This window comes from Ruminococcus sp., from assembly GCF_016283395.1.
This window is the reverse complement of record NZ_JAEEMU010000056.1, coordinates 1-46,961: the sequence shown is the minus strand read 5'-3', so window position 1 is coordinate 46,961 and position 46,961 is coordinate 1. Positions and strand designations below refer to the sequence as shown.

At 43.5% G+C, this 46,961-nt stretch carries 39 protein-coding genes and 1 rRNA gene; 17 read left to right on the top strand and 23 right to left on the bottom strand.

Translation table 11 applies throughout. The features are described 5' to 3' along the window. Window positions 1-42 precede the first annotated feature (42 nt). Window positions 43-159, top strand: a 5S ribosomal RNA gene (gene rrf, locus QZZ41_RS14595). Between the two features lie 91 nt (window positions 160-250). Then, a complete protein-coding gene (locus QZZ41_RS14590) occupies window positions 251-2,008 on the top strand; it encodes a glycosyltransferase family 39 protein (RefSeq protein ID WP_295073762.1) in 1,758 nt (585 codons plus the stop codon). A gap of 101 nt (window positions 2,009-2,109) precedes the next feature. Here QZZ41_RS14590 and QZZ41_RS14585 read toward each other — a convergent pair whose 3' ends face one another. The 6 genes from QZZ41_RS14585 to QZZ41_RS14560 form a co-directional block, all read right to left on the bottom strand. Continuing rightward, window positions 2,110-3,198, bottom strand: a complete 1,089-nt coding sequence (locus tag QZZ41_RS14585) for an MFS transporter (protein WP_295073759.1) — start codon at window positions 3,196-3,198, stop codon at window positions 2,110-2,112. A 242-nt stretch (window positions 3,199-3,440) separates the two neighbouring features. Continuing rightward, window positions 3,441-4,601, bottom strand: a complete 1,161-nt coding sequence (locus QZZ41_RS14580) for an AbiH family protein (RefSeq protein ID WP_295073757.1) — start codon at window positions 4,599-4,601, stop codon at window positions 3,441-3,443. Between the two features lie 114 nt (window positions 4,602-4,715). After that, on the bottom strand, window positions 4,716-6,239 hold the full coding sequence (locus QZZ41_RS14575) for a diguanylate cyclase (RefSeq protein WP_295073754.1): 1,524 nt from the start codon (window positions 6,237-6,239) through the stop codon (window positions 4,716-4,718). A gap of 30 nt (window positions 6,240-6,269) precedes the next feature. Beyond that, window positions 6,270-6,995 (bottom strand): cytidine deaminase, encoded by a 726-nt coding sequence (locus QZZ41_RS14570; RefSeq protein WP_295073751.1) that lies wholly within the window; start codon window positions 6,993-6,995, stop codon window positions 6,270-6,272. 815 nt (window positions 6,996-7,810) lie between these two features. Beyond that, the gene (locus tag QZZ41_RS14565; protein WP_295073748.1) at window positions 7,811-8,386 is read right to left on the bottom strand and encodes a hypothetical protein; all 576 of its coding nucleotides are present in this window, start codon (window positions 8,384-8,386) and stop codon (window positions 7,811-7,813) included. Between the two features lie 186 nt (window positions 8,387-8,572). Beyond that, a complete protein-coding gene (locus QZZ41_RS14560; protein ID WP_295073745.1) occupies window positions 8,573-9,121 on the bottom strand; it encodes a hypothetical protein in 549 nt (182 codons plus the stop codon). Window positions 9,122-9,530: 409 nt separating this feature from the next. On the opposite strand from QZZ41_RS14560, the gene QZZ41_RS14555 reads away from it, so the two are divergent. Beyond that, window positions 9,531-9,857 carry a DNA-binding protein gene (locus QZZ41_RS14555; RefSeq protein WP_295073742.1) on the top strand — a complete coding sequence of 109 codons (327 nt, stop codon included), beginning with the start codon at window positions 9,531-9,533 and terminating at the stop codon, window positions 9,855-9,857. Window positions 9,858-9,860: 3 nt separating this feature from the next. Beyond that, on the top strand, window positions 9,861-10,277 hold the full coding sequence (locus tag QZZ41_RS14550) for a hypothetical protein (RefSeq protein ID WP_295073739.1): 417 nt from the start codon (window positions 9,861-9,863) through the stop codon (window positions 10,275-10,277). A gap of 45 nt (window positions 10,278-10,322) precedes the next feature. Here QZZ41_RS14550 and QZZ41_RS14545 read toward each other — a convergent pair whose 3' ends face one another. The 8 genes from QZZ41_RS14545 to QZZ41_RS14510 form a co-directional block, all read right to left on the bottom strand. Then, window positions 10,323-10,907, bottom strand: a complete 585-nt coding sequence (locus QZZ41_RS14545; protein ID WP_295073736.1) for a hypothetical protein — start codon at window positions 10,905-10,907, stop codon at window positions 10,323-10,325. Continuing rightward, a complete protein-coding gene (locus QZZ41_RS14540) occupies window positions 10,908-11,822 on the bottom strand; it encodes a Kiwa anti-phage protein KwaB-like domain-containing protein (protein ID WP_295073734.1) in 915 nt (304 codons plus the stop codon). Window positions 11,823-11,882: 60 nt separating this feature from the next. Next, on the bottom strand, window positions 11,883-12,779 hold the full coding sequence (locus QZZ41_RS14535) for a GIY-YIG nuclease family protein (RefSeq protein ID WP_295073731.1): 897 nt from the start codon (window positions 12,777-12,779) through the stop codon (window positions 11,883-11,885). A gap of 23 nt (window positions 12,780-12,802) precedes the next feature. Then, on the bottom strand, window positions 12,803-13,048 hold the full coding sequence (locus tag QZZ41_RS14530; protein WP_295073728.1) for a hypothetical protein: 246 nt from the start codon (window positions 13,046-13,048) through the stop codon (window positions 12,803-12,805). Window positions 13,049-13,090: 42 nt separating this feature from the next. Further along, window positions 13,091-13,693, bottom strand: a complete 603-nt coding sequence (locus tag QZZ41_RS14525) for a Fic family protein (RefSeq protein ID WP_295073725.1) — start codon at window positions 13,691-13,693, stop codon at window positions 13,091-13,093. Further along, window positions 13,693-13,842 (bottom strand): hypothetical protein, encoded by a 150-nt coding sequence (locus QZZ41_RS14520; protein WP_295073722.1) that lies wholly within the window; start codon window positions 13,840-13,842, stop codon window positions 13,693-13,695. Before QZZ41_RS14520 ends, QZZ41_RS14525 begins: the two co-directional genes overlap by 1 nt. 249 nt (window positions 13,843-14,091) lie before the next feature. Beyond that, on the bottom strand, window positions 14,092-16,200 hold the full coding sequence (locus QZZ41_RS14515) for a zinc-ribbon domain-containing protein (protein ID WP_295073719.1): 2,109 nt from the start codon (window positions 16,198-16,200) through the stop codon (window positions 14,092-14,094). 127 nt (window positions 16,201-16,327) lie between these two features. Beyond that, on the bottom strand, window positions 16,328-17,335 hold the full coding sequence (locus tag QZZ41_RS14510; RefSeq protein WP_295073716.1) for a hypothetical protein: 1,008 nt from the start codon (window positions 17,333-17,335) through the stop codon (window positions 16,328-16,330). A gap of 295 nt (window positions 17,336-17,630) precedes the next feature. Here QZZ41_RS14510 and QZZ41_RS14505 point away from each other — a divergent pair, with 295 nt between their 5' ends. From QZZ41_RS14505 to xerC, 6 genes are all read left to right on the top strand, one after another. Further along, on the top strand, window positions 17,631-19,088 hold the full coding sequence (locus QZZ41_RS14505; RefSeq protein WP_295073713.1) for a YfjI family protein: 1,458 nt from the start codon (window positions 17,631-17,633) through the stop codon (window positions 19,086-19,088). 100 nt (window positions 19,089-19,188) lie between these two features. Further along, window positions 19,189-19,479, top strand: a complete 291-nt coding sequence (locus QZZ41_RS14500) for a DNA-binding protein (protein ID WP_295073711.1) — start codon at window positions 19,189-19,191, stop codon at window positions 19,477-19,479. A gap of 14 nt (window positions 19,480-19,493) precedes the next feature. Next, window positions 19,494-19,709, top strand: coding sequence for a hypothetical protein (locus QZZ41_RS14495; protein ID WP_295073708.1), 216 nt, complete (start codon window positions 19,494-19,496; stop codon window positions 19,707-19,709). Between the two features lie 2 nt (window positions 19,710-19,711). Next, complete coding sequence (locus QZZ41_RS14490; RefSeq protein WP_295073705.1) at window positions 19,712-20,299, top strand: CHC2 zinc finger domain-containing protein; 588 nt, start codon at window positions 19,712-19,714, stop codon at window positions 20,297-20,299. A gap of 334 nt (window positions 20,300-20,633) precedes the next feature. Then, entirely contained in the window at window positions 20,634-21,830 is a 1,197-nt protein-coding gene (locus QZZ41_RS14485) for a plasmid recombination protein (RefSeq protein WP_295073702.1), read from the top strand. Between the two features lie 109 nt (window positions 21,831-21,939). Beyond that, entirely contained in the window at window positions 21,940-23,076 is a 1,137-nt protein-coding gene (gene xerC, locus QZZ41_RS14480; protein WP_295073699.1) for a site-specific integrase, read from the top strand. Window positions 23,077-23,192: 116 nt separating this feature from the next. On the opposite strand, the gene rpsI is transcribed toward xerC, so the two are convergent. Next, window positions 23,193-23,594: a 30S ribosomal protein S9 gene (gene rpsI / locus QZZ41_RS14475; RefSeq protein WP_074718234.1), complete on the bottom strand. Its 402-nt coding sequence runs from the start codon at window positions 23,592-23,594 to the stop codon at window positions 23,193-23,195. Between the two features lie 16 nt (window positions 23,595-23,610). Then, window positions 23,611-24,039, bottom strand: a complete 429-nt coding sequence (rplM, locus tag QZZ41_RS14470; protein WP_028517099.1) for a 50S ribosomal protein L13 — start codon at window positions 24,037-24,039, stop codon at window positions 23,611-23,613. Window positions 24,040-24,808: 769 nt separating this feature from the next. Between rplM and QZZ41_RS14465 the strand changes: the two genes are divergently transcribed. The 6 genes from QZZ41_RS14465 to QZZ41_RS14440 all read left to right on the top strand — a co-directional run bounded on the left by QZZ41_RS14465 (window position 24,809) and on the right by QZZ41_RS14440 (window position 31,607). After that, the gene (locus QZZ41_RS14465) at window positions 24,809-26,884 is read left to right on the top strand and encodes an endo-1,4-beta-xylanase (protein ID WP_295073695.1); all 2,076 of its coding nucleotides are present in this window, start codon (window positions 24,809-24,811) and stop codon (window positions 26,882-26,884) included. Window positions 26,885-27,047: 163 nt separating this feature from the next. After that, the gene (locus QZZ41_RS14460; RefSeq protein ID WP_295073692.1) at window positions 27,048-27,731 is read left to right on the top strand and encodes a hypothetical protein; all 684 of its coding nucleotides are present in this window, start codon (window positions 27,048-27,050) and stop codon (window positions 27,729-27,731) included. Window positions 27,732-27,831: 100 nt separating this feature from the next. After that, complete coding sequence (gene proS, locus QZZ41_RS14455) at window positions 27,832-29,277, top strand: proline--tRNA ligase (RefSeq protein ID WP_295073689.1); 1,446 nt, start codon at window positions 27,832-27,834, stop codon at window positions 29,275-29,277. A 260-nt stretch (window positions 29,278-29,537) separates the two neighbouring features. After that, window positions 29,538-29,978 carry a ribonuclease HI gene (rnhA, locus tag QZZ41_RS14450; RefSeq protein WP_074718249.1) on the top strand — a complete coding sequence of 147 codons (441 nt, stop codon included), beginning with the start codon at window positions 29,538-29,540 and terminating at the stop codon, window positions 29,976-29,978. A gap of 12 nt (window positions 29,979-29,990) precedes the next feature. After that, window positions 29,991-31,187 (top strand): cysteine desulfurase NifS, encoded by a 1,197-nt coding sequence (gene nifS, locus QZZ41_RS14445; protein WP_295073686.1) that lies wholly within the window; start codon window positions 29,991-29,993, stop codon window positions 31,185-31,187. 15 nt (window positions 31,188-31,202) lie between these two features. Next, on the top strand, window positions 31,203-31,607 hold the full coding sequence (locus QZZ41_RS14440; RefSeq protein ID WP_295073684.1) for an EF-Tu/IF-2/RF-3 family GTPase: 405 nt from the start codon (window positions 31,203-31,205) through the stop codon (window positions 31,605-31,607). A gap of 95 nt (window positions 31,608-31,702) precedes the next feature. Here the strand turns inward: QZZ41_RS14440 and QZZ41_RS14435 are convergent, their stop codons facing one another. From QZZ41_RS14435 to QZZ41_RS14405, 7 genes are all read right to left on the bottom strand, one after another. Further along, the gene (locus tag QZZ41_RS14435) at window positions 31,703-33,238 is read right to left on the bottom strand and encodes a leucine-rich repeat domain-containing protein (RefSeq protein ID WP_295073682.1); all 1,536 of its coding nucleotides are present in this window, start codon (window positions 33,236-33,238) and stop codon (window positions 31,703-31,705) included. Further along, window positions 33,228-35,546 (bottom strand): leucine-rich repeat domain-containing protein, encoded by a 2,319-nt coding sequence (locus QZZ41_RS14430; RefSeq protein ID WP_295073679.1) that lies wholly within the window; start codon window positions 35,544-35,546, stop codon window positions 33,228-33,230. Before QZZ41_RS14430 ends, QZZ41_RS14435 begins: the two co-directional genes overlap by 11 nt. Before the next feature lie 117 nt (window positions 35,547-35,663). Next, window positions 35,664-36,710 (bottom strand): flagellin lysine-N-methylase, encoded by a 1,047-nt coding sequence (fliB, locus tag QZZ41_RS14425; RefSeq protein WP_295073676.1) that lies wholly within the window; start codon window positions 36,708-36,710, stop codon window positions 35,664-35,666. A 38-nt stretch (window positions 36,711-36,748) separates the two neighbouring features. Beyond that, the gene (locus QZZ41_RS14420) at window positions 36,749-38,695 is read right to left on the bottom strand and encodes a nucleoside-diphosphate sugar epimerase/dehydratase (RefSeq protein WP_295073673.1); all 1,947 of its coding nucleotides are present in this window, start codon (window positions 38,693-38,695) and stop codon (window positions 36,749-36,751) included. A gap of 38 nt (window positions 38,696-38,733) precedes the next feature. After that, a complete protein-coding gene (locus QZZ41_RS14415) occupies window positions 38,734-39,456 on the bottom strand; it encodes a CpsB/CapC family capsule biosynthesis tyrosine phosphatase (RefSeq protein ID WP_295073670.1) in 723 nt (240 codons plus the stop codon). Window positions 39,457-39,747: 291 nt separating this feature from the next. Then, window positions 39,748-42,015 (bottom strand): cellulase family glycosylhydrolase, encoded by a 2,268-nt coding sequence (locus QZZ41_RS14410; RefSeq protein ID WP_295073667.1) that lies wholly within the window; start codon window positions 42,013-42,015, stop codon window positions 39,748-39,750. Window positions 42,016-42,407: 392 nt separating this feature from the next. Continuing rightward, window positions 42,408-45,935, bottom strand: a complete 3,528-nt coding sequence (locus tag QZZ41_RS14405; protein ID WP_295073665.1) for a YfhO family protein — start codon at window positions 45,933-45,935, stop codon at window positions 42,408-42,410. 276 nt (window positions 45,936-46,211) lie between these two features. Here QZZ41_RS14405 and QZZ41_RS14400 point away from each other — a divergent pair. Next, window positions 46,212-46,961, top strand: a 750-nt coding sequence (locus QZZ41_RS14400) for a glucosyltransferase domain-containing protein (RefSeq protein ID WP_295073662.1), incomplete at its 3' end; no start/stop codon positions are given.

Below are 46,961 nucleotides of genomic sequence, written 5' to 3'. Positions count from 1 at the left end.
CGCATTACGCTTTATTCCTTCAAAAGTTTTCAATAATATTTAGTCGGTGCTTATGGCAATGAGGTCACACCCGTTCCCATTCCGAACACGGAAGTTAAGCTCATTCGCGTTGACGATACTTGGCTGGCGACGGCCCGGGAAACTAAATCAGTGCCGACACTCAAAGGACTACTTCTTGTAGTCCTTTTTTATTTGACAAGAACTCTGTAATGTGATAAAATTAACTATCTGATTTAATAAGGAGAATGAAATGAAGATCAGTCATGCCAACAAAAGCGGGACAGAGGATATTGTTTCGCGTATATTCGGATTTTTATCGTCACATTCGTATATTTCGGCTTTTATTGCCTGTATGCTTGCCTTGCTGCCTTTTCACGCTTCGGCAATGGAAGAGTCAAGATTTGGCATAGGAGCTTTGTTCCTCGTTTACTGTGTGGTATCCGCCTTTGTTATCGCTGTTTTGTGCGGACGGAAAGACTATGATATCAAGGTATCGCTGCCTTTCACTATTGCCGCAGCTGCCATAGGAGTACTTGGTATTTCCTATGTAAGGACGTTCAACCAAAGGCTCGCAATTGTCATGATAGTTGGCACTGTTCTTTCGCTGGCATTGTATTTTACGTTTTACAGGAAGGAGTTTAAGCGACAGTTTAACTGCCTGCTGATATTCTGCATCAGCTTTACTGTGAAGCTTACCTATGTGTTGGGAACTTCCGTTTATGAGCGTCAGCATGACGTTAACTGGTTCGGAGCACCCGATGAAGCAGCTCCCGGACACCTCGGCTACGTGGCGTATCTTTTTTACAATCATCATCTCTATGACGGTGATTACAGGGGGATATCCCAGTATTGCCACCCACCTCTGAATCACGCTTTAAGTGCGGTATGGATAAAGATACTGAACGGTATTTTCGGCATGGATATGGACAAGGCTGTGGAGTCCATACAGGTACTAACCATGTTCTATGCACTGACCATAATCATTACCGCATACAAGATATTCCGCTATTTTAAGCTGGACGGCAAGGCTCTTTACATACCGCTCATCATTACGGCTTTTCACCCATGCTTCACTTTCCTCGGCAGCCTCGTGAACAACGACGCTCTCGCATGGGCTTTGACTATGGGAGCTGTTTGGTTCACCCTCAAATGGTACAAGGAACCTAACATGAGGAACATTGTCTGCATCGCTCTTTGTATCGGTCTGGGCATGATGTCGAAGCTCTCAGCGGCTCTGGTTGCACCGCCTATCGCACTTGTATTTCTTGTTGTTTTTATAAGGAATATCAAGACCTCGTGGAAGAAATACGTTGGACAGTTCTCTGTTTTCGGCTGTATATGTGCTCCTATCGGGCTCTGGTTCCCTGTGCGCGGACTTATCCGCTGGGGCATACCTCTTACTTATGTGCAGGAGCTCCCTGAAATGGATCAGTCTATAAAAGGCATAACTTTCTGGGAGCGAATCACGGATTTTTCACTTGTTCAGGTGAAAAACGTCTATGAGAACTGGCTGTGGCGTGATGAAAACGGCGCACCACAGGGCTTTAACGAGCATAATCCGCTGATAGCTATTCTCAAGAACTCCATTTTCGGCGAGTTCATAAATGGAAACAATTTTGCGTCAAGGCATTATATGGAAAATGTCTGCGTTTTGCTTTTCTGGCTTGCCACTTTCATTGCAGCAGTTGCTTTCGTTTCAATAATTGCTGGAACTATCAGAAAGGGCGCGGCAGACAAAGTTCAGAAGCTTCTTTTCGTAAGCTTCTATGCTATCCTTGTGGGCAATCTTTATATGCTGTCCATGAATTATAGGTTCGTTTGCAGTATGAATTTCCGCTATCTTATGCCTACTGTTATTATCGGAGCTCTTTTCATTGGCTTTGTTATACCTGATGATGAAAAGGACGGAAGGACTGCCGTAAAGGTAATGAAAACAGGTCTGCTTGCCGCATCGGTGGTATTTGCCGCACTGTCCTCACTAGTTTATTTTACGGCTATTTTATATTAATGAAAATACTGTAGGGGCGGATATTATCCGCCCGAATTAATCGAGCAATATCTGTAAAATAAGGGAACGCCTTGTTCTGTAAGGCGTTCCCTGTATTATTTTTACCAGTATGTGAAAACAAAGCCTGCAAGGGGAGAGAGTACTATCATTATAACTGAGAAGCTGAATGACTCCACTGATGTGAGAGTTGCACGCTGTTCCGAGGGGAACATTTTTTGCAGTTTTGCATTTGTCCTTACTTGTAGTGCGTCATCGCCGACTGCGGAGATAAATCCGCCCAATGCAGCTATAATAAAGCTTGCAGAGTGTTCTATGCCGACTCCCGTAAGCACAAGGGCTGTTGTTATCATAAATATGACCTTATAGCTTACTTTCGGGAATTTGAGTATAAGTCTTGAACCTACAACGCCGCCGAGCTCCATAAACAGCAGAGCAAGACCAAGTCCCCATTGCGGTATACCTTTTTCGGGTAGCTTTGCCTGTAGGAAGAACAGCAGCAGTATGTCTACAGCTCCCACAAAAGAATTGCACAGCATAAGTCCGAGAGCCTTGCGAGCCTGTTTTAGAAATGAAATACTTTCCCTGACACAGCTAAGTATTTTTTGCATTGTGCTTTCGGAGTGGGATAATCCTTTGCTGTTGACTTCACTGAGTGTGGATATGACGTACAGCTGTATCATGCAGGTTAAGAGCTCTGTACTGTATGCGAGCCTGTAGCCTATTGCAAGGGCAAGACCTGCGCAGAGAGTGGATATGCCGCTGCAAACGCGGTATATTACCAGCTGATTGGACTCATATTTCTCGAATTTGCCTTGTATACGTGCCTTTTTCATTGAGTCGTAGGCGAGAGCATCGCCTGTGCCCGATGAGAAGTTATAACACAGCGCGTGAAAAGCAACAGCCACACATACCATGAACAGGTCATTTGAAGCTATCATGGCGATACTGCCCAGTATCTGCATAATAGTGCTGACTATGAGCATTTTCTTCCTGCCGAAAACGTCCGCCATGACTCCCGAGGGCAGCTCGAATATAATGCTCGTGATATGGAATATTGTCTCGGCTATGCCTATTTCGACCAGCGTGAAGCCTCTTGCAGCGAGTATGGCTACCCATGCTCCTGTAAGGGATAAATTGCCGAGAACAGATGATAAATATAGCTTTGATAATTGTTTTCTGATATTAAACATAAAAAATCTCCTTAAACTGAATTTTAAAAGCAGTTAAGGAGATAATGCGCATATTATATTATAGTACCTTTACAAACTTTAGCTGGCTAAAGCTGAAAAAGGGCGCACTATCCCCGCAGTCGGGAAATAATAACCTTTTTTCAGTTGTACGTTTCTGATTTTCCAAAACATACTATCAGCCTCTTGCGTTTGAATTTTTTATCATTGTATCATAATTACATTGTTTTGTCAATACGATATGATTATGGATTAGGGTTGAAAATAATAGATTGGTTTTCGGCTGAGGTGCGTTTTATAAGCTCTTCCTCGCCGATTATCTTTACAAGATTAAGGATAATATCGTGCAGATCGCTCTTCCTGTAATAGTAGATCGTTGTTTTGTCAGATTTTCTTATAAGGTTTGCTATTATATCTGCGTCAGTTGTTGCAAGGGAATGTCCATAAATATAAGTGTGTATTCTTTTTTCAGGATCATGCTCATTATAATCGATCAGTTCCTTATTTAACCACCTTGTATATGCGCTGCCTGTTCCTTTGTATATACGCTGATAGAATTTCTTGAATTCAATATATTCGTTATCGTTATTTTTTTCATCACCTTTAAGGTATTCACCTATTCCGAGGACGAGGTCGCAGTCTTCGATTTTATTTTCTTTTTTGGCTCTTCCGTGTATGTAGTTGCAGAAACCATTCTCGAATTTTCCTGAAAGATGTGGTGCGTATAATTTTATATATGTATTTGTATAATTAAAGTTAAGGACATGATCGAACCTTGTGCTTTTAAACGGTTCTATTTTTGTGTCTTTATTATGATCCATAAAGTGATCAATATAGTAATCAATATAATCAGTAAGGTATAATTCAAGGCAGCGTATAAGTTTATTCAGGTCTTTGATGAGTTCGTTTTTTATAGTCGATACTCTCTGGAGCGAATAAGAATTACCGTTAAGACTTAGACCGTATTTTAAAGGCTGACTTATTTTTTTTATTATTTCATAATCAGTTTCTATACTTTCAGTTTTTTTATCATTTGTTATTTCTTCGTTGTTTAATAGTTTTTTTCTTATGTTGTCCATTTCCTGAATTACATCAGCTATTTCTGCTTCAAAATCTATCCAGTTCACCTTGTTTCTCAGATTTTCTCTTAATCTGATTATAAAATGTTCAAGCCATGAATTGTTCTCTATTAACTGAGTATATTCAGTTTTTAACTCAGGTGACAAGTTTATAAAATAATCTTTATAAAGTTTGTCATAGTTATCTTTATCCAGCACAATAATAGGAGTATTGCTGCCCCTTATTATATGCCAGTCATAATTAGCCATGAATTCCAAGAACTCCTGATACCTTGTAGGCAGACCGTGAGCGAGATCAAAACCGTTGCCGATAACAAGAATATTCATAGTATAATCCTCCGTCGAAAAATGTAGAAAAAGGTCAGTTTTACTAATTATATCACGATGAGCAGGAGCTTGTCAACAAAAAATACCCCTGCATAAAGCAGGGGTACAGTGAATTTATGAATCGAGGTCATTGTAAGTGATCTGACCAACTGTAGCGTTTTTGTTCTTATTTATCATGTCCTTGAGGACTGTGATGATCGAAGTATTGATACCGCCGCTCTTCTTGCAGACAGATGATCTGAACTCGAAATTGATCCTACCCATAGGGGTATTCTGACCTGCTGTAAGACGTTTGTAAGCGTCTGTAGCATCTTCGATAACGTCTGTATATGCGATATCATTGATATTGCCCTTTACAGCAACGATGAACTCATCTGAGCCTGTACGGTATATCCTGCTGCCCTTGAATACCTGACCTAAGATATCAACAGTTCTGACAAGCAGCCAGTCACCGACATCGTTTCCGTAGCGGGTATTTACATCGCTGAAACCGTTTATATTGTACATTACGAAGTAATAAGGCTCTTTTGGATCTGCTGTCTTTTCTTCAAAATCCATTGAGAAAGCGATTCTGTTTCGTACTTCTGTAAGAACATCCTTGAACATAGCAGTATAAAGAGATTCCTTGGTTTTGTTGCTCTTGATGATAGTAGAAGCAAGCTTCTGATTTGCCTTTTCCTGCTTCTTGGAGATAAAGTTGAATATAAGTATAAGTACTATGACAGCAACGCCGAATGCAGCCATATAGATACGCATGAGATGCGAAAGTGAATAAACTTCGCTCTTTGTATCATTGAGAATGAACATCCATTTATAATCGGGTATGTAAGAGTAGATACCGATATATTTTGTACCGTTTTCCTTATACTCAAAGCTTCCTATCGTGTCCTTGCTGTTGCCGCGAAGGTCTTTGCATATGGACTTGATAGTCTTGTTTGTAGTCTCAGTACCGATGAGGTCTGAGTTTTTATTGAATATATACTTATCGTCCTTGACATTTATCATAGTGTAAGAAACATCTTTTACACCTTTGATAGAGAGTGTATCGAGTGTATTTACAAGCCCCTCTGTGTATATTCCGAGTCCCACGAAGCCGACAGGATCTCCGTTGTCTCCGTATACGGCTTTATACATTGATACTATCTGTTTACCCGATGCAGGGGAGATTATAATGCCTGTGTTGTATACTCCGTCGCCTGCACTTACCAGTGCGTCCTGAAGCTGGCGGAGGGAAGTTTCTTCTTTTCTTGTTGTAATTCCGACTGTTTCGGGATTTGTATGTGCGATACAGTGAGTGTTCCACTCGCCTATCCAGAGTCCTTCGAGGTTATCTATATCTTTTGAATAGTCCTCGGTATAAGCCTGAGCGGAAGCCTGAAGTGCAGAGTTTTCAGGATTGAGAAGGAGCTTTTTTACTTCGCCTGCCTTGCTGAAGTATGTAAGCTTATCCTCGGCATTCCTTACGTATGTTTCGATGATGTTTGCACGTTCTTCAGTAATTGTTTCAAGATTGCGGATAGAATTGCTTCGTGTCGTTGAGCTTATTGTTTTTGTGATAGCTAAAGACAGCACTACCATTATAATAAGCTGTATTATAAGCGCGAGGCTTATAGCAGACATCTTTTTTTGTCCTCTCATATTAAAAAAACCTCCCTGTTTTTTTAAATATTACTTCCTGAAGAAGCCAAATTTCTTTTTCTTTGTTGGCAAACTATCAAGAAACTCGTCAGTGTCATCGTCAACTGATCTTAAAAGACTGTTGACCTTGTTTTTCAGAAGATCGCCCGTAGCGTTTTCGGTGTTCGCTGCTGAAGTTTCTGAGACTGTTGTAATATCGGGTTCAGGGGTATCTGCATCAGATGCTGGTGGAACAGGTGCGGGGGGAGGTGCTGTAATGGATGCAGGAGGTGGTGGAGGGATAGGTGCAGCAGCGACAGCGTGGGCTGATGTAAATTGCGGCTGTATAGGTGTATGTCCGACGAAATTGGGATTTTCCATCATTCCGCCCATAGGTGGTGGCGGCGCGGCAAACATCCCGACCTCGTTTATGCTGATCATCCTGTCCTGCAGCATGACCATACACCCCATGTTTTCCTGTGCAAGCGATAAAATATAGCCAAGACAATTGCTGCATGGCAGCATTGGAGTCCTCATCTGTGTGCTTATCAGAAGAAGACCGATAACTATTCTTTCGCCTGATGCGAGCATATTGTTTACCGCGTCGATCTCGGCGTGGATAGGATTATTCATGTCTGAGCGGCTAATGCCGGTGAAGATCCTACCGGAGGCTGTCTGCAAAGCGCAGACTGTGTCAGACGGTGTAACAAAAGCTCCTGATTCTAAAAGTCTTATAGCTGTTGAATGAGCAGCATTAAAGATCGCCTCTGAATTCATTATTTCACCTCACATTTTTAAATTAGTAGCATTAGTACCTCGTGCTGCGGTGATAAAAAAATCCCTCATAATCGAAATACTAATTGATTTTGATTGGAAGGCTTGTTACTGCATATGTTCTTTATAATAAAATTATACACCTTTATATAAGTTTTCATCAACCCCTAAAATGATGATAAGGTGGATATTTCAACTTCAAAAAATGTTCATATTGTGCTATGAGCGGCAAAAACGGATTTTGTTTTTTGAAAGTTTGGCTTAAAATAGACAGGATTGAGGTTTGAGTAAAAGGTATTGTGTATTAACTAAAAATACATAATACGCAAAAAATATTACTTAATATTTAATACAAACTGTATAAATGGTAATCTCTGTTTATGAAAACTATATGCCGCTAAACAGTTTGTATATATCAAAAATATTAAGTAAGTCTGTTCGTAATAGCAAAATATATACTTTATGAGCGGCGGATAACAGAAAAACGGCTGCTTTTCGGGTCGTAATTGTGGGCTTTGACGAAAAGCCTCGATGAGTTCACTATTGCTTCGGACAGGTGTTATGATGATACGATATACGATGATATAATAGGGATTTTCGGAGAAAAAATGAGCTCTTTTCCGAGCATTGACTGCTTGCGGTAGCCAAAATGTGATATTTTTAGTAATATCTCCCTTTTGTAGAACATGAAATGTATGAGGCAGCAGAATATGTTTACTACCGGAAATAATAAATTTTTGCAGCGAATTATGACCTTATCATGGCAAAAGAAAAACTCGCAGGTAATACCTGCGAGTTGATGTTTCTGTGCGATTTTCTTATTTAATTCTTATTTCCAGAGCCTCTGCACGGCGAGACTGACCTGTAGTTCCGCAAACCCTGCCGTTTCTGGTGAATTCTGTCCAGCCTGTGTTTGCTAAGTGCAGTCTGTATTCGATAGTGTAGTATCTTGCAAGCTGACCTGTGAGTCTGATCTGAACAGCTTCGATAGCTCTTGACTGACCTGTTGTTCCTATCTCGAGCGTATTAGGTAAGTTTGCTCTTTTGAAGCCTGTCCAGCCTTTGCCTGCGAGATGAGCGTTTACTTCGATACCGCCGCCGCCAACAGGACGATTGATGATACCAATTCTTAAAGCTTCAAGTCTGAGTGATCTGCCTGTAGTACCTACAACGATGCTGGTTCCCGGGTTATCTCTGTCGCCCATTATTTTTGTTACAGGATCCTGCCAGCCAATATTCTGAACGTGTGCCTGAACACGGAGTGCAGGGTATGGTGAGCTGTAGTTAGGTGCTTCTGCTGTTGTAGTTGCAGTAGTAAATGCAAGAATAGATACAGAGATCACCATTGTAACTATCAGGCTGATGAGCTTTTTAACTTTGTTTGTACTTTTCATAATAAACCTCCTGTATGATTTGATTTAAAAATTATATTTTGAATAAATACATTTTATCATACAATAGTTAAAAAGTCAATCGTATATTATGATTAATGTTATGCATTTATTGCTCTTTTTTATGATTTCTCTTTAGCAGAATAATGGAACTTTACATATAATTTATCGAAAAATCGGACGTATTTTTCAGAGATGCTCGATATTGAAAAGTTCTGATTTGAATTTATCGCAGCTGAGCTCCATACTTTCACAGTTTAGTTTGATTATAAGCAAATAAAGCGCAACAAGTGAAAAAAGAACATTCTTTAAATTTGCGAGTTCATAGTTGTAGATGCCATTATCCTCTTTTTTAAAACGGAAATGCTTAACTTTATTATAATCTTTCCACCATTCTGCCGTATCATTTTCTTTGAATCCAACGAAAGGCTCAATGTTAATTTTTTGATATGGCGGCAATGTTGAACACCTCCAGTGCATTAAATTTTCATACTCTTCAAGAATGATGTTTATCTTATTGTTTATTCCGTATCGCTCTTTTGAGTTAGCTCCGAGCTTTTCACAAAGCTCATCTGCTACAGAGTCTATCTCGGAACAAATAGCCAAATACATAAATATTAATCTGTTAGAAAATGTAGAATAGTTTTTCTTATCTATGCTAACATATTCAGATAGATCGATTAATTGTTTTTCAATCAGTTTGTATTGTTCCCAATATAAAATGTTAAAATTGTTCATGTTTACCTCCAAAAAAATTACATTATATAATAAAAATACGCCCATCGTTAACGATGGGCGTATAATACGCTTAAGTCTAATACTAAGTAGAAGACTACCGTTTGTTTCAGGCTCTCAATGGAACCGTAACATTCAATTTTAATAAGATAAGAAAAATTATCTCTTTGAGTAAGGAAACAAGTTTCTGCTATTTTTAGTGTCTCGAACTCAAATTCAGATAAAGCCGTAGTTTTAGGCATTTCTGGCATCATATTCTGTTAGTTTTAATTGTTTTTCAATCGCTTTTTCTGGCGTGACTTGTCCAGCGGTTGACCATAGTTGTACAAGCACTATGCATATCTCTGTAAATAAAATTGATAACTGTGGTGAGAGACTTAGAGAGCTTTCACCAACGAAAGGAAGGTCTGTTATGACTATTACAGAGAAGAAAGAAATCGTAAATCAAATCATCAGCCTGCTCATTCAGCTTACCGTTGAGGACGATCATCACGAGACCGTGAAAGAAGTTCCTGTACCTGTTGCTGTTGAGCAGCCAAAACCCAAGAAAGACAATGTGTCTTTTCTCACAATTAAAGAGTGTACTGAGCTTGTACACGGGCTCAGCGATCATACAATGCGTATGCTTATAGCGCAGAACAAGGTCACATATTTCCGTGCAGGTGCAGGAGAACGTGGCAAGATACTTGTAAACAAGGAAAGCCTGCTGTCTTATTTCAGCGATACCGAGGAGGTGTGAGCTATGAGCAGATACAAGAGCGAACAGATCGCATACAACCCACTGAAAAAGAAATATGTTCCGCTGTGGGACTTGGATACCAGCACCGTGACCGTCACCCACTTCAATGTCGATACTCAGACCGAGGAAAGCAAGACGTACCATACCGACTTCATCAGGTATCATCTTCATTTCTCTGACAGCCATTGTCCCGATAGGCTTCGCAGGCTCGTCAACGAGGGGAAGATCATTCAGTACCTCGCTGATATGGAACTGAAAGTCAGTGAAGCTATCACACGCCAGGTGGAGCTTTGGAAGCAGACCGATAGCTGCTATCAGAAAGCTGTTCTCAGCGGTGATGCCGAGAAAATGCTCGGTCTGGATAACTGCTTCGTATACATGGCGAGAGAAGCAATTTTTGAGTGTATGGTTTATATTTGATCGTTTACGGCTGTGCCTTCGGGTACAGTCGTTTTTCGTTATGAATCATTTATTGGTTTTAACTAAGTGTGATGTGACGGTTAGTTGTTTGGCTTCAATTCCATTTGAACTATCATCCAAAAGGATATTGTATTTTTCTCTACTAAGTCGAACCAATACTTTATGATCATCATCGGTTTCATACAATAAATAGCCTAAAAACAAATAGGATGGGCAAAGATATATCTTTTCTGATTTTGTGATAACAATTCCAACAACTATGTATCCAATTGCATTTATAATTAACCATATATAATCGCTTTCAATAGTGAGTAACGATAATATATAGAATCCTAAAAAGCCAATCATATCAACAAGGCTGTTATTCTTAATTCTGCTGTATATACGTTCATTTGCATTCGTTTTATGGATTAAAATTGCAAAAATTATAAAATCCAGGTAACATAGTAATGATAATAATAGAATGATAATTTGAGAAACACCTTGCACTTTTATAACTTCTAAGATTGTTGAGTGTTTTGTAGTGTCATTTGTTTCTTTTATTATTATAACAACAAATCTTATGGTTTGAAAGATTGATAGCGGAAGATATGAAGCCGTGTAAATAACCCAATTTGAAAACTTAGTCAACTATATTTCCCCCTCAATCATTGCTACGCCTGGTCTTTGAGCTAAAAGAGATTTAAAATAAGCATCTGATAATAAATTGATAATATGAAACAGCTGAGATTTTTCTCTGTATATTAGTTTCTTATCTTCATCAAATTCTATATCTAATCCTAATTCCTCAACTATACTGGGCACTTTATCATAGTTTTCAAAGAAAAGCGGTAAGCGCCCATTTGCCATAATACTTGTAAAACGCTTCATAATGCGAACATCTTTCCTGCAATCATCTGTAAATTGATCGAAATTTAGAATAACATTCTTGTTTTCAATTTCTGATAATGCAGTATTTGTGTTGTTTAAGAATACATCTTTGTAGTTGAAAATTCTTTCTAAGCCTATATGATTTAAAATATACATATCATCAGAATAAACAATAATATCAGTAAACTCGTCTATTCCTAGAAAATCACTTTCGGTTGTGTTCAATTCATTATCAATCAATCTTGTTAACAAGCCTTTTCGTAGCTTTACAAGTTTTTGGAATTGCCTAAAGATAAACATTATATCATCGTCGATTTGGATTCTTATACAATAAAAGCCTATCTTGTCTATCCTCATTGTGGACATATCTATATTAAGATTATCTTCCGATAAGCTTTCCTGAAATTTCCGTAATCCATCTACGCTTGCTATACCTAATTTTTCTATGCTTCCGTCTATTGTCCCAACAGGATTATATGGAACTATGTTGTTATTTAACTGACTTTTAATAAATGGCAATATTGTTTCTAAAATACTATACTGGACAGCATTTGATACAGAAGGCTGATGTGTAATATACTTATTACCATTGGTGTTTTTTCTTGAGAAAAATACTTTGGTTATATTTGAAGGCTTTTCGGTTTCAATCTTGCTTATGAATTCATTAATCTCCATATGCTTGTGTCCTCATCTTTAAATTGTTTATAAATGACAGTTTCGATTCTATTAACATGATTAGATTTGATCTTCCAAATCATGCAACGTCTTACCGTTCTTAGTTTTCCATGAGACCCAGCCGTTACAGCTTTTCCCCGTAACAAATTCAGCAGCACTGGAAGGGCTGGTGAACAGCACGTCCTCCTGTAAGATATTGTCTGTGATTTTGCACTCCTCACGCTTCTTGCGGTTGCCAGGCGATATGGTATCATCTGCACCACTACTTGGAGCAATCTTGCTACCTTTCAGAACAACAAAGCCCTCAGCAGTCTGCTTGGCAGATGCTTCGACGGTAAAGTTGAGCTTCTTGATAGTGCGAGTGAAGAAAAGCTCTATCTCCTCAGATGCAGTATCTGTGGTATCTTCGATAACAGGAGCGGTCTTATTAAGCGGAACGAATATCTTATGTCCGAGCGTACCCATAATGAGCTTCGCATAGTCCACGAACTCCTCCAGCTCGCTCTCTTTCTCCTCCGTGATATGTCCTGGAGACGGATCATTTCCGTTCTTGACGATGTACCTGTTGGCTTCGATTGCCAGGTTGCAGAACTTATTTTCAAGGTAGCTTATCTCTGTCGGACCGAAGGAGTTGTTGGAGGTGGTGAATACTACGGCTTCCGTCCAGTAGTCCTTATCGGGATTCCGCTTATGCTCCATAAGGCGGTAGAGAATGCCCTCGCCATTCTTCCTGATGCCTGCCTGTCCTATATAAGCGCTGTTCTCCCCGGTATCATCGGAAACGCCAAAAAGGAAATACACACCGCTCCATTTCAGATCTTCACGGTTCTTGCATTTTTCTATTTCGGTACGAGGTATCTTATACGCAACACCTGTCCAGTTGGCAAGGGTACATTTTATACGTCCGCTTGCATCTCCGTCCATAAGGAAGAGATTTATGTTTTTTCCTCGGGGCATAGTATCACCTTCTCAAATAATAGTTATCTGCTGTTCCATCCGGATTCCTTCGCCATCTCCGCAAGAGCCAGATAAAACGCCTGCTGCTGATGCTGTGGATCCAACTTCTTGTAGGCATCACAAAGGTCGTGAACAGCTTTTACCACGTTCTGCACCTCTTTGCTTTGCTCCTGCTGATACTGAATGATCTGTTCCTGACTCTGTCGATAATAGTCGGGATTTACATACTGCTGATTAAAAAACTGATTATAAAATGGATTGCTATTCATATTTGTACCTCATTTCTTATTTAGACTTATTTCATTGTATCTCTATCTCTCAACAACACACGCCACGATCACATCACAAAACGCCCTGTCATCCACTACCGACCTTACCGCCGCATCGAGCATCGTATCCCGATCCACACGGCTCCAGTCCAGTGTAAAGCCATAATGGATTGCCATACACCGTATCAGCTCACGGATGCTTCTGCCGTTGCCTTCACGGAATGGGTGAATGATATTCAATTCCGACATGATATAGGACAAATGCTCAATCTGGCGTTTCCTGTCCGTTTCGTGAAGCATTTTCTCGCTATGCAACTTGGAAAACACCTTGTCAAGCTCTTGACCGATCAGGTGCGGCGGATAGAACATGGTATCACCCTTGCTGATCTGCTCACGACGAATATGACCTGCAAATGGGTAGATGTCCTCGAACAGAAAACGGTGGATATTCATAAGCTGCGTCTTGGAGAATCTCCCCTTGATAGGGGATTCCATCAGCATATACTGTTTGAGGGCGGTAATCTCCTCCTCCGCCCTTTTCAGTTCGTCCCTGTCCCTGATATTCAGCTTATTTTTCAGCACATCAGAATCCGGATAGCAGTAGAGCGACTGCACCGTGGTGTACACATCATATTTTGAAAACATTACTCCGCCCTCTGATACTTTGCTTTCAGCTCTGCCATGATCTGCTGGAAATTCGCCTGACCGCTGGCATATCTGTCAAGGTTGCGCCTGCTTGCTTCACTCAACGTAAGCCCCTCGATCGCCATTGTTCCGGCAACGCTCCGGATCATCTTCTGATGCTCCTCAGCACTGACCGGCTTTTTCTGTACTTGCGGTTTCATACGTCTGCCTCCTTTGATACATTTTCACCAGCTCCGCGATGCACTCGCTCACGGTGTTGAGCTTGCCACTGATGACATAAGAGTAAATCCTTATATAGATTATACCATGACTACGTTAAAAAAAGCAACACTATTCCCCAATTTCACGCTATTTTCAACTTTGACTCCGCCGGAATCAAAGTTCAGAACTGTCTCCATTTATTCCCAATATTTATTATGGCAATTAGGACAAGCATGGTGTTTATTTCGATTATTAACCGAGGATTTCCAACTATGCCCGCATTTAGAACATCTCCACCATACCATTTTATTTGATCCTGTTTTTACATCACAAGGAGTCAAAGTTCCGTTTTTTTCACTATCCCATTCCTTGGCTAACTCAGGATTAACTGTAAGCAAATCATTTATGCCCCTTATTACATACCGTCCTGAACAATAAGGGCATCCGCTTCCCTTCACTCTATCGACCACTTTAGCAGTCCAATCGTGTCCCTTATCACATATCCACCAAACTTTCTTGTTGGATTTGGGCTTAATGTACTGTGGCGCTTGTTCTCCGTTTTTTACAGGATGCCACTGTGCAGCTATGGTCGGATACATTGTTGCAAGATCACTTTCGCCTGGTATAGCGTAACGTCCAGAACAATATGGGCATCCTTGTCCAGCAGTCTTATTATTTATTACCATCTCATAAGAATGACCTTTCTCGCAAATCCACCAGACTTTTTTATTGGAACTTAACGTTACACTTTCTGGAGTAAGAGGAGAATTTCGGGTTGGATGCCATTGTGCTGCAATATCTGGACAAACAGAAGCCAAATCATTAAATCCCGTTAAGACTTTTTTTCCTGCACAGAATGGGCATCCAGTGCGTTGAGTAGTTCGATTGCTGATTATCGCCTGCCATTCGTGTCCATTACAGCATTCCCACCAAACTCGTTGATGACTTGCACCTGAAAACATTTCAGGACACAAAGAACCGTTTTTTTGTTTATTCCACTCCTTGGCTATATCAGGATACTTCTCTGCTAAACTGTCACTTTTGATGGTTTGCTTATATTGTTGATAGATTTCAATTCTGTCCTTCTCTATATTAACCTTTAATTCTTTAGAAAAGTTAGTTTTTGCAATTTTATCAATTAGTAGAAATAGTTGTATTACTGCTGCTGTTAGATTTGAACGGCAGTGATTTGGCACATAGTAAATCACATTATCAACGATACTGTTTTCATTTTCAGATTCTTTAATTCTTATCAGGTTGATACCATAGTTATGTAGAGCAGAATTTTTTGTTTTTTCTCTCTTTTCCGCTGCTCTTGTGCTATGAAAGTATAATCCATCATATTCTATTCCTATTTTCAATTGTGGCAGATAGATGTCGATCTCATTCTTTCCTAATTTAAAACGATTCTCTGCTTTCGTGAATTGACATAAATAGAAGAACACTGCTTGTTCAGGAAAAGAGGTTTTGAATTCCGCTTGGCAAAATGGACAACCGCTTCCTTCTGCCCGATCTGAAATGACTGCTTGCCAAGAATGATGCAGTTCACAAATCCACCACACTTTTATATTTGAGTGTGCTTTTACGGTATTGGGTAATAATTCTCCATTCTTTTCGTAATCCCACTCTTTAACTAATTCAGGATAAAGGGTTGAAAAGTCGTTGATTCCAGTTATCGCCATACGACCGGAACAATAGGGACATCCATTCCCGTTTACTCGGTCACATATACATGCCTGCCATTCATGACCATTATTGCATCTCCACCATACTTTTTTGTGAGAACCAATAGTCACATTCTGCGGAGTTAAATCACCGTTTTTGAGTTCATTCCATTGTTCTGCAATCTCAGGACAATTCGTTGCAAGATCATTATAGCCATACAGCACTTTTTTACCTGAACAAATAGGGCAGCCCTTTCCGCTTGTTCTATCTGCAATAATCGCTTCCCATTCATGCCCTTTTTCGCATATCCACCATACTTTCCTATTGGATTTAGGTTTCACATCTTTAGGTGTAAGGACTCCGTTTTTTGCATAATTCCACTGCCTTGCTAGTTCCGGATTTAAAGTTAAAAGATCATTAACTCCAACAATTGCATATCGTCCTGAACAATATGGACACCCTTTACCACTTGTTCTATTTATTATTTTGGTTTTCCACTCATGACCACATTTGCCTAACCACCAAGCTTCTATTCCTGACTTACTTGAAACATCAGATGGTGATAAATCCCCATTTTTAGTAGGATGCCATTCCTCAGCTAATTCAGGCTTTTCATATGCTAAATTGTTGCGTTTTTGCATTTGTTCACCCCCCAGAAATCATAGTATTCTGCTGTCTACATTATATCATAGCATTGCCGAAAAAGCAACACCATTCCCCGATTTTACGCTGAATTCAACTTCGACTCCGCTGGGATCAAAGTTTCTCTCACTCCGCCTCAGCCTCCAAAGCATACACAAAACTCATAACGTCCTGCTTCATCTTCTCATAGAAAGCACTCAGCTCCTCATCAGGCAGGCGGTTCTCGGCTTCATACTCATCGAGCTTATCCTGCATCTGCTTAGTGAAAACCTTGCGCTGCTGGTCATACTTCTCCACAAGTGCAGGATCATCAAGCACCTCGGCATACAGTTTTGTTTTCTGCTGACCGATATAGTTACTGAGCCTTGTGCTGTATACCTTGTAAGTACCGTTCTCTCTTTTGCGCCTTTTGGCATTCTTGACTTCTCGCTGGTAGGTTGCCTGACAGTTCTCTGATTCGCAGGCGACTGCATTTTTCTTTCCGAGGAATACCTTACCGCAATACTTACACTTGCAAACATATAGCTTCATCTTATGAATCGCAAAGCTGAAATCATAGAAGAAGGTCACAAGGGCTGTATCGGCTACGGTGTAAATATCGTTACGGTCATTTCCCCGTATGATAATCTTATCAAAACTGAGCCGAAACGCTTTCATATCGCTTTCGGAGTTGAAATCAAAATTCCAGTCATCACGCATAACCTCACGGATATGATTGAAAACATCATTCACATACTCGGTGGACTTCTTCAAGGCACGGGTATTGAAGAAAGCTCCTGCCTTGTCTATATCTGCTCTCGCTTCGGTGAACACACCACGGAGCGTGTCGGAATAATAACGTGTAAAGAAGTTGAAACTGTTCAGGCGATTATCATCAAACCTTTCCAATATCTCACGGAACACAGCACCCCTGCCGTTGATAGCTCCTATAAGCTCATTGGTGAGCTGCTCATAGTCAAGGAAGTTGCTCCTGAACTCCGTTATGTCCCTGAATACATCATCAAAGCTGATAACGGTGTATGCGTCCTCGGAGATTTTTCCCCATACGCTCTCGTTATCCTCAGTAACAACAAATATCACGTTTTTAGCCTGCTCGTCGATGCGATAGAGCAGGATTTTTTTATCTTTGCCCATATTACGCTCCTTTTCTATAACGTTCAAGATAGAATACGTTATGATAATTATACCATTACAACCTGAAAAAGTCAAGATAATAACGTTCAAATCATGATACGTTATAATATAAACGAGGTAATTAACGTTATTTGCGCAAATTATAACGTGATATTATAGATTTACTAAGTGCCGTTATGGTAAAATTGGATTGTCAGGAGAGAACGATACCTAACAGCGGAGCAGCATAGCCTATGTTGGCCGCCACGAATATAAAGCGCTTTATATAATAATAGAAGAAAGGCGATAATCTATATTGACCAACGACCAGTGGGCAACACCCACACTCCTCCGTCCCGACGGGACAAACCTCCTGCCGTTCCCTGTGAACGCCCTCCCACCTATAATAGGTGATATGGCGCAGGCGATAGCGACAACTACCTCAACGGACGTTGCAATGGCAGGGACTTCGATACTCTCGGCTGTGAGCTACTGCTTCTCGGGCGTGTATCGAATGTCTGCCAAGCGTGACCCCACCGAACCTCTGGTACTTGACACGCTGACGATAGCGGAGCCGAGCTTCAAGAAGTCACCTGTTATGTCACTTATAAAGCGTCCGTACATTCAGTTTGCACACGACTGGAATGAGAACAACAAGCAGGATATCTTTCAATCTCAGGCGGAACGCAAGCTCTTGTTGAGCAAGCTAGAAGCCCTTGAAAAGAAGAAAGATGTGACAGCTGAGGAAATTGCCAAGCTCCAGACGAAGATAAGCAATATCCCTGCAAGCAACTTCCGCAGGATAGCGGTGGACGATGTGACACCCGAATCCCTTGTGAACCTGCTCGAAGAAAACGGCACACTTCTTATGATCTCCGATGAAGCAGGAATGCTCGGCAATTTCAGCGGACGTTATTCCAATAATGTCCCGAACCTCGACCTCCTGCTGAAATCATGGAACGGCGAGACCTACATCAGCGACCGAGCTACCAGAGCGAGCATTGTGCTAAAAAAGCCCTACATGAGCATCTGCCTTGCCTGTCAGCCTTATGTGTTCGACGGTATGATAAACAATCCTGTGTTTCGTGGCAGCGGTCTGATAGCAAGGTTCATGTATTGTTTTCCTGTCAGCAACATCGGTTCACGAAAGTATGATACGCAAGCTGTGCCTGAGCAAGTCGCTGAGAATTACAAGAACCTTGTGTACAAGCTCCTCGGAGCTAAGTTCACCTACCATGACGAGAAAGAGCTTTATCTGCATTTCGATGCAAAGGCATACGGAGAGTTCGTTGACTATTACAACAACTTTATCGAGCCGCACCTTGTCACGGATATGGCTTTCTGCAAGGACTGGGGCGGTAAGTACCACGGCGAACTGCTCCGCCTATGCGGTATCATTCACTGTATCAAGTGTGCATTGAACGGTGTTGAGCCCGTGGAGAACCGTGTAACACTTGATACGTTCTGCAATGCCATTGAGATAGGCGAGTATTTCCGTGAACAGGCTATCTACGCTTACAGTCTCGGAGATGTTGACCTCGGAACGATAAAGGCTGAGAGGGTACTCAACAAGATACGCTCCAAGCATATAACCAACATCAGGCAGAATGACTTGTACAAGCTCTGCCGATGTACGCTGTTCAAGAATGCTGCTGACTTCGCTGAGACAATGGATATGTTGGAGGAATACAACTACCTCCGACGTGAGAAAGTGCAGGGAGCGAATGGGAACAACAAAAGCGGGATCATGGTTTTTATCAATCCCAACATATGAACGATCGACATTATCAGCATTTTCGGACTTGATAGTGTTGAAAATGCTGATAGTACACAATAATACAACTCAGAGAAAAGAGAAAGATGAGGTATTTATTATGCTTACAAGAGAACAGAAAGAGACAATGCTGAACCAGATACTGGAGCTTATGACTGCTATCGCCTATGATGAGCCTGTGGAGAACGCTCCCGCGCCCACCGAGAAAAAGCCTGAAAAGGTGAAGATGCTCACCGTGAAAGAGTGTACGGAGCTTATTGACGGGCTTTCCGAACACACCGTGCGTATGCTCGTTGCTCAGAATAAGATCAAGTATATCCGCACAGGCGAGGGTGTCCGTGGCAAGATACTTGTCAATAAGGCTGACCTGCTAAACTATTTTCAGAACTGAGAGGGGGTGATAATATGTGCGAATACAACGAGAATGATCTCTGCAACGGTATCCATACTTTCGATGATGCCGAGCAGGAGGAGCTTTACTACAAGATGCTCCACACGCTGTTCTATCGTGGCTTCTATGCTGCCGATAACAAGGACTGCGATCCCTGCCATTTCCTGACCGAACAGGAGCAGAACGTTTACAAGTCGGCTCTCGACTTCTACAACTCTATCCCGTTCTGAGCGTGACGATATTCGAGCAAGTAAAATCTGCTATTGATATGAGAACGGTTGCAGAGGGATACGGCTTACATATTGACCGTGGCGGTATGGCACTTTGTCCCTTTCACAATGAGCGTACTCCCTCTGCGAAAATCTATCCCGATGCCCTGCACTGCTTCGGCTGCGGAACACACGTTGATGTTATCGTATTCACGCAGAAAATGTTCGGACTGGACAAGCCTATTGATGCAGTAAAAAAGCTGAATGAGGACTTCGGTTTGAATATCGAGATCGGTAAAGCTCCGACTGCGAAAGAAGTGTCCGAATATCAGAAGCGTGTTCAGGAAAAACGAGCCTATGAAGAATGGGAAAAGTCCGCTTGGCGAACACTCAATGATTACCTGTGGCTGATGCGTGAATGGAGACAGCTTGCTCCTGCTTCTCACGATGAAAAATGTGATGAAAGATTTGTGTATTCCCTGCATCACTTGGACTACGCAGAGTACCTCTGTCTGGAGTTCATTAACTTCAATAAAGCAGATCGGCTGTCCATGAAAAATATCGTGGAACAGATTGCAGATTTTTTGAAAAATATGAGGGCTGTTTTTTGAAAAAATATCACTTCCGATATGTGATTTTTTCAAAATTGTAATGCGTTTTTCCACAGCTCTCATGGGTACGATTCAGAATAATTGTACCCACATTTTCGGCTGCTCCGCCAGCCGTTTTAGCCTCGCAGAGCCACAATAGCATTTTTGATAGTCCGGGTAGGCTGTCAAAAGTGCTTTGGGGTTTACTGGCGGCACTCCGCAAGTAATTCCGGCTCTCCGAGCCGTTTGGTTTGCCGATCTCCGTATCGTTACAAGCCAATCTGTCCGTCAGGACTTTGCGTCAGCAATTCCCTCATCAGAGGGTTAAGATACACATTAAAAAGGAGAGATAAAAATGAATATAAAATCTATCTCGATGTGCGAGGGTAAAGGCAGCCTTTCACATAACAACCGAGAGTTCACTGCCAGGAACATAGACAGCTCCAGAACACCGAACAATGTTGTGTTCGTTCAGCAGGCTTTGAGCGATGCCTACCACCAGCTTTTTGATGAAGCAGTCGAGAAATACAATGCCCGTCAGAAAAGAAATGACAGGAAGATACACAATTACTTTGAGCACCTGTTCAACCGCCTGCCGAGCAAGAGTGTTATCACGGGTACGAACAAGCAAAAGAGCTTCTACGAACATCTTGTTTACATAGGAACGAGAAAAGATACAGCGGTCGGCACTCCCGATGCTGAGATAACGACTGAATGCCTGCGTGAATACATGGAGGGCTTTCAGCAGAGGAATCCGAACCTTTATGTGTTCAATGCGGTTCTCCACCTCGATGAATCTACACCGCATCTGCACATCAACTATATCCCCGTAGGTCACTTCGCCCGTGGACTTGAAGTCCGCAATGCCAAGAACAAGGCTTTGGAGGAAATGGGCTTCGGTAATGATGTGAAATCGAATGATCGCTGGAGGAGAAGTGAGTGGGATATCCTGAAGAATATCTGCAACGCTCACGATATCGAGATCAGCGAGCCTAAGAAGTCCAGAGGGTACAGCTACACGGTCGAGGAGTACGGCGAGCATCAGGACAGGATTGATGCTCTCAATGCCGAGATTGAAAGGCTCACCGCCGAGCGTGACGAAGCTGTTGAGGAGTTTGAAAAGGTGTCCAGGAAAAAGGTGAAGCTGACTGAGATAGACAGCGTGGAGACCGGCAAGACCGTGTTCGGCGGTAAGGTGACTGTCTCTCAGGAGGACTGGGAGAATGTGTCCGACCTTGCAAAGAAAGAAGTCGCATCTCAGAAGCAGACTAAGAAGCTCCGCAAGGAACGTGATGACGCTGTTCAGGAGCGTGACAAGCTGAAAACGCAGCTGGCAGCAGTCTCCTCAGAGCTTTCGGAGTACAAGAAAAAGGAAGATAACAAGCGTTATTTCTCCCGTGAAAAGCAGAATGCCGAAGCTCAGCGTATCAAGCGTGAGGAACAGCTCTCCCGTGACCTGCAAAAGGCAAGGGCTTTCATAACTGCCTGTGGACTTGCGGAGGATTTTGCCCGGTATAAGTTTAACAAAACAAGAAATTCAGAGTTAGAATAAAAGACAAAAAGCTATGGCATATCTCGGAAAGCGCTTGACAAAGAGAGAATAGTGCGCTACAATGCTAAATACAGAGATATGCCATAGTGTAAATTTGGAGGGATTTACATTGGCAAATATAACAAAACGTGGAAACACATTCCGTATCAGGGTGTTTGTCGGCTACGATATGAACGGCAAACAGCTTGTAAAATCGACCACCTTCACTCCGCCTGTCGGGGTGACTGAAAAGAAAGCTGAGAAGCTGGCTCAGGAGTACGCTTTTGAGTTCGAGAGACACTGCAAGGGTTACTCTCTGCTCAACGAGAATATGCGATTTTCAGAGCTTGCCGACTGGTATTTCACAAACTACGCTCCCCAGGAGCTGAAAGAAAGTACCGTCTACACCTATTGGGGGCAGTATAAGAATCACATCGAGCCTGTTCTTGGCAACGTAAAAGTCAAGGACATAAACGCTCCCAGGCTGACGCAGATAATGCAGTCCTATGACCTGAATCCTGCGACGGTCAAGAAGCTGTACGTCATTGTGCAGAGCATCTTCCGCAGAGGAGCAGAGCAGGGCTTTATCCGTGACACTCCCTGCCGTAACGTGGTACTGCCGAAGCGGAAGAAAAGCCGCAAGAACAAGGCTCTGGAGGAGGACAAGCTCAAAAGGTTTATGGCTTACCTTGAAAACAAGCCGTGGGACGAGGACTTCAAGCGTATCATCAAGGTACTGCTGTACACGGGTATGCGTTCTGGTGAGTGTCTCGGACTTGCGTGGGAGGACATTGACTTTGAGCACAACACGATCTCCATAAACCACACGCTGACCGATATAGGTGGAAAGCATGAGCTGACCGATCCTAAGACCGAGAGCAGTATCCGCATCATCGGTATGGGGCAGGAGTTGAAAAAAGTCCTTCTCGCTCAAAGGGACTACATCGAGAAACTGAAACTCGCCCTCGGTGATGATTTCGCTCACCCTGAAATGGTGTTCGTGTCCGCAAGAGGGAACTACCGTGACCGCAATTCGGTATATCAGTCCCTCAAACGTTTTACCAAGGGAACTGAGTTCGAGGATATGACGCTGCATCAGCTTCGTCACTGCAACGCAACAATGCTCCTGAACAGCGGTATCGATCTGAAAGTTGTGTCCGAACATCTTGGTCACTGTGATGTGAACGTCACCGCCGACATCTACGCCGATGTTCTGCGAAAAACAAAAGCCCGAACTGCCGAGCAGATCGAGCTGTGCCTTGCGTAAAGGCAAATAAAAACCTCCCTGCGCGAACAGGGAGGTGATTGACTTGACCAATAGTTGACCAAAGAGTTTTGGAACACTCGCAAAGTGCGTAGATACGCAGATTTTGAGGTGTGTGATTATCTCTTTGAGAACTGAGGAGCGCGACGAGCAGCCTTGAGACCGTACTTCTTTCTCTCCTTCATTCTTGGGTCACGAGTGAGGAATCCAGCCTTCTTGAGAGCAGGACGGAGCTCAGCATCGAATTCAAGAAGAGCTCTTGAGATACCGTGTCTGATAGCACCAGCCTGACCTGTAACGCCGCCGCCTGCAACAGTGCAAACAACGTCGAACTTCTCAACATTGTCAGTAAGAGCGAGAGGTTGACGAACGATGAGCTTGAGTGTTTCGAGACCGAAATACTCGTCGATGCCTCTGCCGTTTATAGTAACATTACCTGAACCTGGGTAAATTCTTACTCTTGCTACGGAGTGCTTTCTTCTGCCTGTTCCGTAGTAGTATTTAACTTTTGATTCGTACATTTAAAAGCACCTCCTATTAAAGCTCGTAAGCAACAGGCTTCTGAGCCTCCTGCTTGTGATTAGCGTCCTTGTAGGTTCTGAGTCTCTTGAGCTGAGCTCTGCCAAGGCTGTTGTTAGGGAGCATACCGTTAACAGCGATCATCATAGCTCTGTCAGCCTGCTCAGCCATCATGTCCTTGTAAGAAATGGACTTGAGACCGCCGATCCAGCCTGTGTGCCAGTAGTACTTCTTCTGCTCGAGCTTTCTTCCTGTAAGAACAGCCTTAGCGCAGTTGATAACGATAACGTGATCTCCGCAATCTACGTTGGGAGTATAAGTGGGCTTATGCTTGCCTCTGAGAATGTGAGCAGCCTTAGCAGCAACACGACCGAGGGACTGACCCTCAGCGTCGAGGATATACCAAGTACGGCTTACTTCAGCGGGTTTTGCCAGTGTAGTTGACATAATATTTTCCTCCTGTAATTATATTTCGGAAGGAAAGCGAATACGGAAACAAGAGGCAGAGCCTCCGAATGAAGCTTAAGGACCTGCCTCTTGCTTCCCGAAAAAACGCCTGTTCCTTCACAGTGCAAGACTTATTATACACGATATAAAAGAGTATGTCAAGGTTTTTTTAGGAATTTTTTTAATATATACCCTATTTTCTCTCTCAATCTCTCACTTATGCTCTGTTTCTCTCTCTTTCTCACGTTTCGTTTCATCTTTTTGAAGTAGAAAAATGAGTGGATATTCCATGAAATTGTGTGCAAATTGTCAGCCTTAAGCCCTTAGCCATTAGCTTGTAGGGGCGAGTTCCGCTCACCCGTGTTTCCATAACAAATACCATGATATACATTGTAGAGACGCGCAATGCGCGTCCGCAAACATACAACATCAAATCCGTACACGAACGACCAGTGGTCGTCCCTACAATGCGCTCATGTGCCTGCATCGTAATTAACGGGGGGCATATTATCCGCCCTTTTTAACTTGCAATGCGTAATTTGTAATTAAAGTGCCGTAAGCGATGTACAAGTATGGGGATTGATAAGAGTGAGCGAGTTTACGAGTGCCAACGTGGCAAGGGTGCAGCGTCACGCTGCCTTGACCATTTTTTGTTACAGTTTATAGTGAAACTTTCCATTTATTGCTCATTATATGGTGCTATCATTGACTTATTTGTACAATCGTGATACAATATAAACACAAAAATTTATTTTTGGAGGAATTTACTATGAAAGGAAAACACATCAACCAGCTGATCGCAGGTGTTATGGGTGCAGCTATGACACTGACAGCAACAGCAGCAGCTGTTCATGCGGTAGCACCCGCAGACATACAGCTGACAAACAACAAGGTATCCGCATCAGCAGAGGGAAAAGTAGTATTTGACCTTGGCTTTGAGAGTGAGGACGATCTCGCTAACTGGTCAAACAGAGGCGGCGATGATACTACAAAGGTATCTATTTCGGCAGATGCTGCAAAGAGCGGCAAGAGCGGACTTCTTGCAAGCGGCAGAAGTGAGAGCTGGAATGGTCCAGCATTCCGTCTTGACGGTGTACTCGAACCAAATAAGCAGTATTACCTCAGTGCTTCAGTAAAGGGCAAGTACTACACAAGCGCAATGCTCAGCTTCCAGTCAACAGCTGACGGAGTTACATCTTACTCCAACCTCGTTCAGAACCTGAACGGCAGCGACTGGGCTACAGTAAAGGACGTACCGATCAGCTACAGCGACGGTATGGAAGGTGTTTATGTTTACTTTGAGGGCGGTTCGGATGATCTTTACATTGACGACTTCAAGATCGTTGAAGCTCCTCATATAGATATTGAGAAGGATCTTCCTTCACTCAGTGAGTTATACAAGGATCAGTTCAAGGTAGGTACTGCTCTTACTCCTGATGATCTTGCTTCACAGCCATTTATGGATCTTGTACAGAAGCACTTCGGCGAGAGCATCACAGTCGGCAACCAGATGAAGCCCGACTATGTTCTCAATAAGGACGCTACACTTAAATATTTCGAGGAGACAGGCGACGACACGACTCCTCAGATAAGCTTTGCACAGGCTAAGCCTGTTCTCAATTATGCAAGAAAATACGGTATACCTGTAAGAGTTCACACTCTCGTATGGCACAGCCAGACTCCTGAGTGGTTCTTCAAGGAGGACTTCGACGAGAAGAAGGATTACGTTTCTCCCGAGAAGATGAAGAAGCGTATGGAGAACTACATCAAGAGCTATTTCGAGACTCTTACAAAGCTTTACCCTGATATAGACTTCTATGCTTGTGACGTTGTAAACGAAGCATGGACAGATGACGGAAAGCCGCGTGAGGCAGGTCACTGCGCTCAGTCAAACAACTACGCTGCTTCTGACTGGGTAGCTGTATTCGGTGACAACTCATTCATTGATTACGCTTTCGAGTATGCAAGAAAGTATGCTCCTGAGGGCTGTAAGCTCTACTACAACGACTTTAACGAGTACATGACAGGCAAGATGAACGCTGTATGCGAAATGGCTGAAAGACTCAAGAAGGCAGGCAATATCGACGGTATCGGTATGCAGTCTCACCTTGATGTAAGAGAGAGCTTACAGGCAGCATTCCCGTCACTCTCTATGTATGAAACAGCTCTCAAGAAGTACACAGAACTCGGTCTTGATGTTCAGATAACAGAGCTCGATGCTACTGTACAGGATAAATCAGGCGACAAGTATTTCGACGTTCAGGGCGATTACTACAAGGGACTCTTCAAGCTCTATGAGAAGTATGCTGATAAGATCTCAGCTGTTATCTTCTGGGGCGTTACAGACCCTAAGAGCTGGAGAGCTTCACAGAATCCGCTCATCTTCGATAAGGAATATATGGCTAAGCCTGCATTCAAGGATATCGTAGGCGACAGAACTGCTGCTGATCCTGTAAGAACTACTATTCCAGACGTCGGCAAGGTAACTACAACAACAACAACTACTACGACCACATCAGTTACAACTTCTGCTCAGACAACAACATCTGTAGGCGAAGAAGTTAAGGTAACTAAGCTCGGCGACGCAAATAATGACAGTCAGATCGACATGGGTGACGTTGTTATCATCATGCAGGCACTTGCTAACCCTAACAAGTACGGCATCGACGGTACAGACGAACACGCTATCACAAAGCAGGGCTGGGCAAATGCTGATATAGCAGGCACAAGCAAGGGTGTTACAAACGACGATGCACTTGCAATACAGGAGTATCTCCTCGGCAAGCGCAATCTTGAGGGCGGTTTAGACGGCTTACAGGAAGTCGGCGGAAACGCTTCAAAATAATTCAATTCAGACATGATATGGTAAATATAAAAGCTGCACGGCTTGTACGTGCAGCTTTTTGCAGTATATTGACTTTTTTAAGCATTTGTGATATCATAAGCGTGTATTGTATCACCCCGCAAATCTCAATATACTTACGAATACTATACTAAGGAGAATAATTATGGATCTTAGAAATTTTTCGGACGGAACCCCAACATTTGAAGGCGGCAGAAAGAAAGCCTCGCCTGTGCCTGCTATAATAATCATGGTTCTTTTGGCAGCACTTGGCTTATATATGGGCATATCGGGCATGACAAAGAAAAGTATGTCACTTGATGACGCTTTCAGCAATGGTTCTGTATACGGCAGCCGTGTAAGCGGTGTACCTTCATATGGTGCAAGTCACCCGAATTTTGAGTATACTCACAAGTTCGGATTTATACCGCTTATCGATGAATACTACTATATTATCATGTCAGATGATATGCAGCATGGAGTGCTGGTACGTGCTGACAAGGACTTCGGCAAAAACTTTGACAGCGAGACCTATAAGAATATAAGCGGTATTGAAATAAAGGGCAATGTAAAGAGCACAAGCAAAAAAGTGCAGGAGAATTTTTCTGGAGTAGACTACAGGAGCATCAGGAGTGCCGATTACATAGACCTGCTCTACAACAAAATGAACATCATATGGCTCATTATAGGCGTTTATAACGCTCTTGCAGTGGTGCTTCTGATAATACATTTCGCAAAGAACCGCGGTTCAGCTCCCGAAACAGTTGTCGGAAAGTGTATTGCCGGAGTAATGATCGTCGGAGCTTTAGTCTGCACATACCTGCTTGTATATATGTTAGTTCAGATATAAGCAGAAAGACTGTACTGACAGGGATTTTTGATTGACAATATCATAAATAGATGATATAATTAATGTATCTATTGAAATATTACAGAAAGAGGTCATATTTATGGCAAAAGATAAAAAGCTGGTATCTGAGATAACCTCAATGGACGAGGATTTCGCTCAGTGGTATACCGACATCTGCAAAAAGGCAGAGCTTATCGAATATACAAGCGTTAAGGGCTGTATGGTAATACGTCCCTATGGTTACGCTATATGGGAAAATATGCAGCATATCCTTGATACTACTTTCAAGGAACTTGGACACGAGAATGTTTGTATGCCTATGTTTATTCCCGAGAGCCTTCTCCAGAAGGAAAAGGATCACGTTGAGGGCTTTGCTCCCGAGGTTGCATGGGTAACTCACGGCGGAAGCGAAAAGCTTGAGGACAGACTCTGTGTACGTCCTACTTCCGAGACTCTTTTCTGTGAGCATTATGCTAATATAGTTCATTCATACCGCGATCTTCCTAAGCTCTACAACCAGTGGGTAAGCGTTGTTCGCTGGGAAAAGACCACACGTCCTTTCCTCCGCTCAAGAGAGTTCCTGTGGCAGGAAGGTCATACTATCCACGCAACAGCTGAGGAGGCTGTTGAAGAGACAGAGCGTATGCTCAATGTGTATGCTGATTTCTGTGAAAAGTCACTTGCTATGCCTGTTGTAAAGGGCAAAAAGACAGAGAGCGACAAGTTCGCAGGAGCTGTATCAACATACGCTATCGAAGCTCTTATGCATGACGGTAAGGCTTTACAGGCTGGTACTTCACACTATTTCGGCGATGGCTTTGCAAAGGCTTTCGGCATTGAATATACAGACAAGGAAAACAAGAGAGTAAATCCTCACCAGACAAGCTGGGGCGTAACAACTCGTCTTATCGGTGCAGTTATCATGACTCACGGCGACAACAGCGGTCTCGTACTTCCGCCTGCTGTAGCTCCGATACAGGCAGTTATCGTACCTATCGCACAGCACAAGGAGGGCGTTCTCGACAAGGCAAACGAGCTCCTCAATGAGCTCAAAGCCGCAGGTATCAGAGTCAAGGTCGATGACAGCGAGAACTCACCGGGCTGGAAGTTTGCTGAGTACGAAATGAAGGGCGTACCTGTTCGTATCGAGATAGGACCTCGTGATATCGAGGAAAATCAGTGCATCGTAGCTGTACGTTACAGCGGCGAAAAGAAAACAGTAGCTCTCGGCGATCTTGCTGTATATGTAAAGGCACTCCTCGAAAAGGAGATACCCGAGGGTATGTTCAATAAGGCTGCCGAGAACCGTGCAAACAGAACTTATACCTGCACAACTCTTGACGAGATCAAAAATGCTCTTGAAGAAAAGGGCGACGGCTTCGTAAAGGCAATGTGGTGCGGCGAAGAAGCTTGCGAGGACGAGGTAAAGGAAAAGACAGGCGTTGGCTCAAGATGTATCCCGTTCGAGCAGGAGCAGATCAGCGACAAGTGCGTATGCTGCGGCAAGCCTGCTAAGTATATGGTATACTGGGGCAAGGCTTATTAATGCGTAATTAATAATGCATAATTCATAATTGTAGGGACGCCCATTGGGTGTCCGCAGCAAAAAACAATGTAGGGGCGGATATTATCCGCCCTTTTCGTTCTTTCATTGTTAGCGGCAGCAAACTTTGCGATGTGTTACTTATGGACTGCCTATTGATTTTATGTTTATTTTATTGTAAAATGATATTAAGAAGATAGGACGGCGATTACGTCGCCCCTACTAATAACTAACCACTAATCACTTAATCAGGGGTGAGACATATAAAAACAGTTGAGATATTCACAGACGGTGCTTGCAGCGGCAATCCGGGTCCCGGGGGATACGGTGTAGTGCTTCGTTTCGGCAATATAGAAAAGGAGCTCTCTGGCGGCGACAGTGCCACCACCAACAACAGAATGGAACTTCTCGGTGTCATCACAGGACTGTCGGCTCTGAAAGAGCCATGCAAAGTCATTCTTACTACCGACAGCAAATACGTAGTTGACAGCGTAACTAAGGGCTGGGTATACGGCTGGAAGAAAAAGGGCTGGATAAAGTCCGACAAGAAGCCTGCTTTGAACGTTGACCTGTGGGAGCAGCTCCTGCCGCTCCTTGAAAAGCATGACGTTACGTTCAATTGGGTAAAGGGACACGCAGGACACCCCGAAAACGAACGCTGTGACCGACTTGCAGTGGAACAGCGCGATATTTACTCGAAATAGGAGAAATATCCTTTGGAAAAGCGATTTGTTTATGCAGATAATGCTGCGACTACGGCAGTCTCGGAGGAAGTCCTGAACGCTATGCTGCCCTATTTCACAACGGCATACGGCAACGCTTCGAGTATATACAAGCTGGGACGCGACGCACAGAAGGCTGTTGAGACAGCCCGTGAAAAAGCGGCAAAGTCAATAGGTGCAGAGCCGAGAGAGATATTCTTTACAAGCGGCGGGTCAGAGTCGAATAACTGGGCTATAAAGGGTGCTGCGGAGCTTATGACTGAAAAGGGTAAGAAGCACATCGTTACTTCCGTTTTCGAGCATCATTCTGTGCTCCACACCTGCGGATATCTCAGTGACCGCGGCTTTGAAGTAACATATATCCCTGTAAATGACAAGGGGCTTATCGACCCCGAGGACGTAAAAAAGGCTATACGCGATGATACTGCACTTGTTACTGTCATGTACGCAAATAACGAGATAGGCACTATCCAGCCAGTTGGCGAGATAGCTGCTTTGTGCAGGGAAAAGGGAGTGCTTTTCCACACAGACGCAGTACAGGCTGTGGGACACGTTGATATTGACGTACACAGGCAGGTCATAGATATGCTTTCAGTTTCGGGGCATAAGATACACGCTCAGAAAGGGATAGGCGCACTTTATATCCGCAAGGGTATAGTTCTGCCTAATCTTATACACGGCGGCGGTCAGGAGCGCGGAAAACGTGCAGGTACGGAAAATGTGCCTGCTATCGTAGGTCTTGGAGCAGCCGTAGAAGCTGCAACGCGCAGTATTGCAGAAAAAGCTGCTGTAACAGCTTCAAAGAGAGACCGCCTTATTGACGGGCTTCTCAAAATACCGCATACCCGTCTTAACGGCGACAGGGAAAGGCGGCTTGCAGGGAATATCAATATCTCCTTTGAGGGTATTGACGGGGAAGCACTCCTGCTCATGCTTGACCTGAACGGTATCTGCGGTTCATCGGGTTCAGCCTGTACATCGGGCTCAAATGACCCGTCACACGTACTTATGTCTATTGGTCTCAGCAGTGAAGCTGCTCACAGCTCCCTGAGACTTTCTATAGAGGAGGATATAACAGATGAGGATATCAGCTATATCCTCGAAGTTATCACTAAATCAGCCGAAAAACTGCGTTCAAAGTCGCCTGCATGGGAAAGAATGATGAAGAACGAAAAAACTAACAGACAATGAAATGGAGGTAAGATCATGGGATTTCTGGATAAGCTCAAGGACAAGATATTCAACCGCGAACCTTCTGATACGGGTTTTATGACCGATGATGAAAAGGAGCTTCGCGAATACGAGGCGTATTATACTCCGCAGTCGGGAGTTGCAGAGGGTACGTATTCAGAGTTTGTTGTTACCGATGTTTTTACTATAACAGGCAGAGGCACGGTAGTTACGGGTACTGTAACAGGCGGCGTGTTCTTTGTGGGTGACAATGTGCTGCTGGTACACAATGGAAACGCAGGCACACCAACGACTATTATTGGTATAGAGCAGTTCCGCAAAGTGTGCGAGTCGGTTTCTGAGGGCGCAAATGCAGGCTTTATTCTGAAGGATATCGACAGGAAACAAGTCTCCAGAAACGACATAATCAAGAAGAAATAAGCAGCGTGACACTGCGCCCATACTCGTACATCGCTTACGGGACTTTAATTACGAAATAAAAGGGGCGGATATTATCCGCCCCTATGATTTTCAATTTATTCTTCTTCGGCATCTTCTTCTGAGTCATCGTCCTCGTCGGAAATGTCATCATCATATTCTTCTGAGTCGTCCTCTTCATCGCCATCATCGTCATCATCGTCATTTTCATCGGCGATGAGCTTCTTGTATTCTCTTTCCTCAGCTTCTTCCTTAACCTTTTTAGCAGCTTCTTTTGCAGCCTTTCTTGCGCTTGTGGGAGCTGTTTTTTTGCTGCGCTTCATAAGGACTATTGCGAATACGATAACGGCAATGATAATACCTACCATTGCAGCTATAAAAGCAAACTTCGCAATATTTACATCTTTGGCTGTATACTCTATACTGTTAGCCTTTGCGTATTTTTCAGCTGCCGAGCTTGAGAACACGCTCATAGAGAAGCCGCTTACCTTGGTTTTCTGCTCGTTTGCATAAGTGAAACCGAAAGCATCTTCACCGACCTGAGCTACGCTCTTTGGTATATTTACCTGTTTCAGCTCCTCACAGCCGAGGAACGCTTCCTTGCCTATGGTCTTTAGTCCCTCTGTAAGCACTACCTTATTCAGCTTCATACAATAAGCAAAACCAAGTTCGTCAATAAGTTCAAGAGAAGCCGGCAGGTCTACGGTCTCAAGTCCCATATCGAACATAAATGCACCAAATCCGATGCTTTTGAGGCCCTCTGCGAAGTCAGTTTTCTTGATAGATGAGCAGTTCCTGAACGCTTCGTCTTCTATGTATACCAGCGAATTAGGCAGGAACAGATTGGTTATCTGGGCGCAGGTGGAAAATGCACCGCTTTTGACAGTGTTTACACCGTTGGGAATGACTACATCGCCGCTTATCTCAGTTGAAGCACGGTAGATAAAGTGCTTGTCTTTATCCATTAGCATCTCGTTCTCATAGATGAAATTGCTCGTTGCGGAAGCATCAATATCATTTATTGAGAACCAGCAGCCCATAGCGTTGTCGTTTATTTCTTTAAGCGAAGCAGGCAGACGGAATGAGCTTATCTTGCCGCACTGATAAAATGCATAGTCGCCGAATGAAGTTATGGTATCGGGAAGCTCTACATTTTCAAGATTATCGCAAAGTGCGAATGTAAACGGAGCAACTTCCGTAAGTGTATCAGGCAGCTTTACGCTTTCGAGAGCACTGCACGAGAAGAATGCATATTCACCGAGAGATTTCAGCTTTTTCGGCAGTTTTACGTTTTTGAGCGATGCACAGCCGTAAAAGGCTCTTGGTTCAATAGTAGTTACAGAGTCGGGGATATCAAGTGAGGTTATTGCAGTACAGTTCAGAAATGCGCCCTCACCGATAGCTGTTACAGCAGTACCGTTTCTCATTGAAGGTATGGATTCTACGATAGTAGCCGTACACTGAGTTATCTTGTAAGTATTGTCGTCTGTGAGCTCAAAGACAAACGAACCGTCAGTCAACGGATCGTCGCCTGCACCCTGTAAATTATCAGCAGCAGCACTGAACGGTACGCTGCATAATGTCATAAAGCCTGCTACAAATAAAGCGGCAGCCTTTTTTATATCAATCCTCATCGGATACTTCCTCCTCATCGTCCTCATATTCTTCATCATCGTCATCTGCGTCCTCGTCAGCCTTTTCTTCCTCCTGCTTCTTGCTGCGGAGCTCGGCTGCCTTTTCTTTTCTTCTGGCTTTATCAGCAGCAGCCTTCTTCTTTTTTACGCCCTTGCCGATGAGTATGCCGAGGACTGTGAGGATAGCTGCGCTTATGATGCCGATTAGGGTATAAAGGAAGCGTGTATCCATGTTCTTTCCGAGTATTTCTGTTGTATTTGTAATGACCTCAATGCCGTTTTCTTTAGCGTATTCATATGCCTTAGAGCTTTCGGGAGCATAGAGCTTGAAGCCTGCAACGAGAAGGTCATTGCCTGTTTCGGAGTCCTTCGAGTCGGTGTCAGTATCAGTATCGGTTTCAGCATCGGAAGAATGGTCCTTGCAGTAACCGAATGCACAAGTGCCGATAGTTTTGAGGTTTTCGTAAAGTCTCAGGCTTTTCAGTGAAGTGCAGTTATAAAATGCGTCTGCTTCGATAGTATTAAGTTTTTCTGAGACCTCAACGGAGCTGAGATTTGAGCAGCCCTCAAATGCGTATGCAAGTATTTTCTCAACTTTGGACATTTTCACGCTTTTGATGTTCTTATTGTTGAGGAAAGCAGACATGCCTATCTCCTTTACACTGTTGGGAACAGTGAAGCTGTCGCCCGATTTATTTGCAGGGTAGCAGAGAAGTGAAGTCTTGTCCTTTGAGTAGAGGATACCGTCGTTAGAGCTGTAATTTCCGTCGCCCTCACCGATGTTTATTTCTTCAAGCAGCGGGCAGTATACGAAAGGTTCATCGTCCTGCCAGTCCTTCAGACAGCCTGCGGCTGTTACTTTTTTCAGTGCGCCGCAGCCGCTGAACACAGCTTCTGCGATAGTCTCAGCACCCTTGAACTCGATAGTTTCAAGCTTTGCACATTCAGCAAAGGCAGCCTGACCTATTTTCTTTACACTTTCGGGGATAATGAGAGTTTTGAGCTCTGGACATTGCAGGAATGCACTTTCTCTTATTTCAGTGACTGTATCGGGCAGGATTATCTCCTCAGCCTGACAAGGTGTGAAGCAGCCGGGGTATACGACAGTTATTGTATTTCCGTCTATTTCCGAGGGTACAGTAACGGTCTTGTCCGCAGCTCTGCATGAGATGAGCAGAGTTGTATTGTTCTTGATAGCGTAGGTATAATCGCCTGAATTGACAGTTTCTAAGTTCAGGAGCTCTTTCTCCTGTGTATATTCCTCACGGGTGAGGAAAGTGAAGCTGTTTTTATAGTCGTAGTCGCTGTCGGAGTCTGTAGAATATTTGTAAGCTGCACCGCCTATCTTACCGACTAAGGTAAAATCGTTCATAGGTATGATACCGCCGTATTCCGATGAGCGGTATCCGAAAGCGGAATAGCCGATCTCCTGCACAGAATCGGGGATAACTATAGTATCGAGCCCTGTATCCACGAAGGCATACTGTCCGATAGACGTGAGCGACTCTGGGAGAGCTATATCCTTTATGAGACTACAGCTTGAAAAAGCACCGCCGCCGATAGCTTCAAGACTGTCAGGGAAAATAATATTTTCCATTGTGCTGCAATTCGAGAATGCATAGTTAGGGAGAGCCTTTATTATAGTCTTACTGAGATCCACGGATTTAAGGTATATCATGTCGCCGAATGCGAAAGCACCTATCATCTCAAGCGAAGTCGGGAAATTCAGAGTGGTGAGTTTTGCACTGTAGAACGAAGCAAATCCGAGAGTAGTAACTCCCTCGGGGATAGTATAGCTGTCGCCCTCCTTGCACCACGGATAGCATATCAGAGTTTTCATGTCCTTGGTAAAGAGGACTCCTTCAACAGAAGTATACTCAGCATTACCGCTGTCTACTTTTATCTCCTTGAGCTTTGTGCAGTACATAAAAGGGTTGTCTGCGGAGATATACTCAATGGAAGCAGGGATAGTAACGGAAGTGTACGGATTGCTTTCGTGGTCTTTACCAAGAGCAGTCTTGCCAAGCTCTGTTACTTTTTTGCCTTCAAGAGTATCGGGTATAACGAGAGACTCCGCAGTGCTGGTGCAGTCCTCGATACAGATATTTCCCTCGGAAGTAAGAGAATACTTGAAATCGCCGCTGGTCTTGTAATCCTCTTCCGCAGCAGCAGTTGTAGCTTCGACTCCGTCATTTGCCTCAACAGATGCACCGTCAATAACTGCATAAGAGACTAAAGGTGAAGCCGCAGATGATGCGCAGAGTATAAGACCTGCGATAAAAGCGGCAGTTTTTTTACAGTTAAACATAAATATTACCCTCTCATTATTTATGCGGCAAAAGCCGTTAATTCACATTCATTATATCATAATATTGCAAGTATTTCAATGAATTTCACTTAGTTTTCGCATTTAAAGGCGGATATTTCAGATATTGTCCACATTTCCGCCAAGACTTTTATACAGCAGGTCTTTCAGAGCCGATATACTGAAAAAGGGCTCGTCTGCGAAAAGTTCAAGGAGCTTTTCCATGTTTTCCTCGCAGTATTCCGTCTCTTTTGAGTAATTCTTAGCTATTTCGGCATATTCCGAAAGGTTAAGGACAGTCCCTTTCAGTGCGGAATATCTGAACAGTGAGCTAATGACGATGATGCTCACTGCAGCAAACTTGGTATACCCCAGTATTTCTCCGTCATAAACACTTTTCAGCAGGTAGCGGAATATAAGGTACTGAGCTATCCTGCGGAGATATATGTCAGCTGAGCTGTCGTGCTCAGGCAGACAGTTCAGCTTTTCGGTGCAGTCCTTTATGTATGGCAGCCAGTTTTCGTCAATGGGTTCAAGCTCGCTGAAACAGCCGAAAATACGGCTAAGATCATGGGAGCAGGCTACTGTATCGTTATCGGGGAATGGCATATCAATGCTTTCCTGTGTATCGGCGGCGATATCGAGGATATCCGAAATTGCATCGGCAAGGGGGACAGTCTCATCACTGAGGACACGGAACATATCGCTTCTTGCGGATAATATAAGCTCGAAAAGCTCATCGTCGTAGCCGCCTGCGGCTTCTTCGTAGGGGGTATCGGTCTCCGAAAGCTCGAACGGACGGGACAGTATAAGCTCCGCAGCGGCTTCGCAGCACAGCCCTACGCCGCCCTCTTTGAGTCCCTCGAACCACTCGAAGTAACGTGGGTGATCGGAGCATATGCGGCACAGCTTGTCCTCGCCAAGCTCGGTGTATATATCGCAGAGCCCCTTAGCATTGAGAAAGGGGCAGCGTTCATCTTCCGTGAGTACGAAACAGCCGTCACGGATATTGTCTCTGAGTCTTTTGCCGAATTCTCCGCCTACACTTTCGTAATATCGCACGGTATCGGTGTCGATATCTATTTCCCAGCCCTTGCAGCAGCTGTCTTTACATTTTCCTGCGATACAGCGGAAATCCCTGCAATATTCGGGTGTCCTGTATATCATATTGCTTCTCCTTTATGGCAATAGTAAAGGGACTGAAGTCAGTCCCTTACATTTTCGACAAATTCTGTTTTGCTGTGCTTGATTATCTCGGCTCTGTTGAACTCCTCGGGAGTAATAAAGGTAGGAACTATCTCATGGAGCTGTTCAACTACAAGGTCACAGAGGTTTTCGTTAGCAGCATTTCGCAGCCTTCTGAGCTTTTTGATGAATTCTTCGCCGTCAAGCTCTATCTGCTGACCGATAAAGATAAGCTCGTTTGAGGTCTTTCTGAGTCCCTCCTCGTTCATGAGGAGCTCTTCGCGGAGCTTTTCGCCCGGACGGAGACCTGTGAACTTTATCTCAACGTCTTTATACGGTTCTTTTCCGTACATACGTATAAGGTTTTCAGCCAGTTTTACGATATGAACAGGCTGTCCCATATCAAGCACGAATATCTCTCCGCCGTGAGCTATTGCAGCGGCTTCGAGGACGAGGCTTACAGCCTCGGGTATTGTCATAAAGTATCTTATGACATCGGGGTGAGTTACGGTAACAGGCTTGCCCTGCTCTATCTGCTTTTTGAAGAGCGGTATTACAGAGCCGTTAGAGCCGAGAACGTTACCGAAACGTGTTGTTACGAACTCGGTATAGCAGTCTCTCTGCTGTGAGAGGTACTGTATTATCATTTCGCAGCAGCGTTTTGAAGCTCCCATAACATTCGTAGGATTAACAGCCTTGTCGGTGGATACCATAACGAATTTCTTGACCTTGTGGAACTGTGCCAGCGAAGCGGTGTTGAAAGTACCTATAACGTTGTTTTTGATAGCCTCCATAGGAGAATTTTCCATAAGAGGAACGTGTTTGTGAGCAGCCGCATGGAATACGATATCGGGCTTGTACTTTTCAAATATGCGGTTCATGCGGTAATAGTCTCTTACGGAAGCGATTAGAACGGTAAGATTAAGGCTGTCGCCGTAGTCCATGACAAGCTCCTGCTGGATAGCGTAAGCGTTATTCTCGTAGATATCCACAATGATTATCTGCTGAGGACCGTATTTTGCGATCTGGCGGACAAGCTCAGAGCCGATAGAACCGCCTCCGCCTGTTACCATACATACTTTTCCGTAGATGAAGTGACGTATCTCCTCGTTGTCGAATTTTATAGGAGAGCGTCCAAGAAGATCCTCGACCTTGATGTCGCGCATCTGAGTGAGGATAGGAGTGTTTCCGTTGTCAAAGATAAGATTGCCTATGAAAGGCACTACCTTAACTGGGAGCTTTGTACACGAACATATATCGAGGATACGCTTTCTCTCGTCCTCAAGGCAGGAGGGGATAGCAAAGATTATCTGCTCGATGTGCTGCTGATCCACGAATTTGATTATCTCATTTGTAGTACCTACAACAGTAACGCCGAGTATTTCCGAACCTATCTTTGATCTGTCGTCGTCGATGATACATACAGGATCGTATACTGCGCTTACCTTGTCATCTGTGAAAGAGGATTCGGTAGCATTTTTTATCTCGGTAAGTATCATTCGGCAGGTCTGACCGCCGCCCACTATCATAGTACGTTTTTTGCCGTTTTCGGTGACAGAGTCCGAGAAAGTGACAAAGGTCTCCTTGAAGAGAAATCTGAAAAGGCACACGCCGATAAGAGATATCAGACCGTGAACGCAGGCATAATTGATGTTTACGTTTTTTCTGATGATATAAATGAATCCACAGGCGATAATGATACCGCCGATGACTCCGTAGGCGCATGACAGATAATCACGTTTATGGAAAAATCTCCAGAGCTTGCTGTAAGCTCCGAATATAAACAGCGAGCCGCAACAGGTGACAGAGCTGACGACAAAGCTCATAAGCATATCGGAGCGTGATATCTCCGAATTAAGGAACGAAAGAATAAAATTTGCGATAAGAGCAGATGACATGATGATGAATGCATCTGCAAGAGCAAGAATTACTCTGCGGAAACTAAACTTTTCTAATAGATTTTTCATACTTTTCCCCCATTAGCTCATAAATAAAGCCATTAAAATTATGCCCCTTGTTCTCCGATCTCTGGCGGAGCCATGACACGAAGCTGTTCCTCTGTTACTTTCAGAAGAGAATTTGACGCTTCAAGTACATCGGGGTCACATACCTCCAAACAAACATCCCAGTTCGGACATCTCGTGTCCGTATTATGTGCATCGCTTCCGAAAATAATTGTCTTTTTCTCTTTTACCAGCCGTTTTAACAAGTCTCTTTCTCTCTGTAATAAGAATGCATCGTTATTAAACTGAAAAATAGCGTCGGTCTTGAGTATTTTCTCAAAATTTTCGGGCGAATAATATGTGAGGTATCGGTGTATGTGAGCAAGCACTACTTTCAGCCCGTACTCTGAAGATATAGCGTTTATCTCCTCAGACATCCAATCCTCATAATCTCGGAAAGGCAGCTCAAGAAGTATCATGTCTGAGTCCTCGATAGCAAGCTGCTGTATCCCGGGAATTTTCGATATTCCGTGTTCTATGGCGACTTCTGCGCCAAGAAGCATATTAGGTATTGCAGTATAATCGGCAATACTGTCAAAGGCGTCCTCACGCCTTAAAAGATATTCTGTCAGTGAACGTTCCTCATGCGCATAAAAATGAGGAGTAGCGATGATCCTTTCAACGCCTTGCTCCTTCATCATGTCTATCATGTCCAGAGCGGTATCCGCATCGGGCGCACCGTCGTCCATGCCAGGCAGAATATGACAATGGTAATCAGTAAGCATATTTAGTTGTCTTCCTTTTTTCTACAATAGAGCATTAATTGCATATTATAAAGCATATTTATATCTCTGCTTTTGTTATATTTTTTATCCCAATAGTATCGTTATTTCTTTTTATATGTACAGCGATACCGTTATAATTATATAACAGTTCATATTGTTTTGTCAATAGGTAACAAATGTTAATATTATTTTATAATTGAATAAGTGCAAGAAATTATTAAATCAGAGCATAAAAAATGCAGCTGCGTGATGCAGCTGCATTTTAGAGGTATATGAGAACTGAATTAAGAATTAGTCTACAACTGTACCTTCAGCAACAGGAAGTGTATTGATCTTGTGGAGAAGGAAGAGCTGGATAACCTGAGCGTCCTTTACAGTAACGCCGTCGTTGCCGTAAACGTCAGCTGCCTCAGCACCCTTGCCGTTGAGCTGATACTTGTTAGGATTTGCGAGAGACTGCATGATGAGAACTACGTCGCCCATGTCAACTCCGCCGTCCTGGTTAGCATCGCCGTTGCCTGTGCTCTTTGTGTTAGGTGTGCTTACTGTTGTTGTTTCAGTAACAGTAGTTGTTGCACTTGTAGTAGTTGTAGATGTAACTGTTGTAGTAGTTGTGGTTGTTGTAGTAGTTGTAGATGTTGTAGTTACTGGCTGTGTAACTGCCTGTGAAGCGAATTTAGCACTTACCATATCAACGAGTTCAGGCTGATACCAGATCTGAACCTCAGCTGACTGGAGATCATCAGGGAAGCTTGAGATTGGAAGGATAACCTGGAGGTCACCGTTAGCATCTGTCTTGCCTTCCCACTCAACCTGCTCCCAGCCGTCGCCGTTGAAGCCTACGCAGCCGTTAGTGTCTGTGTTTGGTTCGCCCTTGAATGTGAGAACAAACTGAGAAGCTGTCAAATCGTGTTTGAAGTCAACAGTATACTTCTTTGTCTTGCTAACAGGAACGTCGATCTGTACATCAGGAGCATCGAGGATAACTATCTTCTCGATGTTTGTCTTACCAGGTGTTCTTGCCTGCATATGGTTGATAGTTGAAAGGTCGCCTGCGTAAGCAGCAGGTACCTGTGTATCAACGAGGTAGTAAGCGATGCCGTTTGCCTCGTCAACTGTGTAAGCTGCCATTTCTGACCAGCCCTTGTAATCCTTGTCTGAAACAGCGAGGATAGGCTGATCGCCTGTGTACTTGATAGCAACTTCCTTGCCCTTGAGGTCGTTCCATGAGATCTCCTTACCAGGAGTTGAGTTGCCGTATGTCTTTTCGAGAGCTACGTCGATCTCTGTATTTTCGAGGAATACCTTACCTGTTGAGAGATCCTGATGATCGTAAGTAGGCATCTTGCCTTCGCTGCCCCAAACGATAGAATCATCGTTCATGATCTCCATCATCTTGTTGATGATTGAGAGACTTGAAGAATACCATTCGCCTGTCTCACGGTTGATATAGCCGTGGCACTCACCGGGAGCCTTTGGATTTGACTCGATGTTGTTGTCCCAGAGAACGCATGGGATACCATACTTCTTAGTTGTTGTGAAGTACTGAGTTGTCCAGTCTACACGAGCCTGTGTGTTGCCGAAGTTAGATGTACCCATCTCACCGATAACTACAGGAACGTCCTTATTGATGAACATATCGCGGAAGTTCTGGAGGTTGTAAGCAAGGTCATTGCTGAAATCCTTTGTAAATGTATCGTGATATGCACCTGTCTTTTCGTCAGTGTTCATTGTGAAATTATAAGGTGTGTAAGCGTGGATAGAAACAGCGATGAAGTCGTCATTCTCAGGAAGAACGATCTGGTTGAGGAAGGTCTTGTCTGAGCTTGCTACATAACCCGGGAGCATAAGGAGACGGGTCTTAGCGTAAGGACCGTCCATGCCTCTGATGAGCTTAACGAAGTCTGCCTCCAGCTTGTTGATAACGTCAGCCTCAGCAACAGGTTTTGCATACCACCATTCCCAGTCTGTACCCTTAGCACGGGGCTCGTTCATGCACTCAAATATGAGATGCTGGTCATAATCCTTGAATTCTGTAGCGATCTGCTCCCAGAGCTTCAAGAGTCTTGGCTTGATATCGTCATAAGCTGTAGCAAGATCAGGTCTGTTGATCCAGCCCTCCTCGTGGTGAATGTTGAGGATAACGTACATACCGTTCTTGTAAGCGTAGTCAACTACCTCGTGAACTCTTGCCATCCATGCAGGGTCAACGTTGTTGTTTGAGTCAAGGTGCTGGAACCATGTTGTAGGGATACGGACTGTATTGAATCCCTTTGCCTTGAGAGCCTTGAAGAGAGTCTCGTTTGCCTTTGGGCAGCCCCAGCAGGTCTCTGAATCAAGACCGTATGTTGTGAGAGGATTGCCGTTCTCGTCCTGAGCATAAGCGTCGAGAGTGTTACCTAAGTTCCAGCCCACCTTCATATTCTGTGTGATCTGGAAAGCTGTCATTGTGTTTGCAGCATCAGCATCTCCGATAGGAGCTACGTTGATTGAAGTGAAGAGGCAAGCTGCGGCAGCAGAAATGCTGACCAAACGTTTAACGTTCTTTTCAATAAACATTATGTTTTCCTCCTTAATGATATAAAAATGATATTTGGTTTATTCGATCGAAGCTCAGTGCAAAAAGCTTCAATCTAACTTTACAACTAAATTTTATCATATGTGTAGAATAAAGTCAAGTGGATTTGTGCAAAATACATAATATGTTATATAGAATTCTGATTTGTTATTTTAGTACAATTGTCCAGAGAGAAGCTATATACCGTGAAATGATTATTTCTAATTTTTTATTTTGATATAACATTTCACATGATAAGAAAAAGAAATTAAATAATGTGATAAAGTATTTTACTATGTAACATATAGTTAATAAATTAGTTCTCATTTTACCATGTATCACAAGTGCGTTAAAGAAAAAAAGAAAGTCCCCGCACATTGGCGGGGACATGAAATTACTTCTTCTTTTTCTTGTTTTTGTTGTTTGCAGAATTCTGAGCTGGCTTTTTAACAGCTTCCTTTACGGTCTCTGTTACATTTTGTGCAGTCTCTTCAGCTTCCTCGACAGCATCTTCAACAGCTTCTTCAACTGCATCTTCTGCTGTTTCTTCAGCGTTTTTCATCTCTGCGGCAGTCACTTCAACAGCGTCCTCGATAGCTTTTAAAGCATCTTTTGATATAGACTCTGCTTTTTCCTTGACATCATCTGCGGCATCTTTTGCGTCCTCAGCGATGTCCTCGGCTTTGTCCTTAGCCTTTTTGAGTGACTCTTCGGCGATAGCTCCCTTTGATTTTATCAGCTGTGATTTTTTCTTGCCTTTTTTCTTTGCAGCCTTTTCCTGAGCAGCTATCTCAGCAAGGTATTCGTCAGCCTTGCCGCTCTTGATTATCTCTTTAGCCTTCTGTACTTCGAGGAGCACCTTGTTGTGCTTCTTGTCATACATAAAGAAGAGTACGAGAATAGCTATACCGAGTATAAGTGTGAATATACCGAAGTTAAATCCGGGAGGAGTATACTTCATTGAAACAGTGTGGTGACCTGCGGGGAGACGTATGCCTATCAGAGTACCGAGAACGAGTACTTCGCCCTTTGCACCTGCCTCAGCAGACTTGCTGTCGTTTACGAGCACTGTCTTGTCAGAGCCCTCAGGCTTTGTCTCTGTAATGAAGTTCTCAGCAGCCTCGCCGTCGATCTCTACCTTCCAGCCCGGCTCGTAAGGGATAGTTGTCATGAGTATCTCGCCTTCCTGAGCATCAACATCACCTACAAGGTAGCGGTCTGTAGTCTTGCTCATATCGAGATTCCACTGACGCTCCTTGAGCTTGTTGATATCTTCAGCGAAAGCATCTTCATCAAGGTAATAGAAGTTGAAGCCCTGGTTCTTTCTTACCATGATGTACTCGTTGCTTCCTGTGTATCTGCCGTCTGTAGGCGGGATAGTAAGTCTTATCTCGACTTCATCGCCTGCATTGAACGGACCCATTCTTACGATAGGTGAAGAGTTGGTGTTGAAGTATGTGCCATAGCCGTCATAAGCTTCCGTACCTGTCTTCTGACCTCTGTATACACCGTCCTCGCCCTTTACAGCTACCCATACGTTACAGGTCTTTCTCATTTCAGAGCCGAGGTGCATATAGATGTTTCCGTCCTTAGGAACAGTAACATCAACGTTTACAACAGCGTCGTCAACGCCTGCGAATGCTTCGTAGCAGTCGTGAAGAGTGCCGTTGTTATTGTAATCGTGGAGATATACCTTTGTATCATCGTATTTTACAGTACAATCGAAAGGAACATAATACTGCTTTGGAACAAGCGGAACAGCTGTGTAATCGGTAGTATTTCCTGTCATTGAGCTGAGGAAGTTGTTAAGGCTGTTGAATGGGTTATCGTTGCCGAGACCTGAAAGTCTCAGGATATCCTCGTTAGCCATGTAACCGATATTCAGCGCGTTTGGATTTTCGTAGATGTCAACTGTTGCAGGGACATCTTTATCCTTTGTGTATGAGGTGGAGAAACGCTTGACGTAGGAGTGATCCAGCATCTGTGTGCTGCCGCTGCTTCTTGCAGGGTCATCAAGGATATACTTGAAGCCGAGGATAGAATCGGCAACAGGGTTGCAGCCCTCATATTTTGACTCGAAGCTCTGAGTGAAATAACCCATAGCCTCAATGAAAGTGATAGCTCTTGCATTCATTACCGAGCTTGAGTGTGAAATACCCTTGAGACCGTAAGCGAGGTCGTCGTTTACCATACGTGAATATGTCTTTTCAGCGCGGTAGAAGCCGTTGTCGTAGTTTTGGAGCTCCTTTACAACATCGGGAGCGGAAAGTATCTCGGTGTATGTGCTCTTGTCGGAGTTGCCGACTTCCTTGAATATCTTTCTGAACGAGTCATAGCAGTTATAGCCTGTCTCAAAGAATATGAACAGTGCCATTACAACGGATATAGCACTTTTAGCCTTTTTGGTCTTGGAGTGGCTGTACAGATAAACGCCTGCAAGGTAGATGCCTGCGAGTATCATACCGAAAGCGATAGTGCCCAGCCATGTTTCTTCCCAGCTCTCAGAGCCGCGCTCCATATTGGCTTTGTAAGGAAGAATAGCAACATACTTGTATTTGCTCTCGTTATAGTTGAAGGACTTCATCATCTTGCAGAATATCGCCGTCAGTATACCGATAACTGCTGCCGATGAGCCTACACTCAGCGGTGATAGCTTATAGCCGTCAAGCTTTGAGAACACCTCTGCTGCCATTGATACGAGAACGAATGAGAGCAGGAATGAGTATCTGTATGGGAGCCAGTTAGGATCCTGACCGCCGTGCCACATCATATTGATAGGCTTTACATACATACTGAACAGGAGGGCAAAGGTCATAAGACCGTAGCCTATCTTGTTGTTGGTCTTTATCTTCTTGTTCATGAAGAACAATGGGAGAAGAACGAATGTGAGCACACCGCAGTATATCTCAGGTCTGCCGTAGAAGCGGGTTCCCTCGTCAACGTTAACTGAGTAATACTGGTTCGGGAGCAGACAAGGAACGAGCTCGATAGGATTGAACATAGCCCTGTAGCTGTAATCAGGAACAGAGAAGTCGAACTTACCAAGTGCAAGGGCATTGTAGACAGGCAGTATCATGAACATACTGCAAAGCAGGACTACCACGGTGGAAACGCCCATAATACCTATGGTCTTTGCGTATTCCTCTATGCTCTTGAATTTCCGCTTAGTACCGAAGAACAGGTAATAAACGAAGTAAATGGCGATAAATATGGCTATCATGAAGCCAATATAGAAGTTTGCCACGAACATTATAGCTGTAGGTATGATGTAATTCAGCTTTCTGCCGTCATCAATGAGATATTCCACGCCGAGGATTATGAGTGGCAGGAATATAGGTCCGTCGATCCACATGGGGTCGATGAGCTGGATAACGACATATGCCATCATAGAATACATTGTTGAAAACAATACAGACTGGAGCGGTTTGAGTCTCTTTGACTTCTGTGCATAGATGCAGAATGTAAGACCTGCCGCACCTACCTTTACCATCTGCATTATCATGACGCTTTCGATTATCATTTTTCTCGGAAGCAGCATGACGATGAAGGTGAACGGACTTGCGAGGTAGTATCCTATGATACCCATGAAGCCGCCCGAAAGGTTTCGGCTCCAGTTGTAGAAAATACTTCCGTCGCCCCAGAAAGCATTTCTCAATGCTTCAAAGTAGTAGATGTACTGACCGTTAAGGTCGAGCGTCAGTACGGAACGTTCGCCGAATGGGTAAACATCAAAGCAGATGTATGACACGAATGTCAGAAGAAAAGGTACAAGAAAAGCGATGACATAATAAAGCGGCTTGAACTTCTGTCCCTTTTTCTCGGCTATGATGTCTGCGGCAGTGATAGCAGGTCTGGTGCTGCCGATCTTGTTGCGGGATGAGGACGAAGCAGTCTTCGTACCCGTAGCTGTTGACTTAGCCAATTTTGTTCCTCCTTTTGTTTCGGGTGGTAAAAGCCATAGTACCCGATTATAATACTATTTTCTATTATACTACAAAACTCCGCGCTTTGCAATAGAAATTTTATCTTGCCGTATAAAAAACAGGCATCTACTTCTTAGACGTATCTTTTGCGTGATTCTCTCAGTAAAACAATGTGAGAATCATGAAAAAAAGAAACGCAGTGATGAAGCATTGACAGGGCCTGAGGATTTGATGTATAATATGTTTAACGTTGGTATGCAAACGGGGGATGTACTTTGCTTAATGAAAAGAAATATGACATAAAGCGGTTGGCGCGTTTTTTTGCGGTAAACTGGATATTATGCACACTTGCCTATATCGTACTGATATCAAACGAGCTGACGAATACATATGACGGACTCTGGAAGGGCTCATACGATATCGGATATCAGTGGGTGATCTCTATAGGAAGGTGGTTCTGGCCTACTATAGGAAGATTGAGGGAGAATTATTCCCCCGAACCCTTTACATCAATGTTTTCGTTAGCCTGTCATGTATGCGGCGGCATCATTGTGGCGTATATTTTCGGGCTGAAAGACTCGTTCAGGGGATATATCGTTGTTCTTATAAGTGTGGTAAATACTGCGGTATGTTCGTTTTTGTCATATCGTTATATGTCTCCGACCTTTGCGTTTGCGTATCTTTTTGCGGTACTGGGAATATGGCAGCTCAGGGAATGTTCTGTCAGATCGCTTATCATATCAACAGTTTTGTTCACGCTTTCGCTGGGCTGTTATCAGATGAATATAGGCTGCGCCTGTGTCTTTATTCTTGTTCTTGTATTATGGTATCTGCAAAATGAAGCCGACAACAGGAAGATAATAAAATTCATGGGCTGTTCTGCTGTCTCAATGCTGACCGCATTTATCAGCTACAAGATAATATGGGATATTTTCCTTAAACTCAATCACGCGGAAGCGAGCGCATATAAATCTGCTGATAAGATATCCGTGATCTCGCTTATAAAGTCATTACCGAAAACATTT

Excerpts from the sequence above, each read along its gene's own strand:
- QZZ41_RS14590 (WP_295073762.1), top strand. The coding sequence starts at position 251 with ATGAAGATCAGTCATGCCAACAAAAGCGGGACAGAGGATATTGTTTCG.
- QZZ41_RS14585 (WP_295073759.1), bottom strand. The coding sequence starts at position 3,198 with ATGTTTAATATCAGAAAACAATTATCAAAGCTATATTTATCATCTGTT.
- QZZ41_RS14580 (WP_295073757.1), bottom strand. The coding sequence starts at position 4,601 with ATGAATATTCTTGTTATCGGCAACGGTTTTGATCTCGCTCACGGTCTG.
- QZZ41_RS14575 (WP_295073754.1), bottom strand. The coding sequence starts at position 6,239 with ATGAGAGGACAAAAAAAGATGTCTGCTATAAGCCTCGCGCTTATAATA.
- QZZ41_RS14570 (WP_295073751.1), bottom strand. The coding sequence starts at position 6,995 with ATGAATTCAGAGGCGATCTTTAATGCTGCTCATTCAACAGCTATAAGA.
- QZZ41_RS14565 (WP_295073748.1), bottom strand. The coding sequence starts at position 8,386 with ATGAAAAGTACAAACAAAGTTAAAAAGCTCATCAGCCTGATAGTTACA.
- QZZ41_RS14560 (WP_295073745.1), bottom strand. The coding sequence starts at position 9,121 with ATGAACAATTTTAACATTTTATATTGGGAACAATACAAACTGATTGAA.
- QZZ41_RS14555 (WP_295073742.1), top strand. The coding sequence starts at position 9,531 with ATGACTATTACAGAGAAGAAAGAAATCGTAAATCAAATCATCAGCCTG.
- QZZ41_RS14550 (WP_295073739.1), top strand. The coding sequence starts at position 9,861 with ATGAGCAGATACAAGAGCGAACAGATCGCATACAACCCACTGAAAAAG.
- QZZ41_RS14540 (WP_295073734.1), bottom strand. The coding sequence starts at position 11,822 with ATGGAGATTAATGAATTCATAAGCAAGATTGAAACCGAAAAGCCTTCA.
- QZZ41_RS14535 (WP_295073731.1), bottom strand. The coding sequence starts at position 12,779 with ATGCCCCGAGGAAAAAACATAAATCTCTTCCTTATGGACGGAGATGCA.
- QZZ41_RS14530 (WP_295073728.1), bottom strand. The coding sequence starts at position 13,048 with ATGAATAGCAATCCATTTTATAATCAGTTTTTTAATCAGCAGTATGTA.
- QZZ41_RS14525 (WP_295073725.1), bottom strand. The coding sequence starts at position 13,693 with ATGTTTTCAAAATATGATGTGTACACCACGGTGCAGTCGCTCTACTGC.
- QZZ41_RS14520 (WP_295073722.1), bottom strand. The coding sequence starts at position 13,842 with ATGATCCGGAGCGTTGCCGGAACAATGGCGATCGAGGGGCTTACGTTG.
- QZZ41_RS14515 (WP_295073719.1), bottom strand. The coding sequence starts at position 16,200 with ATGCAAAAACGCAACAATTTAGCATATGAAAAGCCTGAATTAGCTGAG.
- QZZ41_RS14510 (WP_295073716.1), bottom strand. The coding sequence starts at position 17,335 with ATGGGCAAAGATAAAAAAATCCTGCTCTATCGCATCGACGAGCAGGCT.
- QZZ41_RS14500 (WP_295073711.1), top strand. The coding sequence starts at position 19,189 with ATGCTTACAAGAGAACAGAAAGAGACAATGCTGAACCAGATACTGGAG.
- QZZ41_RS14495 (WP_295073708.1), top strand. The coding sequence starts at position 19,494 with ATGTGCGAATACAACGAGAATGATCTCTGCAACGGTATCCATACTTTC.
- QZZ41_RS14485 (WP_295073702.1), top strand. The coding sequence starts at position 20,634 with ATGAATATAAAATCTATCTCGATGTGCGAGGGTAAAGGCAGCCTTTCA.
- rpsI (WP_074718234.1), bottom strand. The coding sequence starts at position 23,594 with ATGTACGAATCAAAAGTTAAATACTACTACGGAACAGGCAGAAGAAAG.
- rplM (WP_028517099.1), bottom strand. The coding sequence starts at position 24,039 with ATGTCAACTACACTGGCAAAACCCGCTGAAGTAAGCCGTACTTGGTAT.
- QZZ41_RS14465 (WP_295073695.1), top strand. The coding sequence starts at position 24,809 with ATGAAAGGAAAACACATCAACCAGCTGATCGCAGGTGTTATGGGTGCA.
- QZZ41_RS14460 (WP_295073692.1), top strand. The coding sequence starts at position 27,048 with ATGGATCTTAGAAATTTTTCGGACGGAACCCCAACATTTGAAGGCGGC.
- proS (WP_295073689.1), top strand. The coding sequence starts at position 27,832 with ATGGCAAAAGATAAAAAGCTGGTATCTGAGATAACCTCAATGGACGAG.
- QZZ41_RS14440 (WP_295073684.1), top strand. The coding sequence starts at position 31,203 with ATGGGATTTCTGGATAAGCTCAAGGACAAGATATTCAACCGCGAACCT.
- QZZ41_RS14435 (WP_295073682.1), bottom strand. The coding sequence starts at position 33,238 with ATGAGGATTGATATAAAAAAGGCTGCCGCTTTATTTGTAGCAGGCTTT.
- QZZ41_RS14430 (WP_295073679.1), bottom strand. The coding sequence starts at position 35,546 with ATGTTTAACTGTAAAAAAACTGCCGCTTTTATCGCAGGTCTTATACTC.
- fliB (WP_295073676.1), bottom strand. The coding sequence starts at position 36,710 with ATGATATACAGGACACCCGAATATTGCAGGGATTTCCGCTGTATCGCA.
- QZZ41_RS14420 (WP_295073673.1), bottom strand. The coding sequence starts at position 38,695 with ATGAAAAATCTATTAGAAAAGTTTAGTTTCCGCAGAGTAATTCTTGCT.
- QZZ41_RS14415 (WP_295073670.1), bottom strand. The coding sequence starts at position 39,456 with ATGCTTACTGATTACCATTGTCATATTCTGCCTGGCATGGACGACGGT.
- QZZ41_RS14410 (WP_295073667.1), bottom strand. The coding sequence starts at position 42,015 with ATGTTTATTGAAAAGAACGTTAAACGTTTGGTCAGCATTTCTGCTGCC.